General features: G+C 69.3%; 61 protein-coding genes (1 of these 61 cut by a window edge). 43 read left to right on the top strand and 18 right to left on the bottom strand.

Annotation, left to right across the window (positions count from 1 at the left end; all coding sequences use genetic code 11):
* From VFK57_04425 to VFK57_04360, 14 genes are all read left to right on the top strand, one after another.
* Nucleotides 1-849 carry the 3' portion of a CdaR family protein gene (locus VFK57_04425; GenBank protein ID HET7694931.1) on the top strand. 63 nt of this gene lie to the left of the window's left edge, so 849 of the gene's 912 nt are visible here — the last part of the coding sequence; its start codon lies off the left edge, out of view; it ends in the stop codon at nt 847-849.
* Nucleotides 846-2,177: a phosphoglucosamine mutase gene (gene glmM / locus VFK57_04420; protein ID HET7694930.1), complete on the top strand. Its 1,332-nt coding sequence runs from the start codon at nt 846-848 to the stop codon at nt 2,175-2,177. Before VFK57_04425 ends, glmM begins: the two co-directional genes overlap by 4 nt.
* A gap of 15 nt (nt 2,178-2,192) precedes the next feature.
* A complete protein-coding gene (locus VFK57_04415; protein ID HET7694929.1) occupies nt 2,193-2,936 on the top strand; it encodes a pyridoxine 5'-phosphate synthase in 744 nt (247 codons plus the stop codon).
* Nucleotides 2,937-3,020: 84 nt separating this feature from the next.
* Entirely contained in the window at nt 3,021-3,617 is a 597-nt protein-coding gene (locus VFK57_04410) for a tetratricopeptide repeat protein (GenBank protein ID HET7694928.1), read from the top strand.
* Nucleotides 3,614-3,865 (top strand): hypothetical protein, encoded by a 252-nt coding sequence (locus VFK57_04405; GenBank protein ID HET7694927.1) that lies wholly within the window; start codon nt 3,614-3,616, stop codon nt 3,863-3,865. The genes VFK57_04410 and VFK57_04405 overlap by 4 nt, the downstream gene beginning before the upstream one ends.
* Entirely contained in the window at nt 3,862-4,710 is an 849-nt protein-coding gene (locus VFK57_04400; protein HET7694926.1) for a class II aldolase/adducin family protein, read from the top strand. Before VFK57_04405 ends, VFK57_04400 begins: the two co-directional genes overlap by 4 nt.
* Before the next feature lie 52 nt (nt 4,711-4,762).
* A complete protein-coding gene (gene eutM, locus VFK57_04395) occupies nt 4,763-5,053 on the top strand; it encodes an ethanolamine utilization microcompartment protein EutM (GenBank protein HET7694925.1) in 291 nt (96 codons plus the stop codon).
* A 26-nt stretch (nt 5,054-5,079) separates the two neighbouring features.
* Nucleotides 5,080-5,349, top strand: a complete 270-nt coding sequence (locus VFK57_04390; protein ID HET7694924.1) for a EutN/CcmL family microcompartment protein — start codon at nt 5,080-5,082, stop codon at nt 5,347-5,349.
* A 1-nt stretch (nt 5,350) separates the two neighbouring features.
* Nucleotides 5,351-5,620 (top strand): EutN/CcmL family microcompartment protein, encoded by a 270-nt coding sequence (locus tag VFK57_04385; protein HET7694923.1) that lies wholly within the window; start codon nt 5,351-5,353, stop codon nt 5,618-5,620.
* Complete coding sequence (locus tag VFK57_04380; GenBank protein HET7694922.1) at nt 5,620-5,892, top strand: EutN/CcmL family microcompartment protein; 273 nt, start codon at nt 5,620-5,622, stop codon at nt 5,890-5,892. Before VFK57_04385 ends, VFK57_04380 begins: the two co-directional genes overlap by 1 nt.
* Nucleotides 5,889-6,107 carry a hypothetical protein gene (locus tag VFK57_04375; protein HET7694921.1) on the top strand — a complete coding sequence of 73 codons (219 nt, stop codon included), beginning with the start codon at nt 5,889-5,891 and terminating at the stop codon, nt 6,105-6,107. Before VFK57_04380 ends, VFK57_04375 begins: the two co-directional genes overlap by 4 nt.
* Nucleotides 6,108-6,117: 10 nt before the next feature.
* Entirely contained in the window at nt 6,118-7,035 is a 918-nt protein-coding gene (locus VFK57_04370; protein HET7694920.1) for a D-glycerate dehydrogenase, read from the top strand.
* A gap of 28 nt (nt 7,036-7,063) precedes the next feature.
* The gene (gene nth / locus VFK57_04365) at nt 7,064-7,714 is read left to right on the top strand and encodes an endonuclease III (protein ID HET7694919.1); all 651 of its coding nucleotides are present in this window, start codon (nt 7,064-7,066) and stop codon (nt 7,712-7,714) included.
* Nucleotides 7,711-8,247 carry a peptidylprolyl isomerase gene (locus tag VFK57_04360; GenBank protein HET7694918.1) on the top strand — a complete coding sequence of 179 codons (537 nt, stop codon included), beginning with the start codon at nt 7,711-7,713 and terminating at the stop codon, nt 8,245-8,247. The genes nth and VFK57_04360 overlap by 4 nt, the downstream gene beginning before the upstream one ends.
* Here VFK57_04360 and VFK57_04355 read toward each other — a convergent pair.
* The 4 genes from VFK57_04355 to VFK57_04340 form a co-directional block, all read right to left on the bottom strand.
* Complete coding sequence (locus VFK57_04355; protein ID HET7694917.1) at nt 8,222-9,163, bottom strand: DUF72 domain-containing protein; 942 nt, start codon at nt 9,161-9,163, stop codon at nt 8,222-8,224. The genes VFK57_04360 and VFK57_04355 overlap by 26 nt on opposite strands.
* Nucleotides 9,153-9,389, bottom strand: a complete 237-nt coding sequence (locus VFK57_04350; GenBank protein HET7694916.1) for an ArsC/Spx/MgsR family protein — start codon at nt 9,387-9,389, stop codon at nt 9,153-9,155. Before VFK57_04350 ends, VFK57_04355 begins: the two co-directional genes overlap by 11 nt.
* 105 nt (nt 9,390-9,494) lie before the next feature.
* Complete coding sequence (locus tag VFK57_04345; protein ID HET7694915.1) at nt 9,495-9,836, bottom strand: GDYXXLXY domain-containing protein; 342 nt, start codon at nt 9,834-9,836, stop codon at nt 9,495-9,497.
* Complete coding sequence (locus VFK57_04340) at nt 9,833-10,975, bottom strand: DUF2157 domain-containing protein (protein ID HET7694914.1); 1,143 nt, start codon at nt 10,973-10,975, stop codon at nt 9,833-9,835. Before VFK57_04340 ends, VFK57_04345 begins: the two co-directional genes overlap by 4 nt.
* 40 nt (nt 10,976-11,015) lie before the next feature.
* Between VFK57_04340 and VFK57_04335 the strand changes: the two genes are divergently transcribed.
* From VFK57_04335 to VFK57_04320, 4 genes are all read left to right on the top strand, one after another.
* Nucleotides 11,016-11,672, top strand: coding sequence for a radical SAM protein (locus tag VFK57_04335; protein ID HET7694913.1), 657 nt, complete (start codon nt 11,016-11,018; stop codon nt 11,670-11,672).
* A gap of 22 nt (nt 11,673-11,694) precedes the next feature.
* Entirely contained in the window at nt 11,695-12,369 is a 675-nt protein-coding gene (gene queC / locus VFK57_04330) for a 7-cyano-7-deazaguanine synthase QueC (GenBank protein ID HET7694912.1), read from the top strand.
* Nucleotides 12,370-12,865: 496 nt separating this feature from the next.
* Nucleotides 12,866-14,056: a DHHA1 domain-containing protein gene (locus tag VFK57_04325; GenBank protein ID HET7694911.1), complete on the top strand. Its 1,191-nt coding sequence runs from the start codon at nt 12,866-12,868 to the stop codon at nt 14,054-14,056.
* The gene (locus tag VFK57_04320; protein ID HET7694910.1) at nt 14,053-14,847 is read left to right on the top strand and encodes a HEAT repeat domain-containing protein; all 795 of its coding nucleotides are present in this window, start codon (nt 14,053-14,055) and stop codon (nt 14,845-14,847) included. The genes VFK57_04325 and VFK57_04320 overlap by 4 nt, the downstream gene beginning before the upstream one ends.
* 103 nt (nt 14,848-14,950) lie before the next feature.
* Here VFK57_04320 and dacB read toward each other — a convergent pair whose 3' ends face one another.
* The 5 genes from dacB to VFK57_04295 are packed head-to-tail and all read right to left on the bottom strand — an operon-like array spanning nt 14,951 to nt 21,112.
* Nucleotides 14,951-16,438 carry a D-alanyl-D-alanine carboxypeptidase/D-alanyl-D-alanine-endopeptidase gene (gene dacB, locus VFK57_04315; GenBank protein HET7694909.1) on the bottom strand — a complete coding sequence of 496 codons (1,488 nt, stop codon included), beginning with the start codon at nt 16,436-16,438 and terminating at the stop codon, nt 14,951-14,953.
* Between the two features lie 3 nt (nt 16,439-16,441).
* Nucleotides 16,442-17,758 carry a DUF4340 domain-containing protein gene (locus tag VFK57_04310; protein ID HET7694908.1) on the bottom strand — a complete coding sequence of 439 codons (1,317 nt, stop codon included), beginning with the start codon at nt 17,756-17,758 and terminating at the stop codon, nt 16,442-16,444.
* The gene (locus VFK57_04305) at nt 17,759-19,342 is read right to left on the bottom strand and encodes a Gldg family protein (protein ID HET7694907.1); all 1,584 of its coding nucleotides are present in this window, start codon (nt 19,340-19,342) and stop codon (nt 17,759-17,761) included. It lies immediately after the preceding gene.
* A 2-nt stretch (nt 19,343-19,344) separates the two neighbouring features.
* Complete coding sequence (locus tag VFK57_04300) at nt 19,345-20,106, bottom strand: ABC transporter permease (protein HET7694906.1); 762 nt, start codon at nt 20,104-20,106, stop codon at nt 19,345-19,347.
* The gene (locus VFK57_04295) at nt 20,099-21,112 is read right to left on the bottom strand and encodes an ABC transporter ATP-binding protein (protein HET7694905.1); all 1,014 of its coding nucleotides are present in this window, start codon (nt 21,110-21,112) and stop codon (nt 20,099-20,101) included. Before VFK57_04295 ends, VFK57_04300 begins: the two co-directional genes overlap by 8 nt.
* A 115-nt stretch (nt 21,113-21,227) precedes the next feature.
* Here VFK57_04295 and VFK57_04290 point away from each other — a divergent pair, with 115 nt between their 5' ends.
* Together VFK57_04290 and VFK57_04285 are read left to right on the top strand one after the other, a co-directional pair.
* Nucleotides 21,228-21,539, top strand: a complete 312-nt coding sequence (locus VFK57_04290; protein ID HET7694904.1) for a metalloregulator ArsR/SmtB family transcription factor — start codon at nt 21,228-21,230, stop codon at nt 21,537-21,539.
* Nucleotides 21,539-23,668, top strand: coding sequence for a heavy metal translocating P-type ATPase (locus tag VFK57_04285; protein HET7694903.1), 2,130 nt, complete (start codon nt 21,539-21,541; stop codon nt 23,666-23,668). The genes VFK57_04290 and VFK57_04285 overlap by 1 nt, the downstream gene beginning before the upstream one ends.
* A 249-nt stretch (nt 23,669-23,917) precedes the next feature.
* Here the strand turns inward: VFK57_04285 and VFK57_04280 are convergent, their stop codons facing one another.
* The gene (locus VFK57_04280; protein HET7694902.1) at nt 23,918-24,622 is read right to left on the bottom strand and encodes a PilZ domain-containing protein; all 705 of its coding nucleotides are present in this window, start codon (nt 24,620-24,622) and stop codon (nt 23,918-23,920) included.
* Nucleotides 24,623-24,693: 71 nt separating this feature from the next.
* On the opposite strand from VFK57_04280, the gene VFK57_04275 reads away from it, so the two are divergent.
* From VFK57_04275 to VFK57_04265, 3 genes are read left to right on the top strand one after another with little or no spacing between them, the layout of a single operon-like run.
* Nucleotides 24,694-24,951 carry a hypothetical protein gene (locus VFK57_04275; protein HET7694901.1) on the top strand — a complete coding sequence of 86 codons (258 nt, stop codon included), beginning with the start codon at nt 24,694-24,696 and terminating at the stop codon, nt 24,949-24,951.
* The gene (gene larE, locus VFK57_04270) at nt 24,948-25,829 is read left to right on the top strand and encodes an ATP-dependent sacrificial sulfur transferase LarE (protein HET7694900.1); all 882 of its coding nucleotides are present in this window, start codon (nt 24,948-24,950) and stop codon (nt 25,827-25,829) included. The genes VFK57_04275 and larE overlap by 4 nt, the downstream gene beginning before the upstream one ends.
* Nucleotides 25,826-28,039: a DUF2723 domain-containing protein gene (locus tag VFK57_04265; protein ID HET7694899.1), complete on the top strand. Its 2,214-nt coding sequence runs from the start codon at nt 25,826-25,828 to the stop codon at nt 28,037-28,039. Before larE ends, VFK57_04265 begins: the two co-directional genes overlap by 4 nt.
* Here VFK57_04265 and VFK57_04260 read toward each other — a convergent pair.
* On the bottom strand, nt 28,033-28,767 hold the full coding sequence (locus VFK57_04260; protein HET7694898.1) for a class I SAM-dependent methyltransferase: 735 nt from the start codon (nt 28,765-28,767) through the stop codon (nt 28,033-28,035). The genes VFK57_04265 and VFK57_04260 overlap by 7 nt on opposite strands.
* A gap of 47 nt (nt 28,768-28,814) precedes the next feature.
* On the opposite strand from VFK57_04260, the gene VFK57_04255 reads away from it, so the two are divergent.
* Nucleotides 28,815-29,381, top strand: coding sequence for an OmpA family protein (locus VFK57_04255; protein HET7694897.1), 567 nt, complete (start codon nt 28,815-28,817; stop codon nt 29,379-29,381).
* On the opposite strand, the gene pyrF is transcribed toward VFK57_04255, so the two are convergent.
* The 3 genes from pyrF to VFK57_04240 are packed head-to-tail and all read right to left on the bottom strand — an operon-like array spanning nt 29,368 to nt 31,881.
* Nucleotides 29,368-30,078, bottom strand: a complete 711-nt coding sequence (pyrF, locus tag VFK57_04250; protein ID HET7694896.1) for an orotidine-5'-phosphate decarboxylase — start codon at nt 30,076-30,078, stop codon at nt 29,368-29,370. The genes VFK57_04255 and pyrF overlap by 14 nt on opposite strands.
* Nucleotides 30,075-31,013, bottom strand: coding sequence for a dihydroorotate dehydrogenase (locus tag VFK57_04245; protein ID HET7694895.1), 939 nt, complete (start codon nt 31,011-31,013; stop codon nt 30,075-30,077). The genes pyrF and VFK57_04245 overlap by 4 nt, the downstream gene beginning before the upstream one ends.
* A 25-nt stretch (nt 31,014-31,038) precedes the next feature.
* Nucleotides 31,039-31,881 (bottom strand): dihydroorotate dehydrogenase electron transfer subunit, encoded by an 843-nt coding sequence (locus VFK57_04240; protein HET7694894.1) that lies wholly within the window; start codon nt 31,879-31,881, stop codon nt 31,039-31,041.
* 23 nt (nt 31,882-31,904) lie between these two features.
* Between VFK57_04240 and VFK57_04235 the strand changes: the two genes are divergently transcribed.
* The 9 genes from VFK57_04235 to VFK57_04195 all read left to right on the top strand — a co-directional run bounded on the left by VFK57_04235 (nt 31,905) and on the right by VFK57_04195 (nt 41,266).
* Nucleotides 31,905-33,611 carry an alkaline phosphatase family protein gene (locus tag VFK57_04235; GenBank protein ID HET7694893.1) on the top strand — a complete coding sequence of 569 codons (1,707 nt, stop codon included), beginning with the start codon at nt 31,905-31,907 and terminating at the stop codon, nt 33,609-33,611.
* Nucleotides 33,612-33,676: 65 nt separating this feature from the next.
* Complete coding sequence (locus VFK57_04230; GenBank protein ID HET7694892.1) at nt 33,677-34,990, top strand: hypothetical protein; 1,314 nt, start codon at nt 33,677-33,679, stop codon at nt 34,988-34,990.
* A gap of 174 nt (nt 34,991-35,164) precedes the next feature.
* Nucleotides 35,165-35,710 carry a bifunctional pyr operon transcriptional regulator/uracil phosphoribosyltransferase PyrR gene (gene pyrR, locus VFK57_04225; protein ID HET7694891.1) on the top strand — a complete coding sequence of 182 codons (546 nt, stop codon included), beginning with the start codon at nt 35,165-35,167 and terminating at the stop codon, nt 35,708-35,710.
* A complete protein-coding gene (locus VFK57_04220) occupies nt 35,710-36,639 on the top strand; it encodes an aspartate carbamoyltransferase catalytic subunit (GenBank protein ID HET7694890.1) in 930 nt (309 codons plus the stop codon). Before pyrR ends, VFK57_04220 begins: the two co-directional genes overlap by 1 nt.
* A 46-nt stretch (nt 36,640-36,685) precedes the next feature.
* Nucleotides 36,686-37,987, top strand: a complete 1,302-nt coding sequence (locus VFK57_04215; GenBank protein HET7694889.1) for a dihydroorotase — start codon at nt 36,686-36,688, stop codon at nt 37,985-37,987.
* A gap of 88 nt (nt 37,988-38,075) precedes the next feature.
* Nucleotides 38,076-38,708, top strand: a complete 633-nt coding sequence (locus VFK57_04210) for a hypothetical protein (protein ID HET7694888.1) — start codon at nt 38,076-38,078, stop codon at nt 38,706-38,708.
* Nucleotides 38,709-38,795: 87 nt separating this feature from the next.
* On the top strand, nt 38,796-39,710 hold the full coding sequence (locus VFK57_04205; protein ID HET7694887.1) for a TIGR02757 family protein: 915 nt from the start codon (nt 38,796-38,798) through the stop codon (nt 39,708-39,710).
* Nucleotides 39,623-40,159 carry a hypothetical protein gene (locus tag VFK57_04200; GenBank protein ID HET7694886.1) on the top strand — a complete coding sequence of 179 codons (537 nt, stop codon included), beginning with the start codon at nt 39,623-39,625 and terminating at the stop codon, nt 40,157-40,159. Before VFK57_04205 ends, VFK57_04200 begins: the two co-directional genes overlap by 88 nt.
* Nucleotides 40,160-41,266, top strand: coding sequence for a glycosyltransferase (locus VFK57_04195; protein HET7694885.1), 1,107 nt, complete (start codon nt 40,160-40,162; stop codon nt 41,264-41,266).
* Nucleotides 41,267-41,300: 34 nt separating this feature from the next.
* Here the strand turns inward: VFK57_04195 and VFK57_04190 are convergent, their stop codons facing one another.
* A complete protein-coding gene (locus VFK57_04190) occupies nt 41,301-42,080 on the bottom strand; it encodes a glycosyltransferase family 2 protein (protein ID HET7694884.1) in 780 nt (259 codons plus the stop codon).
* Between the two features lie 96 nt (nt 42,081-42,176).
* The gene (locus tag VFK57_04185; protein ID HET7694883.1) at nt 42,177-43,694 is read right to left on the bottom strand and encodes a TolC family protein; all 1,518 of its coding nucleotides are present in this window, start codon (nt 43,692-43,694) and stop codon (nt 42,177-42,179) included.
* A gap of 242 nt (nt 43,695-43,936) precedes the next feature.
* On the opposite strand from VFK57_04185, the gene VFK57_04180 reads away from it, so the two are divergent.
* The 8 genes from VFK57_04180 (at nt 43,937) to VFK57_04145 (ending at nt 52,945) form a co-directional block, all read left to right on the top strand.
* The gene (locus tag VFK57_04180; protein ID HET7694882.1) at nt 43,937-46,429 is read left to right on the top strand and encodes a S9 family peptidase; all 2,493 of its coding nucleotides are present in this window, start codon (nt 43,937-43,939) and stop codon (nt 46,427-46,429) included.
* A gap of 31 nt (nt 46,430-46,460) precedes the next feature.
* The gene (pyrE, locus tag VFK57_04175) at nt 46,461-47,030 is read left to right on the top strand and encodes an orotate phosphoribosyltransferase (protein ID HET7694881.1); all 570 of its coding nucleotides are present in this window, start codon (nt 46,461-46,463) and stop codon (nt 47,028-47,030) included.
* Between the two features lie 166 nt (nt 47,031-47,196).
* Nucleotides 47,197-47,934 (top strand): tRNA pseudouridine(38-40) synthase TruA, encoded by a 738-nt coding sequence (gene truA / locus VFK57_04170; GenBank protein HET7694880.1) that lies wholly within the window; start codon nt 47,197-47,199, stop codon nt 47,932-47,934.
* 32 nt (nt 47,935-47,966) lie between these two features.
* Nucleotides 47,967-48,752: an isoprenyl transferase gene (locus tag VFK57_04165; protein ID HET7694879.1), complete on the top strand. Its 786-nt coding sequence runs from the start codon at nt 47,967-47,969 to the stop codon at nt 48,750-48,752.
* A gap of 79 nt (nt 48,753-48,831) precedes the next feature.
* Nucleotides 48,832-49,683, top strand: a complete 852-nt coding sequence (locus VFK57_04160; protein HET7694878.1) for a phosphatidate cytidylyltransferase — start codon at nt 48,832-48,834, stop codon at nt 49,681-49,683.
* Nucleotides 49,680-50,804, top strand: a complete 1,125-nt coding sequence (dxr, locus tag VFK57_04155) for a 1-deoxy-D-xylulose-5-phosphate reductoisomerase (protein HET7694877.1) — start codon at nt 49,680-49,682, stop codon at nt 50,802-50,804. The genes VFK57_04160 and dxr overlap by 4 nt, the downstream gene beginning before the upstream one ends.
* A 15-nt stretch (nt 50,805-50,819) precedes the next feature.
* Nucleotides 50,820-52,166: an RIP metalloprotease RseP gene (gene rseP, locus VFK57_04150; protein ID HET7694876.1), complete on the top strand. Its 1,347-nt coding sequence runs from the start codon at nt 50,820-50,822 to the stop codon at nt 52,164-52,166.
* Nucleotides 52,136-52,945 carry a DUF1028 domain-containing protein gene (locus tag VFK57_04145; GenBank protein HET7694875.1) on the top strand — a complete coding sequence of 270 codons (810 nt, stop codon included), beginning with the start codon at nt 52,136-52,138 and terminating at the stop codon, nt 52,943-52,945. Before rseP ends, VFK57_04145 begins: the two co-directional genes overlap by 31 nt.
* Nucleotides 52,946-52,975: 30 nt before the next feature.
* Here the strand turns inward: VFK57_04145 and VFK57_04140 are convergent, their stop codons facing one another.
* Nucleotides 52,976-53,737 carry a hypothetical protein gene (locus VFK57_04140; protein HET7694874.1) on the bottom strand — a complete coding sequence of 254 codons (762 nt, stop codon included), beginning with the start codon at nt 53,735-53,737 and terminating at the stop codon, nt 52,976-52,978.
* A 44-nt stretch (nt 53,738-53,781) separates the two neighbouring features.
* On the opposite strand from VFK57_04140, the gene VFK57_04135 reads away from it, so the two are divergent.
* Both VFK57_04135 and VFK57_04130 read left to right on the top strand, forming a co-directional pair.
* The gene (locus tag VFK57_04135) at nt 53,782-55,086 is read left to right on the top strand and encodes an MATE family efflux transporter (protein HET7694873.1); all 1,305 of its coding nucleotides are present in this window, start codon (nt 53,782-53,784) and stop codon (nt 55,084-55,086) included.
* A 17-nt stretch (nt 55,087-55,103) separates the two neighbouring features.
* Nucleotides 55,104-55,367 (top strand): hypothetical protein, encoded by a 264-nt coding sequence (locus VFK57_04130; protein HET7694872.1) that lies wholly within the window; start codon nt 55,104-55,106, stop codon nt 55,365-55,367.
* Between the two features lie 43 nt (nt 55,368-55,410).
* Here VFK57_04130 and VFK57_04125 read toward each other — a convergent pair.
* On the bottom strand, nt 55,411-55,594 hold a 184-nt coding region (locus tag VFK57_04125; GenBank protein HET7694871.1), incomplete at its 5' end, for a hypothetical protein.

Raw genomic sequence — 55,594 nt, 5'->3', positions numbered from 1 at the left:
CTCTGGCTCACGCTCGCCGGCGAGCACGTCGTCGAACGCAGCCTCCGCGCGCCCCTCGAGTTCCGCAACATTCCAGACGCGCTGGAAATCGTCGGCAACGCGCCGGACAGCGTCGACGTCCGGCTGCGCGGATCGTCGGCCGCCTTGAGCCGCGTCCAGCCGGGCGAGATCGTCGCCGTCCTCGATCTGGCCGGCGCGCGCGCCGGTTCGCGGCTGTTCCACATCCGCGCCGACGAAGTCCGCGTGCCCTTCGGCATCGAGGTGTCGCAGGTGGTGCCGGCGACGCTCGCGCTCGAACTGGAGAAATCGGCGCGCCGCACGGTGCCGGTCGTCCCCGCCGTCGAAGGGGAGCCGGCGCCCGGGTTCGTCGTCGGCCGCGTGACCGCGGATCCGCCGTCGGTCGAGATCGTCGGGCCTGAATCGCGCGTCCGCCAGGTGGCGGAAGCGACCACGGAGCCGGTGTCGGTGAAGGACGCGCGCTCGCGCGTGCGCGACGGCGTGACCATCGGCGTCGTGGATGCCTCGGTCCGCCTGGTGCAGGCGCAGAGCGCGCAGGTCGCCGTCGAGATCTGGCCGGCGCCGGTCGAGCGGCAGGTGACGGACGTGCCGGTGCGGTACCGGAACCTGGGCGCCGGTCTGCGCGGGAATCTCTCGCCGCAACTGGTGCGCGTCACCGTCCGCGGCGCCAGGGACGCGCTTGCCGCGGTTCGCGCCGACAGCGTCGACGCGTTCGTTGACCTTGCCGGGCTCGGCTCGGGCCGGTACAATTTGCGGGTTCAGGTGGAGCCGTCGGAGAACTTCGGCGTCGTCCAGATCGAGCCTGCGGTGGTGTCAGTGGTGATTCGGTGAGGCTGTTCGGTACGGATGGCGTCCGGGGCAAAGCCGGTGTCCATCCCTTGGATCACGAGACCGTGGCACGTCTGGGGGCGGCGCTCGTCCGGGCGATGCGCGACGCGCGTCCGCTCCGCTTCATCGTCGGCCGCGACACGCGCGAGTCGGGCGACTGGATCGAACGCGAGCTGGGGCGCGGCATTCACGCCGAAGGGGCGTCGATCACGTCCGCCGGAGTGATTCCGACGCCGGCGATCGCCTACGTGACGCGGGCGATGGGCTTCGACGCCGGCCTGGTGATCAGCGCGTCCCACAATCCGTTCGAGGACAACGGCATCAAGGTGTTCTCCGGACGCGGTGAGAAGTTCACCGAGACGCTCGAACTGCAGGTCGAGGCGATCGTCCACGACACCAGCTGGCACGTGCCCGCCGGCGGCCTGCCGCCGGTCGAACGCACGGACGTCATCGACGCGTATCTCGAGCACCTCAAACGCGCGCTGCCGCAGCCCGAGCGCCTCGGACGGTTCAAGGTCGCGATCGACACCGCCAACGGGGCGACCACGACGGTGGCGCCCCGGCTGTTCCGCGAGCTCGGTTTCGAGGTGACGGTCATCGGCGACGAGCCGGACGGCAGGAACATCAATCTCGATTGCGGCTCCACCCATCCCGAACGGCTCGCGGCCGTCGTGCGACAGGGCGGCCATCGCCTGGGCGTCGCGTTCGACGGCGACGGCGATCGCGCCATCTTCGTGGATCACGAAGGCCGGATCGTCGACGGCGATGCGGTCATGCTGATGTGCGCGCGCCACATGAAGGCGCAGGGGCGCCTGCACGGGGATGCGCTGGTCGCGACCGTGATGAGCAACATCGGGCTGGAGATCGCGCTGCGCGAGTCGGGCATCGAGCTGGTCCGCTGTCCGGTCGGCGACAAGCACGTGATGGAAGAGATGCTCAAGCGCGGCATCGCGATCGGCGGCGAGCAGTCGGGCCACATCATCTTTTCCGATCATCTGTTCACCGGCGACGGCATCGCCACGGCGCTGAACGTGATTCGGGTGATGGCCGACACCCGCCGCGAGCTGGCCGATCTGGCGTCGCAGCTGGTGTCGTACCCGCAGGTGCTCGTCAACGTCCGGGTCAGGGAGAAGAAGGAGCTCCGCTCCGTGCCGGCGATTGCCGCTTCGCTCGATCGCGTGGAAGCGCGGCTGGCCGGGCAAGGGCGGCTGCTGGTACGGTATTCGGGGACCGAGCCGCTGCTGCGGGTGATGATCGAGGGGAAGGATCAGCAGGAGATTCAAGGCTGGGCCCGCGAAATCGCCGAGAGCGTGAAGCAGCACCTCGGGTGATCGGGTGATCGGAACGTGGCGCGTCTTTCGGTGAACGTCAACAAAGTGGCGACGCTGCGCAACTCGCGCGGCGGGGCGCTGCCGTCGGTGGTCGATGCGGCGCGGGTGTGCGTCAGCGCGGGGGCGCACGGCATCACGATCCATCCGCGCGCCGACGAGCGGCACATCACCCGGCATGACGTGCCGGCGCTGGCGCAGTTCCTCGCGCCGCACCGTGGCACGGTCGAGTTCAACATCGAGGGGGATCCGCGCCCCGATCTGCTGGCGATGGTCCGCGAGGTGCGGCCGCACCAGTGCACGCTCGTGCCGGTGCGTCCCGGCGAAGTGACCAGCCAGGCGGGCTGGCCGCCCGACACGCCGCGCGGCGAGATGCAGGGCATCGTCGAGGACCTGCGCTCGCGCGCCATTCGCGTCAGCCTGTTCGTCGAGCCGGAGCGGGCGGCGGTCGAATGGGCGGCGTCGATCGGCGGCGATCGCGTCGAGCTCTACACCGAGCCCTTCGCGCGGGCGTACAAGCAGGGGGCGGCCCAGGCGGACGCCAGCTTCCGCCGTTACATCGAAGCGGCGAACGTCGCCCACGCGCTCGGCATGGGCGTCAACGCCGGCCACGATCTCGACCTCGACAACCTGACGCTGTTCCGCACGCTGCCGCATCTCGACGAAGTCTCGATCGGCCATGCGCTCATCAGCCACGCGCTGTACGTCGGCCTGGACCGCGCCGTCCGCGACTACCTCCGCGCCTGTGAGGCTCCGCGCTAGGAGGGGTCCGTGCGGACGAGCCTGGCGCGTGTGGGGGAGTCCGAGGGTCGAGACCCCGCGGATGAAATATGATCGGGATCCGCCGTGTCTAAAGAATCGCTCGTCGTCGGCCTGGCCGGAGTGTTCTTCGGCGTCCTGGTCGGCTGGATCCTCGGCAGCCAGCAGGGCGTGCCACCCTCGCCCACCGCCGCGCCCGCCGCGGCCAGCCAACCGGCGAACAGCGGTGCCCAGGCGGCGCCGCCGCTCGATGAGACCCGCGCGTCGGCGCTGAAGACGGCCGCGCAGCAGAATCCGCGCGACGCGGCGTCGCGCGTGCAGCTCGGCAATCTCTATTTCGACGCCGGCCGTTTCCCCGAGGCGGCGGAATGGTACCAGGCGGCGCTCGAGATTCAGCCGAAAGACGTGAACGCCAGTACCGATCTCGGGATCGCGTACTACTACATGAACCAGCCGGACAAGGCGCTGCAGCAGTTCGATCGATCGCTGGCGATCGACGCCAGACATGCCAAGACCCTGCTCAACGTCGGCATCGTCCGCGCCTTCGGGAAGCAGGACCTCAAGGGGGCGGCCGAGGCGTGGCAGCGCGTGCTCGCGGCGGCGCCCGGCAGCGACGAAGCCCGCGCCGCAGAGCAGGCGCTGGCGGGCGTGAAGGCGGCGCACCCGGACGTCGAGAAGAAATGACCGGCTGGATTCTCAAGCTGGTACTGCTGATCCTGGTGATCCGCGCCCTGATGCGCCTGGTCCGCGGCATCGTCGACGGGATCCGCGGCGCCGCGTCGGCGCCGCAGGCGGTCGCGCTGGTGCGCGATCCGATCTGCGGCACCTTCGTCGCGCCGACGAACGCGCCGTCGTTCGGCAGCGGCAGCGAGATGCGCTTCTTCTGCTCCGACCAGTGCCGCCGCGCCTACCAGGCGAAGTTCGCCAAATGAACGAGCAGGAGCTGCGCGACGCGATCGTCGAGGTGGGCCGCCGGCTCTACGCCCGCGGCTACACCGCGTCGAACGACGGCAACATCAGCGTCCGGCTCGACGCCGGCCGTCTGCTGATGACGCCGAAGAGCGTCTGCAAGGGCTTCATGACGCCGGCGATGATGTGCATCACCGATCTCGAGGGGCGCAAGCTCGCAGGGGAGCGCGATCCGTCGTCCGAGATGCAGATGCACCTCGAGGTGTACCGGCAGCGGCCGGACGCCAGGGCGGTCGTCCACGCGCATCCGCCGATCGCGACCGGCTTCGCGGTGGCCGGCATTCCGCTCGATCGGGCGGTGCTGGCCGAGGTGGTGACGACCCTGGGGAGCGTGCCGATTGCGGAATACGCGACTCCGTCCACCAGGGAGCTGCCCGAGGCCGTCCGCAAGTACGTGAAAGCGCACGACGGCATGCTGCTGGCGAATCATGGCGCGCTCACGATCGGCGGCGACGTCTTCGCGGCGTACTACAAGATGGAGACGATCGAGCACTTCGCCAAGATCAGCCTGGTGGCCCGCCTGCTGGGCGGCGAGCGGCTGCTGTCGCGGCAGGAGGTCGATCGGCTGCAGGGGCTGCGCGGCATGTACGGGATCGCGGCGCCGGCGCCGATCTGTCAGCCGGACTCCGCCGCGCTCGGTGATTCGGTGAACTGCCAGACGGTGTTCGCGCCGGACACCGACGGCCCGCGGCTGGTTGCCGACGCCGCCGGCGCGGCGGGTAAGGACGGCGAAATTCGGCTAACATACCGGGAACTGACCGCGTTGATCGAGGCGGCTGTCCGGGAGATCGGCAGATCATCGGCGTGAGAAACCGGTACGTGGTGCCTTCCGGCGTCGGCCGGAAGACAAGGAGAGAGTAATGGGTGAAGCGCTAGGGATGGTCGAGACCAAGGGTCTCGTCGCGATGATCGAAGCGGCGGACGCGATGGTCAAGGCCGCCAAGGTGACGCTCGTCGGCTGGGAGAAGATCGGCGCCGGCTACGTCACCGCGATCGTGCGCGGCGATGTCGCCGCCGTGAAAGCGGCCACCGACGCCGGCGCGGCGGCGGCGCGGCGCGTCGGCGAGCTGGTGTCGGTGCACGTGATCCCTCGTCCGCACGCGAACCTCGAGGACGCGCTGCCCATCGGCAAGGCCACCGCCGCGAAGTGACGCCGGCGAGCGAGCTGCGCGAATAAATGATTCTCGCCAAGGTCGTCGGGACCGTGGTCGCGACGCGGAAGGACGAGCGGTTGGTCAGCTCCAAGCTCCTGGTCGCGCGGCCCGTCGATCCGTCAGGCAAGGCCGAGGGGAACTACCTGGTCGCCGTCGACACCGTCGACGCCGGCTTCGGCGAAACCGTGCTGATCGTCAGCGGCAGCTCGGCGCGCATGGCCGCCGGCCTCAAGGACTGCCCCGTGGACGCCGCGATCGTCGGCATCGTCGACGCCGTCGAAGTCAGGGACTGACGTGCAGCTCGCCAGGGTGATCGGCGAAGTGGTGGCGACGATCAAGGACGCGAACCTCACGGGCACCAAGCTGCTCGTCCTGCAGCCGCTCAACGCCGCCGGCGAGGCGGCCGGGCGCACCCTGGTCGCGCTCGATTCCGTCGGCGCCGGCGTCGGTGAAAACGTGTTCTTCGTCCGCGGCCGCGAAGCCGCGTTCCCGTTCTATCCGGTCGAGCCGCCGACCGACGCCTCGATCGTCGGCATCGTCGACCACTGGAACGCGGAATCCTGATGCAGATCTGCCGCGTAGTGGGGACCGTCGTCGCGACGCAGAAGAACCGGAAGCTCGAAGGGGCGAAGCTGTTGCTCGTGCAGCCGCTGTCGCTCGAGGGGCAGCCGCGCGGCACGACGCTGCTGGCGATCGATTCGGTGGGGGCCGGCGTGGGCGAGCGGGTGCTGGTCGTGATCGAAGGGAAGGCCGCCGGCCAGGCGCTCGGCAGGAAGGCGGCCGCGGTGGACGCGGCGATCATCGGCATCATCGACGCGGTGGAGACGGGAGCATGAACGAAGACGCGCTGCGCTCGATCATCCGCGAGACGATCGCCCGCGTGTCCGCGCGGGGCGGCGACCCCGTGGTGCAGGACGAGCCCCGCCTGCTTCACCTGACGCCGCATCCGAGCAGCTATCAATATGCGCTGCCGCCCTCGGACGGCCCCTGCATCATCGAACCGGGCGTCGCCTGCAACCACTGCGGGTACTGCCAGACGCACGGCCATTAGGCTCCAGTCGTTGGGACGAGTCCTTCTCACCAGGCGCGTACCTTCGTCCGTTCTCACCCTGCTCGAGGCGCAGCACCGCGTCGACGTCTATAGCGGCCCCGGCGCGATCCCGCGCGAGGAGCTGATCCAGAGCGTCGCCGACACCGACGCGCTGATCTGCGTGCTGACCGACAGGATCGACCGCGCGCTGCTCCAGGCCGCGCCTGCGCTGAAGATCGTGGCCAACATCGCCGTCGGATACGACAACATCGACCTGCCCGCCGCCGCGAAGCGCGGCGTGATCGTGACCAACACGCCAGACGTTCTCACGGAAGCCACCGCGGAGCTGACGTGGGCGCTGATTCTCGGGATCGCGCGGCGCGTCGCCGAGGGAGACCGCCTCGTCCGTGCGGGCCGCTGGAAGGGGTGGGCGCTGGACTTCATGCTCGGAACGGAGCTGCGCGGCAAGCAGCTCGGGATCGTCGGCCGCGGCCGGATCGGACGCGCCGTGGCGGCCAAAGCGTCCGCGTTCGGGATGAAGGCAGTGTTCGCGAAACACGACATGCCGTTCGATGCGCTGCTCGTCTCCTCCGACGTGATTTCGATTCACGTGCCGGGGACGCCGGAGACCAGGCATCTCTTCAACAAGAAGACCTTCGCGCGAATGAAGCGTTCCGCGTTCCTCGTCAACGCCGGGCGAGGATCCGTCGTCGACGAAGAGGCGCTCGTGTGGGCGCTGAGCGAGCGCCTGATCGCGGGCGCGGGCCTCGACGTCTACGAGCGCGAGCCGGAGGTGCACCCCGGACTGCTGCAGTTCGAGAACGTCATCCTGGTGCCGCATCTCGGCAGCGCCACCCGCGAAACGCGGACCGCGATGGCGGAGCTCGCGGCCCGCAACGTGCTCAGCGTCCTCGCCGGCTCCGAACCACTCACCCCGATTGCCTCGTAAGCCCGTCGCGGCGCCCGTCGATCTCGTCATGCGCCGCCTGACGAAGGCGATCGACGGTCTCGACCAGCCGGCGGTCGAGAAGGTCGCGAAGGATCAGCAGGAAGATCCGTTTCAGGTGCTGATCGCGACGATGCTGTCGGCGCAGACCAGGGACGCGGTGACGGCCGCGGCGTCCGAGCGGCTGTTCCGCGTCGCGCGCACCCCTCGCGAGATGGCGAAGCTGCCCGAATCGCGGATCGAGAAGCTGATCTACCCCGCGAGCTTCTACCGCAACAAAGCGGTCCACGTCCGCGAGACGTGCCGCCAGCTCGTGACGCGCTTCGGCGGCCGCGTCCCGGCGACGATGGAGGAGCTGCTGACGCTGCCTGGCGTGGGACGGAAGACGGCGAACCTGGTGCTGATTCTCGCGCACGCGAGCACCCAGAACATCTGCGTCGACACCCACGTGCACCGCATCTCGAACCGTCTCGGCTGGGTGGGGACGCGGACGCCGGACGAGACCGAGCACGCGCTGTACGGCGTGGTGGCGCGCCGCTGGTGGCCGCTGGTGAACCTCTACCTCGTGACCTGGGGCCAGAACGTCTGCCGTCCGGTGTATCCTCTGTGCCCGCAGTGCGTGCTCGTGGACGTTTGCCCGAAAATCGGCGTAAGGAAGATCGGCAAGTTGGTGAAACCATGAGAAGACTTGTTGCGGCCCTCGCGGTATCGGTGGTCTGGCTGGTGTCTGTCTCCGCCCAGCAGAAATCTCCGGGCGCCGGACGCGTCATCGTGCTCGAGACCGCGAAAGGCACCATCGAATTCGAGACTTACCCCGAAGAGGCGCCGAAGACCGTGGCGCGGATCGTCGAACTGGTGAAGAAGAACTTCTACAACGGGCTGCGCTTCCATCGCGTCGATCCCAACTTCGTCGTCCAGGTCGGCGATCCCGTCACGCGGGACGTGAGCCGCCAGGCCTGGTGGGGACGGCAGGGCAGCGGCAAGCCGATCGGGGTCGGCGAGATCACGAAGAAGCGGCGGCACGGCGTGGGCGCGGTGGGGATGGGCTACTCCGGCAACCCCGCTGATGCCGACAGCCAGTTCTACATCACGCGGCGCGTGGCGCCGGAGCTCGATGGGAAATACACCGTCTTCGGAAAAGTGCTGAAGGGCATGGACGTGGTCGCGAAGATTCAGCGCGGCGACGTTCTCAAACGAGCTTCGGTGAAGGAGTAGCCGGCAGGATCTTCACCAGTCCCTTCAGGTCCGGGTAGCGCCGCACGAACGTCTCGGGGTACTCGCCGTCGAGCGGCTGCCCGAGCTTGTTCTTGATCGTCGCGGCGTTGGCGACCGATTTCGCCGAGAAATGGTTGTTGGCGTAGAGATACGCCTTCTTCACCTTCTCGACCGCCTCTTCCGCCGCGTCGACGAACGGTTCCAGCTCCGCTTCCGAGTAGAGATAGTTGTAGCGGTCCTCCGACTTGTCGTGCGTCCACCACTGCGCCGCATTGCGGCCGTGGAGCCGCAGGTAGAAGAACGTCTTGACGTTGGCGCGCCGGTCCTGGCGGATCGAGGTCTTGAACTTGGGCTCGTCGATCTGCACCAGCGCCGCGCCGTACTCGGCGAGCAGATCCATCGTCTCGCCAGGGTCGTCGCTGAAGCTCCGATGGCGCAGCTCGACCGCGACGTCGTATTCGCGGAACGCGTGCAGCAGCCAGGCGAGATAATCGCGCGAGCCCGGTTCGTTCTTGAAGCTGGCGGGGAACTGCGCGAGCAGCGCGCCCAGCTTCCCGGCGCCCGCCAGCGGGTCGAGCACGGCGCGGAACTCGTCGACGTCCTTGCGATCGACGTCCGCCGGATCCCTGCCGGTCGCCTTCAGGAACATCTCGGGATGGGTGAACTTCTGAAACAGCTTGAGCGAGAACTCGAAGTCCTTCGGCGTGCGCTTCGCCCATTCTTCAGCCGTCTTGACCGCCGGGATGCGGTAGAAGGTCGAGTTCACCTCGACCGTGTCGAAGTGCTCCGCGTAGAACGTCAGCTCGTTGAACTCCTTCGGCTTCTTCTCGGGATAGAAGACACCCTTCCAGGTGCCTTCGCCCGACGGGTAGCTCCAGCCGGACGTGCCGACCCGGATGCGCCCCTCACGCGCCATACGCCGTCTTGTCGAAGCCGAAGGTCGCTCTGGAACCGCGAACCAGGATGGGCCGCTTGATCAGGTTCGGGTTCTCCATCATCAAATCGATCGCCTCCTTCTTCGACGCGGGCAGCGGCCGCGCTTTGAACACCGGACTGCGCGTGCTCACGAAGTCGAGGAAGCGCTGCGCGTCGACGTGCTGCTCGAGGAAGGCGCGGCTCGGCGGGTTCTTGTTGATGTCGATCTGCTCGACGGCGATGTTGCGTTCGTCCAGGAAACTCCTGGCGTTCCTGCACGTGGTTCAGGTGGGTTTGGTGTAGAAGACCGGCTTCGCCATGCCCCTATTGTCCTATCTGAGAGGGGTCAGCACACCGTCCTTCTTCACCGCGAGCCGGATCGGCCGCGGCGGACCCTTTCGCGGCAGCGTCACTTCCGCCCACAGCTCTTCGCCCGGTTCGCGGATCGAGGGGTCGGGAATGTGCTCCGGAATGAAGAACGCCAGCTGTTCGTCGCCGTCCTTGACGCGGAGCCGCACGTAGCGCCCGCGCAGCGGATCGTCGGGATCGACCGGGACCACCTGAACCCACACGCGCGGCCGCATGGCGCGGTCGATCAACAGCTTGGCGCCAAGGCTGGCGGTGAGCGCGACGTGCAGCGCAGCGACGACGAGTCCTTTGACCAGCGGCGTCATCGGTCCTCGCGGGTGCGCGCGACCAGCTGCCGGCGCATGCGTTCGAGCGCCCAGCCGCCGCCGAGAAACAGCAGTCCGAGGATCAGGAGCGCGGCGGACCGTCCGAGCTTGTCCATCACGCGGGAGAAATAGAAGGCGAGGACGGTCACGGCAAAGCCGGCCGCGCCGAGGTTGATCCGTTCGACCCGGCCGTCGCGGACGCCCCAGGCGATCAGGCCGACCGCGCCAAGCGCCCACCAGCCGAACGTCGCCACGCCGCGATCGAGACCGGGCACGAACACCATCGCACCCACCCAGACAGCGGCGATCGCGTTCGTCCAGGCGTCGCGCCCGCGCAGCGCCGCCGCCAGAAGCAGCGGGGCGGCGAAGGCGATCGTCCAGCCCGCGATCCACAGCAGCGTGAGGTCAGGCCGCGGGTCGTTCGGCGAGCCCATGTTGACGCCGGCGAACACGACCGCCGCCATGGCTCCGCCGACGCCGCCAATCCACATCAGCATGCGCCGCGAGCGCGTCGCCTTGTCGGCGGCGACGGCGCTCAAATACGTCAGCGCCAGCAGGAGCGCTCCCGATGTCGCGACCTCGGCGGCGTGGCCGACGCCGATGATCCCGAGCCGCGCTCTGTCCTCGATGGCGAGCATCCATTCGCCCATCAGCCATGCCGGCACGAGTACCGCGACCAGCGCCAGTTGCGCCGTGTGCCGCAGTACCGCCCAGGCCAGCGCCGCGCCAGCCGCCCAGAGCATGATGCCGCCCGGCCAGTGTTCCTCGAGATTGAAGATCTGCCCGCTCAGCGCGATCCCGGCGCCGAGCGCGACGGTGCCGATGCCGTGCAGCGCCTGCGACATCGCGGGGAACGGCTCTGCCGCAACCGCGCCCGCGACGTGGAAGATGGACACCAGCAGCAGAACCAGCCCGAAGCGGCTCGCCGGTGACAGCGCGTCCCAGTTGGCCGCCACGAAGAGCAGGATGCCGCCGGCGATCATCACGGCGCCGAAGGCGAGCGCAATCAGGATCGGCCAGCGCAGGCGGGTCGATCCCGCGCGCGACTGCTCGAACGCCTGAATCCGCGCCGCCGTCTCGGCGTCGATCACGCCGGCGGCGCGCCAGCGATCGACGTCGCGTCTCCAGTTGAGGTCCATGCGGCCACACGGATTCTACGCCGTATCAGCGGTAAAATAGATGGTTCGGCGGGCCATGCTGACGGTCAACGAGATCTTTCATTCGATCCAGGGGGAATCGACCCACACCGGGCGTCCGTGCGTCTTCGTCCGCCTGACCGGCTGCGACCTGCGCTGCTCGTGGTGCGACACCCCGTACGCGTTCACCGAAGGGCGCAGGATGACCGTGGACGACGTCGTCGAGCGGGTGCGCGAGTATGGCTGCGACGTCGTGGAGATCACCGGCGGCGAACCCCTGCTCCAGAAGGAGGTCTACCGCCTGATGGAGCGGTTGCTGGACGACGGACGCACCGTGATGATCGAGACCGGCGGGCACCTGAGCGCCGACGCCGTGCCGGCCGGGGTGGTCCGCGTCATCGACATCAAGTGCCCCGGCAGCGGCGAGTCGGCGAAGATGCACTGGCCGAACCTGGAGCGGCTCCGCTCCTCGGACGAGCTGAAATTCGTGATCAAGGATCGCGCCGACTACGAATTCGCCCGGGACGTCGTCGCCCGCCACGATCTGCTGGCGCGGTGTGCGGCGGTGCTGTTCTCGCCGGTGCACGGCGTGCTCGAGGCGAAGCAGCTCGCCGAATGGATTCTCGCCGACCGTCTTCCGGTGCGTCTGCAACTGCAGGCCCACAAGTACATCTGGGCGCCGGATACGCGCGGCGTTTGATGCCGGCGAATCATCGATCGTCATGAAGCGCGGCGCCGTCGTTCTGCTCAGCGGCGGACTCGACTCGTACACCGCCGGCGCGATTGCCGGCTCGGACGGCTACACGTTGTACGCGCTGACCGTGCACTACGGCCAGGTGCACGCACATGAGATCGAGTGCGCCCGCCGGGCAGCGGCGGCGCTGGGCGCGGTGCGCCATCTGGAGCTCGACGTGCCGCTGTCGCGGATCGGCGGATCCGCGCTGGTCGGGGACGGCGTCGTTCCGAAGGATCGCCCGCTCGAGGCGGCAGGCATTCCCTCGACGTACGTCCCGGCGCGCAACACGGTGCTGCTGTCGCTGGCCATGGCGTGGGCCGAGGTCGCCGGCGCCGAGGCCATCGTCATCGGCGTCAACGCGCTGGACTACTCCGGCTATCCGGACTGCCGTCCCGAGTATCTCGAGGCGTTCGAACGGCTCGCCGCGCTGGCGACGAAGGCGGGGGCCGAAGGACGTCCGCTTCGCATTCTCGCGCCGCTGCTGCACCTGTCGAAGGCGGAGATCATCCGGCGCGGCCTTGCGCTCGGCCTCGACTACGCGCTGACGTCGAGCTGCTACGATCCCGGCCCGGGCGGCCGCCCGTGCGGCCGCTGCGACAGCTGCCGGATCAGGGCGAAGGGCTTCGCCGAGGCGGGCGTGGTGGATCCCGTGTCGGTTTAATCGAAGGAGTCGAAGGACGACGAAGGTGGCGAAGGAGCGTCCGGCGGCCGGGTCCGTGGTGGATCCCGTGTCGGTTTAATCGAAGGAGTCGAAGGACGACGAAGGTGGCGAAGGAGCGTCCAGCGGCCGCGTCGAAGGAGTCGAAGAGCGAAGGTCGAAGGTGTCAAAGGAACAACGAGTCGAAGGAACAAGGACTTCGACCGCCAGATGAGGAAATGGTTAACCTTCAACCTCCGACCCCTTCGACCAGCGAAGATGTGCTCCTTATGAGGGAATAGTTAACCTTCGACCTTCGACCCCTTCGACCAGCGAAGATGTGGCTCCTTATGAGGGAATGGTTAACCTTCGACCTTCGACCCTTCGACCAGCGAAGATGTGCTCCTTATGAGGGAATGGTTAACCTTCGACCTTCGACCCCTTCGACCAGCGAAGATGTGCTCCTTCGAGCTCCTTCGCCTCCTTCGCCTCCTTCGACTCCTTCGATTAGAGAGACAGCATGACTCAACGCCTCTATTACGAAGACCCGTACCTGCGCGAGTTCGACGCGGCGCTGGTCGACACCGTGTCGCATGACGGGCGCACTGCGCTCGTGCTCGATCGGTCCGCCTTCTATCCGACCTCGGGCGGGCAGCCGTTCGACGTCGGCATGTTCGGCGACGTGCGCGTGCTCGAGGTCGTCGAGGCGGACGACGGGCGGGTGCTGCACGTGGTCGATCGGGCGCCCTCCGCGACCCGGCTGCACGGCACGATCGACTGGCCGCGGCGGTTCGATCACATGCAGCAGCACACCGGGCAGCACGTGCTGTCCGCGGCGTTCGCGCGGCTGTTCGACGTCCGGACCGAGAGCTTTCACATGGGGCTCGAGTACTCGACGATCGACCTGGCGCGCGAAGTCTCGGCCGCGGAGATCGCCAGGGCGGAAGATGAGGCCAACCGCATCGTGTGGGAGGATCGTCCGGTCGCGATCAGGTTCGCCGCCGCCGCGGAGGCAGCCGCGCTCGGGCTGCGCAAGGAATCGAAGCGCGGCGGCATGCTGCGGCTGATCGACGTGGAGGGCTTCGATCTCTCGGCGTGCGGCGGCACACACGTGTCACGCACCGGAGCGATCGGCATCGTCGCGATCTCGGCGGTGGAGCGCGTCCGCGGCGGCTCGCGCATCACCTTTCTGTGCGGCGGCCGCGCGCTCGCGGGATTCCACACCCTCCGCGATGCGGTCGCCGGCAGCGTACGGGCGCTGTCGGTGCTGCCGGCGGAACTGCCGGCGGCGATCGAGCGGCTCCAGTCGGAGGGGAAGGATCTGCGCAAGCAGATCAAGGATCTGCAGACGAAGGCGGCGGTCCACGAGGCCGATGCGCTGGCCGACGCAGCGGAAACGATCGGCAGCGCACGGCTCGTTGCGGCGGCGCTGCCCGGATGGGATGCGGCCGGCCTCAAGAGCATCGCATCCCGCGTGGTCGAACGCCCGGGCCACGTCGCGGTGCTGCTGGGCAGTCCGTCGCCGGCCCCGCTCGTGGTTGCGCGAGCCGGGGACCTGCCGCTGGATGCCTCGGCGGTCTTGCGCGGCCTCGTCGAGCGGCACGGCGGCAAGGGCGGCGGCCGCCCCGAGCTGGCGCAGGGCGGCGGCCTGACGGCACCCGCGGACGCGATCCTTCAGTCGGCGCGCGAGCTGACTAGAATAAGCAAGTGACGCGGTTCATTGCGCTGTTCGTCGCGCTGGTCGCCGGGGTGGCGGCCGCGGTGTGGTATTACCGCGCGCCGGCGAACGGCGTTCCCGCGCCCATCGTGCGCAACGACGATCGCTGGATCGAGGCGCTGCAGAGCCGCTCGCCGAAGGACGTCGAGGAAGCGACGGCGCAACTGGAAGAGCGCGGCACCGCGGCGCTGCCGGTGATCCGCCAGACGCTTCAGGATCCGGCGGCGGAGCCGGCCAGGAAGCAGGCGGCGCTGAAGGCGACGGCGATTCTCGGCGCCCGCGCCGCCGACGCGCTGCCGGATGTCGCGGCGGTCCTGCAGGAGCCGGAGTTCGCGCCGGAAGCCGCGCTCGCGCTCAGCTTCATGGGGTCTCCCGCCGTTCCCGCGCTGCAGGAGGCCGTCAACGCCAGCAACGAAATCGTCCGGCGCGAGGCGCTGCGCGCCCTCGGCAAGCTGCGCGAGCGCGCGTCGATCGATCCGAAGATCGTGGTGCCGCTGCTGCTCCGCGCCGTCGACGACCCGGACCCCGCCGTCCGCAACGTCGCCGTCACCTACCTTGGCATCGTCCGCGACGATCCCGCCGCGGAAGTGAACGGACTGATCAAGGCGCTCGCGGACGAAAGCCCCGAAGTCCGTCAGGCTGCGGCCGCCGCCCTCGCCGAGTACGGGGCGCTCGCCGAGCGGGCCATCCCCGCCTTGAAGAAGGCGGCAAGCGATCCCGACGAAGACGTCAGACGGGAGGCCGGACGCACGCTGGTTCACCTCGCCGAGATCAAAAATCGCTGAAGGGATCGGGGAAAGCGGCAAGCTGCAAGCGGGAAGCTGAAAGCCGGAAGCCGGAAGCCGGAAGCCGGCAGCTGAAAGCTGGAAGCGGCAAGCCGCTCGCCGTTCAGCGAACCGTGTGGTTCGCGAGCGTTTCCACCGCCAGGTCGGTCATCCAATTGATCGTGGCGGCCGGTGCGGTGAAGTTGTTGGCGAGAATCGAGAACGCCAGGAGCTCACCGTCGCGGGTTCGGACATAGCCGGACAGGGCGCGGACGTTGGAGATCGATCCCGTCTTGGCGACCGCGTTGGCTTCCGCCCGCGTGGCGCGCATACGGGTGGACATCGTGCCGTCCTTGCCGGCGATCGGCAGCGTCGCCAGGAACGGGTCGCGGTGTTCCGGGTCGGTGTGGAGCCGCTCGAGAAGCGTGACGATCGCCGCCGCGGTGACGTAGTCGTAGCGCGACAAACCGGATCCGTCCGCCTGCACGTATGCGCTGTCTGCGATGCCCCACGCGGTGAACACGTCCGCCGCGGCCCGCCGGCCCGCGGCGGCGCTGCCCGTCTCGCCTCGTGCTGCGCCCACCGCCTTCAGCAGCGTCTCGGCGTAGAGGTTCTGACTGACTTTCATCATCGTGGTCGCGATCTCGCGCAGCGGCGGCGAGAGCGACTCGTGCAGCACGCGGCGCGGCTGCGGGACCACGTCCGGCGGCCGCTCCCTGAGATCGACCGGCAGCCCGCGGACCGGTATGCCGCGCTCCATGAGGGCGAGCAGTACCGAGTGCGCGAAGTACTTCGTCGGCGTGACGACCGCGACATCGCGCGAGACCGGCCCCGCATCGGCGGGGATCGAACCGCTGACCTCGAGGTAGTTGTCGTAGGTTCGCCGCTCGAGGGTGATGTTCGTCCGCGACCCCGGGTCGCCGGTGACCACGCGATAGAGCAGGCCAAGGCCGGTGCCCGGCGGCAGCTGCATTTCGGCGGGATCCCCCGGCTTCGCGCCGGCCCGGATCGAGACCGCGGCGATGTTCTCGTTGTATTCGAGCGCCCCCACCGGCGCCGCGTAGCCGGCCTCGAGATAGTCCCACGCCCAACCCTGGCCGAGCCGGCGATCGTCGAACGCGGACGCGTCGCCGACGATGCCGCCGTCGATTTGCCTGACCCCTGCGCCGCGCAGGGCGGACGCCCACTCGTCGAACACCGCGGCGGCGCGGCGGTTGCGGCTGTTGATCGTCGGGTCGCCGGTGCCGCGGACGATCAGGTCCCCCTTCAGCACGCCGCCCTCAATCGACCCGGTCGTTTCGAGCGTGGTCTTGAAGCGGTAATCCCACCCGAGCGTTTCCGCCGCCGCCGCGAGGGTGAGGATCTTCATGTTCGACGCCGGCATCATCAGCGTCGCGGCGTTGCGCGAGTACAACACCCGGCCGGTGTCGAGCGATTTGACGTGGACGCCCCAGAGCGCGTTGCGGGTGAGCGGCGCGTCGAAGACGCGGTCGAGGTCCGCGGCAAGCGTGCGTTCGGCGCCCGGGTTGATCCTGACGTGCGTGCCGGGCGAGGCGTGAGCGCAGCCGGCGAGAAGGACGGCGCTCAGACAGACCGCACGGACTGCGCGCATCGCCTATTTCAATGCGTCGAACGCTTTGATGATGCCGTCCAGGGTCGAGGCGTCGATTTTCGCCGCCGCCGTGTCTCCTTCGCGCCGGGCGAACGCGTCCGCCCCCTTCCTCGCGAACGTGACCTTTTCCTCTTTCTTGCCGTCCTCGAACTTGAGCGTGGCGACGATCTCCGGCGCGTCGAGGCCGGCCGCCGCGAGCTTCGTCTCGAAGCCGTTGGCGCGGGTGCCGGTCAGCGCCGACAGCAGCGCGTCGACCTTGGCGGCGTCTGCCGCCCTGGCGGCCGGCGTCACCTGCTTCCACACGTCCTTGTCCTTCTCGAACGCGAGCGTCCGTCCCTGGCGGGCGACTTCAATCCGCGTCGTGTTGAAGGCGCGGGCGTCGAACAGATCCTTGATGCGGAACTCGTCGGGCGCCTTCTTGAGGTCGTCGGCGAGGCCGCTCTCGACCGTGAAGATCAGCGGCCGCGAGAGATCGCGCGCGTAGACGGTGCCTTCCGCGGCGCTCTTGCCGATGGCGAGACCCGCCTGCGAGCTGCCGGAGGTGACGCGCACCGTGGCGGCCGGTTTGTCGAGCCCGAACCTGGCGAGCAGTTTCGGATCGCTGGCGTCGCCGGCTTCGATCGACTTCATCGGCGACGTGTTCAGCCGCCCGATGATCCCTTCCACGGCGCCGAAATCGGCGCGCGCCTCGATCGGCGAGGTGATCCGCCAGTCCGCCCCCTGCTTGACGAAGGTCACCGTCCGATCGGCGGTCTGCACCTCGACGCGTTCCACCTTCTCGCGATCGAGCTTGAGCACGGTCTTGTCGCGCAGGTCGAACGTGCTCTTGTTGAACGTCGTCTCGAGGAAGGACGACACGAGGAACACGCGCGGCGACGAGGGCAGCCGCGCATACATGTCGCCGCCGGTGGGTGTCTTGTTGCCGAGGAGCAGCGTCTGTTCCTTGCCCGCCGCCTTGAAGGCGACCGTGACGTTGGCCGGCTCCAGCCCGTACTCCTTGAAGTCGCTCGCCTGCTCGTCGACGACCCGCTGCACCTCCAGCGACGCCAGATTCGACGTGATCCCGGAGAGCTCGGCCTCGTCGGCCGGCGCCGCCGCCGGCGCGGTCACCTGCCATGCCGATCCCTGCTTCTGTACCGTCGTCTTTTCACCCGCGGCCGAGGTCACCGTGACCTGCTCGATCTTGTCGGCGTCGACGCCGGCGAAGACCTTTTCCTGCTTCGATCCGGCGTCCGGCGCGCGCGTCGAGTCGTACCAGAGGAAGCCGCCCAGCGCGGCGGCGACGGCCAGCAGAACCACAAAGGAGCGGAGGCCCTTCATCTAGCGCCTCCGCCACCAGGTCTGCACGCCGGCGAGGATGACCAGGCCGGGCACGATCAGCACGGTGAGATAGAAGATCAGCCGCTCCTGATCGGCGGTGAGCGTGATGCGGCGGTCCTCCGGATCCTTGGCGCGGATCGAGATGAGGTTCTCCTGCTGCGCCAGCCAGTTGACCGCGTTGAGGAACAGGTCGCGGTTGCCCTGGACTCCGAGCGCCGCGTTGCTGGCGAAATCGGAGTCGCCGATCGCGACGATCCGCGCCTCGACCTGCTTGGGCGTTTCCCCCGGTTTCGGCGGCTCCTTCGGTGCCGGCGCGTTCGTCGCCGGTCCGGTGACCGCGACACCGAGCGAGACCGGCCCCGGCTTGTCGCTGCCGTCCATCTTGGCGGGCTGCCCGCCGCTCAGGCTCTTGAGGTCGGTCTCCGCCCAGCTGCGCGGCCCGGTTTCGATCAGCTTCTGCGCGGTGCGGCCGTTCGCGCCTCCCTCGATCGGCGCGATCGATCGCGCCAGCGGATACGCGGTGAGCAGGCTGAACTCCTGCGTGATCGCGTGCGCGGGATAGCTCGCCGCCACCGGCACGGATTCGTCGGTGCCGATCAGGCGCCCCATGCCGCTGACGTCGAGCACGATGTCGTTCGGCGAATCGATGCCCCAGTCCTTGAGCAGCGCCTGCAGCTGCGCCGGCTGCGGGGAATCCGGTTTGAGCACCGGATCGAGCATCACGAACAGCTTGCCGCCGCGCGCGAGGTAGGCCTTCAGCAGATCGATTTCCGGGGCGAGGAAGTCGGTGCGCGGGCCGGCAATGACCACCACGTCCGCGTCCGCCGGCACCTCGGTGGCCTGCGCCAGCACGAGCTTTTCGACCACGAAGTTGTCCGAGGTGAGGGCGCCGCCGATGCTGTTGTAGCCGCTGCGCTCGGCGCTCACCGTGTCCTTCTCGCCGTGCCCCTGCGTGAAGTACACCTTCGGCTGCCGCCCCTGGATCACTTTGATCAGTCCGTTCGTCAGCTCCTGTTCGCTGTCGGACGTCACCTTCTCCTTCCGTCCGGCGTACTCGAACACGACCGTGCCCAGCTGCGTGATGCCGTCGGCCTGGGCCAGCGCGGGGCGCTTCTCCGGGTCGATGTACTCGACGTTGACCTGCTTGGAATGGTAGGTGTACTCGTCCAGCCGGTCGCGGAACCGCTCGAACTCCTGGCTGCGCGCGAACACGCGAATGCGCACCGGCTCCTTCAGGTCCTGCAGCACCTTCCTGCTCTGGTCCGAGAGCGAGAACTGTCGCGCCGCGGTGAGATCCCAGCGCTTGTTGTACTTGTTGCTCAGGTAATTGATGGCGACCAGGATGCCGAGCACCACCAGCACGCTGGCCGCCGCAAGCGACCCGTAGCGCGCCTGTCGTCCGGAGAACGACTGGCCGATCTCGCGCCACTGACTGAGGATGTACAGCAGCGTGCAGACCAGGCCGGCGATCGCCAGGCCGTTGTAGTACTGCTGGTATTCCGGCTTGAGGAAACGGATCGCGACGGCGGCGAAGACGAGGGCGACGCCGAGCCAGCCGAGCAGGCCGAGGATGCGCTTCAACATGGTCAGCCTCGCCACCTTTCCGTGTCGACCGACTTGGCGGTGAGGAACAGGCCGAAGGTAATCAGGCTCAGGTAGTACAGCACGTGCTTGGTGTCGACGATCCCTTTCGAGAAATCGTCGAAGTGCTCGGTGATCGACAGCCACGAGGTGATCGGCCCGATCGTCGGTCCGGCGGTGTCGGCGAACCAGCCGACGATCCAGAAGAGCAGGAACACCACGAACGTGACCACGCCGGCGACGATCTGGTTGCTGGTCGTGCTCGAGATGAGCAGGCCGATCGAGATGAACGCCCCGCCCATCAGCAGCAGTCCGAGATACGCCGCCACCAGCGGCCGCCACTCCGGGTTGCCGTAGACGAAGAGAATCGCCATGTAGAGCAGCGTCACCGCGAGCATCGCGATGTAGAGGCCGAGCGCGCCGAAGAACTTGCCGAGGATGATCTCGACGTCGGTCAGCGGCGAGGTGAGCAGCAGCTCGATCGACCCGGAACGCTTCTCCTCCGAGTACGTCCGCATCGTGATCATCGGCATGATGAACAGGATGATGACGGACGCGTTCTGCAGCACGTAGCGGATGACCTGCTGGTTGACGTTCATCGCCCCGCCGAACTGCGCCATCTGCAGGCTCTGTTTCACGAAGGTCGAGAGATACAGATAGAAGAACACGCCGAACGGCAGCAGGAAGAAGCCGATCAGGATGTAGGCGATCGGCGACGCGAAATAGGAGCGCAGCTCCTTGTCGGCAATCGCGAGGACGTTACGCATGAGGGGCCTCCTCGCCGGCGGGCGTCTGATCGCCGGTCGCCGCCGGCGGTTCCGCGGCGGCGGCGTCTTCCGGCTTCTCCTCGGTCGTGACCTGCAGGAAGACCTCTTCCAGGCTGACGCGCATCGGCCGCAGCTCCAGCAGCCCCCACCCGCGCGCCACGATCTCGCGCGCCACGTCGCGGCGGATGTCGCGTCCCTGTTCGGCGGCGACCTCGAAGGCGCCGGAGCCCGACCGCATGTCCGCCGCGGCGACGCGCAGCACACCGGGCACCGCCGCCAGCGCTCCCGGCACGTCTGCGCCCGGCGCGTCCACCTGCACGTAGAGCGTCTCGGCGCCGCGCATCCGCGCCGCGAGATTGTCCGGCGTATCGACCGCGACGACGCGTCCCTTGTTGATGATCACGACGCGCTGGCAGGTCTGCGACACCTCGGGCAGGATGTGCGTGCTCAGCACGATGGTGTGATCGCCGGCGAGGCCGCGGATCAGATCGCGCGTCTCGATGATCTGCTTCGGATCGAGCCCGGCGGTGGGCTCGTCGAGGATCAGCACCTCGGGATTGTGGATGATCGCCTGGGCGAGGCCGACGCGCTGCCGGTAGCCTTTCGACAGCTTGCCGCAGTGGCGCCCGGCCATGTCGGCGACGTGGGTGCGCTGCATGACGCCGTCGACGCGCGCCTTGCGCTCGGCGGCCGGCACGCCCTTGATGCGCGCCACGAAGTCCAGATACTCGCGCACCGTCATGTCGGGATAGAGGGGCGGCGTCTCCGGGAGATAGCCGGTCCGGCGCTTGGCCTCGATCGGGTGGGTGAAGACGTCGTAACCGGCGACGGTGGCGCGTCCCTCGGACGCGGGCATGTAGCCGGTCAGAATCCGCATGGTGGTGGTCTTGCCGGCGCCGTTTGGGCCAAGGAAGCCCAGGATCTCGCCCGGTTCCACCCGGAAGCTCACGTCGTCCACGGCCGTGACTCGGCCGTAGCGCTTGGTGAGGTGTTGGACCTCAATCACGTCGCGTCTCCGTAATCTATAGACAACAAAGCTTTTTATGGGCCAATCTGGGAGTCTACCGGTAGGGTCGAAACTGTGTCAACATAGACGTCTGAGGGTTTGCTCAGATATTCAGATGTCTACCATCGCCCCGCTCACCGATCCCAAGGTCGTCCAGGCGCTCGCCGCGACGTTCCGCATACTCGGCGATCCCACCCGCGTCCGCATCGTCGACGCGCTCGCCGACGGCGAGCTGTGCGTGCACGAGATCGCCGATCGCGTCGAGATCAGCGAATCGGCGGTGTCGCATCAGTTGCGCCTGATGCGCACGCTGCGGATCGTGCGCGGGCGCCGCGAAGGGCGCTGCGTCTACTACGCGCTCGACGACCAGCACGTCCTGAGCCTCTTTCAGCAGGGCCTGCGGCACGTCACCGAGGACGCCCGCTGATGGCCGCCGTCTGCCAGGTGTGCCAGGTTCACGCCGAGTCGGTCTTCAAGATCGAGGGGATGGACTGCCATGAAGAAGTGGCGATCCTCGAGAAGCGCCTCGGGAAGCTGGCCGGACTCGAAGCCATTTCCGCGGACGTGCTGCAGCAGCGCCTGACGATCACCTACGACGCCGCCAGACTGAACACGTCGACGATCGCCGAAGCGGTCGCGCAGACCGGGATGCGCGCCTGGCTCGAGCACGAGCAGCCGGTGGGGCGGGCGCCGTCGGCGGCGACGCGCCGCCTGTTCGTCATGCTGTCGGGCGCGCTCGTCGCCGCCGGGATGGCGGTGGAGCTTGCCGGCATCGATCGGCGGCTGGCGATTGCGGCGTATGGGCTGGCGATCGCGAGCGGCGGATTCTACAGCGTGCGCCGCGCGCTGCACGCGGCGCGTTCGCTGGCGCTCGACATCAACGTGCTGATGCTCGTCGCGGTGGTGGGCGCGATGGTGCTCGGCGAGTGGGGCGAAGGGGCAACCGTGGTGTTCCTCTTCGCGCTGGCGCAGCTGCTCGAAGCGCGGGCGATGGATCGCGCGCGCGGAGCGATCAGCGCGCTGATGGATCTCGCCCCCGCGGACGCGCTGGTCCGCGATGCCGTCAGCGGCGAGCTGCGGAAGATGCCCGTGGACGGCATCGCCATCGGCGACACCGTGGTCGTCCGCCCTGGCGAGAAGATCCCGCTCGACGGCCGCGTGCTCGCCGGCGACAGCCACGTCAACCAGGCGCCGGTCACCGGCGAGTCGCTGCCGGTCGAGAAACGGCCGGACGACGAGGTGTACGCGGGAACGATCAACGGCCGCGGATCGCTGGACGTGCGGGTCACGCGGCGCCGCGCCGACTCGACGCTCGCGCGCATCATCGATCTCGTCGAGCGCGCGCAGGCCCAGCGCGCGCCGAGCCAGACGTTCGTCGAACGGTTCGCCCGCGTCTACACGCCGGCGGTGCTCGCGATCGCCGCGCTGGTCGCGGTCGCCCCGCCGCTGGCGGGCGGCGGCGACTGGAGCGTCTGGATCTACCGCGCGCTCGTGCTGCTCGTCATCTCCTGTCCGTGCGCGCTGGTGATTTCCACGCCGGTCTCGATCGTGTCCGCGCTCGCCGCGGCGGCCCGCAAGGGGGTGCTCATCAAGGGGGGCGCGCGGCTGGAGCGGCTCGCGGAGGTGCGCTGCGTCGCGTTCGACAAGACCGGGACGCTGACCAAGGGGGAGCTGCGCGTGGTGGACGTCACCGCGCTCGGCGTCGAGTCCGCCGACCGCGTGCTTCAGCTCGCCGCGTCGGTCGAGGCGCTGTCCGAGCACCCGATCGGCGCCGCCATCGTGGCGCACGCGCGCGAGCGCCAGCTGCCGCTCGTGACCGTCGAGCGGTTCCAGGCGCTCCCCGGGCTCGGCGCCGAGGCGCGCGCCGGCGGCGCTCCCCTCGTGGTCGGCAGCCACCGGCTGTTCGACGAGCGCGGTCTCTGCTCTCCCGCCGTCCACCAGGCGCTGGATCGCGTGGCCGCCGGCGCGACGACGACGGTGATCGTCGGCGCCAACGAACCGATCGGCGCGATCGGCGTGGCGGACCGGCCGCGCGAGGCGGCGCGCGACGCGGTGCAGATGCTGCGCGATCACGGGATCCGCCACGTGGCGCTGCTGACCGGCGATCACCCGTCAGCCGCCGCCGCGCTCAACGCCGCCATCGGCGTCGACGAAGTCCGCGCCGGCCTGCTGCCGGCGGGCAAGGTGGAGGCGATCGAGGATCTGAAGGCGCGCTTCGGCACGGTCGCGATGGTCGGCGACGGGGTCAACGACGCGCCGGCGCTGGCAACCGCCGACGTCGGCATCGCGATGGGCGCCGCCGGCAGCGACGCCGCGCTCGAGACCGCCGACATCGCGCTGATGGCGGATGAACTGCTCAAGATTCCCTACGCGCTGCGCCTGAGCCGCGCGACCGTCCGCAACATCCGCGCGAACATCGCCTTCTCGATCGTGCTGAAGGGGGCGTTCCTGGTGATGGCGATCCTCGGCGTGGCCACGCTGTGGATGGCGGTGCTCGCCGATATGGGCGCGTCGCTGATCGTGATCGCGAACGCGCTGCGGCTGCTGCGGGAGTAGCTCGGCGCGAGCCGCTGTCCGCTGTCGGCCGTCCGCTCTCCGCCGTCCGCTTTCGCGCGTGCCGCTCGCCCTCGCCGCCGGACGTGTGATCGATTCGCCGAACGACATCGTGCTCGACTGCGGTTCACCGGTTGCCTATCGTGGTCGCGACGCCGCGGCCGCCACGGTCTGAACGAGGCGCGTGAGCATCTGACGAACCTCGGATACTTCGTTCCCGAGTTGGGTAAGCATGCCGCAGCCGCGCCCTGATCAAGCCTTGCGATTCGTGAAGAAGTGCTGATCGACGAACTCGTCGATCGCAGCCTGGTCGGCGGACTCCACCTTCTCGAACTGCAGCCCCATCCCGACGCGCCGATCGCTCCACGCGACGCGCGAGTCCGCTTCCACGTCGACCTTCGAGCCCGGCAGGCGGAACCGCACGCGCACCTTGGCGTTCTGATCGAGCGGGCTCATCGTCCGGATCGCGACGCCCCCCTTGCTCAGATTCAGCGTCAGCGCCGCGGCGATGGTGTTGCCGAACCGGTAGGCGACCGGGATCCCGAGCACGACCCGCGGGCTGCCGCGGCGGTTGAAGTTGTCGGGGAAGAGGTGCGGGGCGAGCGACGGCAGAATGTTCTGGACCGCGCTGTATTCGTTCACGTAGCCGGACACCCCGAGCGCCGCCAGATCGCGCACCTCGGCGGCGTTGGCGATCGTCCCGCTGAAGACCAGGATCGGCAGCCGGCCGCCGTCGATCTTCCGGATGCTGCGCACCATCTCCACCCCGCCCGCGTGGGGCAGGCGCAGGTCGAGCACCAGAAGGTCGATCTGGGACAGCTCCTCGCGGATGTGCGCCAGCAGTTCGGCGGCGCTCTTCACGGGCAGGGCCCGATGGCCCGCGCCCACGAGCGCCGTGGCGAACCGATCGCGCACGAACGCGGTATCGTCGGCGACGACAACGGTCTTATTGCTCACCGGCTTGATTGCGCAATTTATCAGGTTCTCGTTATAATTCGTACTTCTATCGGCGTTTGCCAGGAGCGTGTATGGCCACCTGTCCGGAATGTGACGCAGAGATCGAGGTCGACGAGTTCGACGTCGACAAGGGGGACCTGATCAGCTGCCCGGACTGCGGCTCGAATCTCGAGGTCACGAGCACGTCTCCCATCGAGCTCGAACTCTCCGACGAAGACGACGACGACGAGGACGACGAGACCGCCGACGACGATGACACGGACGACTTCGACGACGACGACGACGACGAAGACGAGGACGAGGACGAGAAGGAGAACTGGGACGAGTGACCCTGCCGCCGCTGGACCCGTTGAACGCTGTTCACCCCGGGATTCAGCCTGCGGATTCTGACCTCGAGGCCAAGGCCGCGGCGCTCGACGCGCGGCTCGCCGCCCTGGGGTCCCTGCTCGTCGCCTACAGCGGCGGCGTCGACAGCGCCTTCCTCGGCATCACCGCCAGACGCGTGCTCGGCGATCGCTCGATCTGCGTCACCGCCGACAGTCCCAGTTATCCCGACCGCCACCGCGATCTAGCTATCGGCACGGCGCGGGCGTTTCATCTCCGCCACGAGATGGTGCGCACCTCGGAGATCGACAACCCGGACTATCGCGCCAATCCCGCCAACCGCTGCTACTACTGCAAGCACGAGCTCTATACCAAGCTCACCGCGATCGCGCGGGCGCGCGGGTTCGACGCCGTCGCCGACGGCAGCAATGCCGACGACCGCGGCGATTACCGTCCGGGACGCCAGGCGGCGCGCGAGTTCGGCGTCGTCAGTCCGCTCGACGACGTCGGGCTGACCAAGGCGGAGATTCGCGAGCTGGCGCGCCGCGCCGGCATGGCGACCTGGGACGAACCGGCGTCCGCCTGCCTGTCGTCGCGGATTCCCTATCATTCCGAAGTCACCGAAGCGAAGCTGCGGACGATCGAGGCCGCCGAGCGCGTGCTGCGCGATCTCGGCTTCCGCATCTGCCGCGTGCGCCATCACGACAGCCTCGCGCGCCTCGAGCTCGGGCGCGACGAGATCGCGCGGGCGCTGGAGCCGGAGATCGCCGAGGCGATCGATCGCGGCCTGCGCGCGCTCGGCTACGCGCACGTGACCGTCGATCTGCGCGGCTATCGCCTCGGCAGCCTGAACGACGCGCTGAAGCTCCGACCGATCGAGTGACGGCCCAGCGCTCGGCCGGCGTCGCACTGCTGCTGCTGTTTCTCGTCGCCCATCTCGCCTTCCTTCCCCGCACGCTCGAAGACATCGACTCGATCAACTTCGCGCTCGGCGTGCGCGAGTACGACGTCGCGCGTCATCAGCCGCACCCGCCCGGCTACCCGGTGTTCATCGCGTTGGCCAAGGCGTCGACCTCGGCGCTGAGGAGTGCGGGCGTCGACGCCGCCGGGCCGCGCGGCCTCGCCATCTGGAGCGCGCTCGCCGGCACGGCGGCGATTCCCGCCCTGCTGGTGCTCTTCCGCCGACTGGAAGGACGCGATCGACTGGCGTGGTGCGCGACGCTCGTCGCCGTCACGTCGCCGTTGTTCTGGTTCGCGGCGCTGCGGCCGCTCAGCGACATGCTCGGATTTGCCGCCGTCGCCTGGGTGCTGGCGCTGATTGTGGAGCGCGGCGGCCCGGCGCCGGATCGCCGGCTCGCCGGGGCGGCGCTGCTCGCCGGCCTCGCCCTGGGGATCCGATCGCAGACGGCGCTGCTCACCCTGCCGGCACTCGCCTTCGCGGTGCTGCGAGCGCGCCGCGCCCGCGCCCTGCTCCTCTCGACCGTCGCCATCGCCGGCGGCGTGCTCGTCTGGGCGATTCCGATGATCGTTGCGAGCGGAGGGCCCGGGGCCTACATGCAGGCGCTCGGATCGCAGGCCGGCGAGGACTTCTCCGGGGTGGTGATGCTGTGGACGCATCTCGATCCGCGCGATCCGAAAGGGGCGGCGCGGCTGGTCGCGGCGGCGCTCGCGAATACGTTCGTGTGGCCGTGGGACTGGCGGCCCGGCCTCGTGCTGTGCGCCCTGGCCGTCGTCGGCACGTTGCGCGTCGCCTGGCGCGCCCCGCGCGTCCTCGTCGCCGTCCTCCTCGCGGTGGGGCCGTATGCCGTGTTCCACCTGCTGCTGCAGGAAACACAGACGATCCGCTACGCGCTGCCGCTCGTGCCGGTGGTGGCCTATGCGGCGATGGCGGCGCTCGAGGGGCTGCCGGCGCGCGCGCTGCCGGCCGCGGCGATCGGGATCGCGGCGCTGTCGCTGCTGGCGGCGGTGCCGGCGTCGCGCGTCTACGCGCGGGACGGCGCGCCGGCATTCCGCGCCTTCGACGACATGGCGGCGACGGCGCACGGGGCCAACCGCGTCGACACCATTGCGATGCACGCCGGCATTCGCCGAGCGGCCGAATGGGCCGCGCCGATCCTGCCCGCGCGCGTGACGCGGGCGCCGCACGGACGCGAATGGCTCGCCCTGGTGACGCTCTGGAAGGAACAGCCGTCGGCGCGCGTGTGGTTCGCCGCGGATCCCGGACGGACCGACCTCGCGCTCTTCGACGCCAACGCGCGCGAGCTCGCCCGGGCGTACCGCTGGGGCTTCACCGAGCCGCCGTTCGTCGGCGGCGCCCGGCCCGGAGACATCGACTGGTACGAGATGCAGCCGCCGCGATGGATGCTCGATCGCGGCTGGGCGCTCACCGCGGAGGTCGGCGGCGTCACCGCGCGCGATCGCACCGGGCCCGAAACAGCCCCGGCCACCGCGTGGATCGCCAGGCACCCGGACGAGACGACCGTCCTCCTCGGCGGCCGCAACCTGGGCCCCCGGCCGGTGACGCTCGACGTGACGCTCGCCGGGTCGCGGGTGACGTCGTATGCCCTGGCGCCGGGGTTCTTCCTCCACCGGCTGTCGCTGCCGTCCGGCAGCCTCGGGTCGGGTGCCGGCTACGCGGCGCTGGACGTCCGCGCCACCGGCGGGGAACGCGTGTCGCTGGAGCAGTTCGACGCGCAGCCGCCCGGGGTCCCGATGGTCGGCTACGACGCCGGCTGGCAGGAACCCGAATTCAATCCCGCGACCGGCCGATCGTGGCGGTGGATGAGCGAGACGTCGAACCTCTGGATCCGGCCGATCGGCCGCGACGTGACACTGCGGCTCAACGGCGAGTCGCCGCTGCGCTACTACGACGCGGCGCCGCGGGTGCGGATCTCGGTGGGCGGCCGGGAGGTCGGCGCCTTCGAGCCGTCAGCGGACTTCGAACAGACCGTCACGCTGCCCGCCGCGCTGATCGAGGCCGCCGCTGGGAACGTACTGCTCGAAAGCTCGAAGTTCTTCGTCCCCGGCGGCGCCGGAGGCGGCGGCGACCAGCGCCATCTGGCGTTGCGGATCTACACGGTGTCTGTTCAATAGGGTTTCTGCGCCACCGCCATGACCGAGCTGCCGATCGGCATGTTGACGACGCGGAGGGCGGCGGCTTCGAGTGACAGCAGGGCAGACAACGCCGCATTGACGGGTGCCGCCGGCACGGTAATCTCCGCGTCCGACTCGACGTGCCCGCTGAACCGCTGCTTCACCCGCACGGCGGCGACCAGCGGGAAGATCGAGAAATTGGTGTAGCTGGTCCGCGTCACGCGGAACCCTGCGCGCTCCAGCTTGTCCCGCAGCTCCCGACGGCGGTAGCGGCGGAGCTCGCCGCCGAGCACCGAATGATTGCCGCGCAGCCACGGCAGCGCGGCGACGTTGACGATCGCCCAGCCCCCGGGCTTCAGCACGCGCATCATCTCGGCAATCGCCGCCGTCTCCACGTCCTCGGGCAGTCCGTAGAGCACGTCGAACGACGTCACCAGATCGAATCTCGCGCCGGGCGCCGGGAGTGCGCCGACGGTGGCCTGCGCGACCTTTTTCTCCCCCTGCCGGTGTGCGTACTGAAGTCCGGACCATGTCAGGTCGATACCGTATGCACGGCCGTATCGCCGGAGCATCTGCAGGTTGTGCCCGGTGCCGCAGCCGCAGTCGAGGATTTCGATGCGGCGGCCGCTCGCGATGCCGGCGAGCAGCGGCTCCATGAAGCGGCGGAAGCCGCGGAACCAGAAATGATCGCGTTCGGCGCGCGCGGTGGCTTCGAGCAGTCGATCCATCGTGTTAAGCTTTTTTCGCGATTCTATATTGTGCGCAGGAGACTGAAATGAATCGAGGAGTTCGCGTCACGGGCGTCATCGCGCTTGCGCTCACGATCGGTGTGAGCGCTTGCGGCAAGAAGAAGCCGGCCGCCGCGCCGGCGCCCCCGCCGCCCGCGGCCGAGGCACCGCGCACCACGCCCGCTGCTCCTCCCCCGCCGCCGCCCGCCCCGGCGCCGGCGCCGACGCGCACCCCGAGCGACGAGGAAATCTACGGCAGCAAGACGCTCGACGATCTCAGCCGCGAGCTGGCGCCGGTCTTCTTCGAGCTGGACTCGGCCCAGCTCAACGACGCGGCGCGACCGGTGCTGCAGAAGAACAGCGAGTGGCTGAAGCGCTGGCCGGCGAAGATCATGATCGAGGGGCACGCCGACTCGCGGGGCACCGCCGAATACAACCTGGCGCTCGGCGAGCGCCGCGCCGCCGCGGTGCGCGACTATCTGGTGAGCCTCGGCGTCGCCGCGAACCGCATCCAGATCGTCAGCAAGGGCAAGGAATCGCCGTTCTGCACCGAGGAGAACGAGGGCTGCTGGCAGCAGAACCGGCGCGGTCACTTCGTCGTCACGGCGAAGTAGCCGCGATCCTGATCGCCGCGGCACGCGGATCGGCCGCCGCGATGATCGGCCGGCCGACCACCAGGTAACTCGCCCCCGCCGCGACAGCCTCGGCGGGGCTCATCGTCCGTTCCTGATCCCCTTTCGCCGCATCCGCCGCCCCGCCGCGGATGCCGGGCGTCACGACGGCGAAGTCCGGGCCGCAGCGGCGCCGGATCGCCGCCGTTTCGCGCGGCGAGGCGACGACGCCGTCGAGGCCGGCGTCCCTCGTGAGCTCTGCCAGCCGCAGCACCTGATCCATCAGCTCGATCGCGACGCCGGTTTCGGTGAGCGCCGCCTGGTTCATGCTGGTCAGCACCGTCACCGCGATGACCAGCGGTGCCGCCGCGTTCCGCCGCGCCGCGGTCTCGTGCGCCGCGGCACGCGCGGCGCGCATCATGGCGCCGCCGCCCGAGGCGTGCACGTTGACCATCCACACGCCCAGCTCCGCCGCCGCCGCCACCGCGGTCGCCACCGTGTTGGGGATGTCGTGGAACTTGAGGTCCAGGAAGACGCGGTCGCCGCGTGCCGTGAGCGTGCGGACGATTGCCGGACCCGCCGAAGTGAACAGGCGGCTTCCGATCTTGAAGCCGCCGACGACGTCGCGCAGCGTGTCCGCCAGGCGCAGCGCCTCGGCGCCGGACTCGACGTCGAGCGCCACCAGGATCTTCTCTTTCACGTCGAGATCCACGCCTGCTCGCGCGTGCTCGTGTCGACGGTGCCGACGATGTCCTGGAGCCGCGCGATCGAGTGCTGCGTCATGTAGGCGCGGATGCCGTCGAGCAGCTTGCCCCAGATGAACGGGTCGACGAAGTTCATGGTCCCCACCTGCACGGCATTGGCGCCGGCAATCATGAACTCGAGCACGTCGTCGGCCGTGGCGATGCCGCCCATGCCGACGATCGGAATCTTCACGGCCCGCCGGCATTCGTAGACCATGCGGACGGCGATCGGCCGGATCGCCGGGCCGCTGAGGCCGCCGACGATGTTGGTCAGCTTCGGCCGCCTGGTGTGCACGTCGATCGCCATCGCCAGAAACGTATTGACCAGCGAGATCGCGTCGGCGCCGGCGTCCTCGGCGGCTTTCGCGAACGACGACACGTCGGTGACGTTCGGCGTCAGCTTGGGAATGACCGGGAGCGATGTCACCTTCCTGACCGCGCCGACGACGTCGTGCGTTCCCGGCAGGCTGCAGCCGAAGGTGATGCCCCCCTCCTTGATGTTCGGACACGAGATGTTCAGCTCGAGCGCGTGCACCCCCTCGACGTCGGAGAGGATCCGCGCGACCTCGACATACTCGTCCAGCGTGGTGCCGCAGATGTTGACCACGACGATGGCGCGGCGCTCGCGCAGCTCCGGCAGCCGCTCGGCAATGAAGCGGTGCACGCCGATCCCCTGCAGCCCGATGGCGTTCAGCATCCCGGACGGCGTCTCGACGATGCGGGGCGGGGGGTGTCCTTCGCGCGGGGAGAGAAACAGCCCCTTCACCGCCACGCCGCCGAGCGACGAGAGGTCGACGACGTCCGCGTACTCGACGCCGTAGCCGAAGCAGCCGCTGGCGGCGATGAGCGGGTTGGCGAGCGAGAGCGAACCGATCTGGAGCGAGAGATCCATCACGTTCGATGCGGCGGCGCAGTCCTCAATGGCCGGCCAGCGCGTCCCACACGATCCGTTGCGCGTCGAACACGGGACCGTCGATGCAGGTTCGGGTGTGATGCGGTGCGCCGCCGTCGGCGCCCGCGGCGAGGACGACGCAGCTGTAGCAGCCGCCGAGGCCGCAGCCCATCACCTGCTCGAGCGAGACGTCGCAGGCGCGGCCGTGCCGGTGGGCCAGCCGCGCGCAGGCGCGCATCATCGGCGTCGGGCCGCAGACGTACAGCTTGACCGGATTGCCGAGCGGCCGCGCGTCGAGCGCGTCGGCGAGCGGCACCGTGATGCGCCCGCGGGTGCCGCGGCTGCCGTCCTCGGTGCTCAGCACGATCGAGGCGCCGAGCGCCTCGAAGAGCTCCAGGCAGTAGAGCTCTTCCGCGCGGCGGGCGCCGTAGAAGAGTGTCGTGCGCGTGCCGCGCGCCGCGAGGGCGGCGCCGAGCGTGACGAAGGGGGCGAGACCCACGCCGCCGGCGACCATCCACGCTTCGGCCGGCGGATCGACGGGCTCGAACGGACGGCCGAGCGGGCCGAGCAGCGGCAGACGCGTGCCCGCTTCCACCCGCGCGAGCTGCGCCGTTCCGGTGCCGATGCGCTTGTTGAAGATCGAGACGCCGCTCGGCGCGCCGGCGTCGTCGCGGAGGATTTCGAAGATCGAGAACGGGCGGCGGAGCAGCGGCGCGCCGCTCAACATGGGGCCGCCCGACGTCTTGATCATGACGAACTGGCCGGGGCGCGCCGCGGCGGCGATCTGCGGAGCGGCGAGCGCGAGCACGTTGTAGTCCGCCGACAACCGACGGTTGGCGATCACCGCGGCGTCGATGTCCACGGGCATGAGCGAAGTATACACTTGGCCCGATGCGCTTCCTGCGGATGCTGACCAACGCGCTGCTCGCCGGAGCGCTCGGCGCCGCCTACCTCACGATTCTGCTGCTGCAGTTGAATCCGCAGGTGCCGCTCGCATCCGGCAGCGTGTGGCGGTGGTACCTGACGCTCGCCGGCTTCTACGGCGTGCATCTGGCGCTGGTGTTCTACGTCGTGATGCTGCTGCGCGAGTTCGTGAGCTTCGGCGCGTTCTCGCCGGGCTGGATCAGCGTGCGTCTGCTCGCCTGGCTGTCGGCGACGGCGGCGGCGGTCGCCTCGCTGCTGATGTGGCTCAACCTTCGCGGCTTTCCGTACGTCTTCGACGAAGCGGCGGCGCGGCGGTTTGCGTTCGGGGCAGGGGCGACCACCGTGGCGGCGGTGGTGCTGCTGGGCATCGCGGTTGCGCATTACTCGTCGGGACGGCGGGGCAGCCGCGTCGGCGCGGCTCTGCTGGCGATCGCGATCACCGGGTCGCTGGCGCTGCCGATCGCGGCGCGCGGCGCCGGCGGCGAACCGCCGCTCGGTGCCCGCCGCGTCGCGCTCGCGACGGCGCCGCCGCGTGCGACCGCGCGCATCATCCTGCTGCTCCTCGACGGCGCGTCCCTGGAGTACGTGTGGCCGCGCGTCGCGGCGGCGCGGCTGCCGAACTTCGGCCGGCTGCTCGACGCCGGCGCGTCGATGGACCTGGCGACGATCCGGCCCACGCAGCCGGATCCGGTGTGGGCCGCGGTGGCCACCGGCATGTATCCGTCGAAGAACGGCGTGCGCTCGGCCTCCTCCTATTTCGCTCCGGGCGATCACCGCGCCGTGGATCTGCTGCCGGCGCATTGTTTCTCGCACGTCCTGGTGCGGCTCGGGGTCGTCCAGGACCGGCCCAACACCTCGGCGGCGTGGCGCGCCCGGCCGCTGTGGAGCATCCTCGGCGACTACGGCATCAGCGCCGGCGTCGTCCGCTGGCCGCTGACGTATCCGGCGCAGCCGCTGACCGGCTTCATGGTCACGGATCGGTTCCACCAGATGGTCGGATCGATGTTCGAGTTCGACGGCCGCGCCGCGTACCCCGACGAGATCGTCGCGGTCGCCCGCGAGGCGTTCAACGCCAACGGTTCCGCGGCGGCGGACGCGGTCGCGGCGTCGGCACGGCGCGACGAAGCGTACGCGCGCGCGGCGCGCGAGATCCGGGCGACCACACCGGTGGAAGTGGAAGCGATCCGGTACCAGGCCATCGACGCCGCCAGCCACGTCTACCTGCGGTACGCCGAGGGCAGCGGGTTCGGCGACGTCACCGCCGCCGAACGCGAGCGCTTCGGGCCGCTGATGGATCGCTACTACGCCTACGTCGACGGCGAGATCGGGGCCGCCGTCGAACGGCTCGCGCCAGGCGATCTGCTGCTCGTCGTCTCGGGCTTCGGGATGCAGCCGGTGGGTCCGGTCAAGCACGCCGCCGCCCGCGTGCTGCGGGATCCGGAGTTCAGCGGGACCCATGAGTACGGCCCTGACGGGTTCCTCCTGGCGTACGGCTCGTCGGTGACGCCGGGGCGCAGGCGGCGCGGCTCGGTGGTGGACGTGACGCCGACGATTCTCTATTACCTCGGCCTGCCGATCGGCCGCGACATGGACGGCTTCGCCCGGGCCGACCTGTTCGACGAGCGATTCACGGCGGCGCACCCGATCGCCTACATCCCCTCGCATGGACGGTAGGGCGCGGCGCTGCCGCGGCGGCGGCAGCGCTCGTCAACGGCGCCGGCCGGAGTAGACTCTCCGGCATGTCTGCGCTCCTGCTGCTGCTGATCACGGTGTTCACGCAGGCCGGTCCGGACGCCGCGCCGCTGGCCTACCGCGTGTTCGAGGCGAAACAGGCGGGTGAAGCGATCGCCGTCGTGCGCGCCACGTGCGAGCGCTGCGACTGGGGCGTCGAAGGGCGCGAGGCCGCGGTGTTGCGCGTGTCGTTCGACGGACGCTACTCGCAGCACGTCGTGCTCGCGCGCGGCAGCGGCACGTGGGAGTACCGGCTGACACTCGGCGCGGTGACGCCGGGGACGCATCGCGTCTTCGTCCACCTCGACGCCGGGCTGTCGGCGCGCGACGTCGGCAGGGTGTCCGTGCCCGACGTGAACACCCACGTCATCGCCGCCGGTTCGGATGAGCACCTGGCGCAGGCGATGGCGCCATTCGTCTACGCCCGGCCGGACACGGTCGGCAGGTTCACCGACGTGCCGATCTTCATGTGGTACGAGATCGTCCCGGTGGCGCAGGGACGCCAGTTCCGCTATTCGACGATCTTCAGCAACGAAGACGGCGGCACCGCCACCGACCGCCTCATGGCGACCTGGGGGCGCACCACCGACATCGAGTACACCTACGGCGCGACCGTCGACGCGCAGGGAAGGGTGGTCGCCGAGGAGTTCCAGGGACCCGGACACGAGGTCCCGCCGTTCCGCGGCCGGCACGAAGCGCAGCATCCGCTGCAGTGGGTCTCGACGATCAACAACATGGTCAGCGAGTCCGGGCCGACCGACGTCCGCTACGCGCCGGCGCCGGTCAGGTTCGACCTCACGAACGCGTCGCGCGAGATCGTGATGGACGCGCATCCCTGGACGCACGTGCTCGCCTCCAAGGAGATGGCACGCGAGAAGAAGCTGTCGGAATCGGCGGAGGCGGGCTCCGGCGTCATCCCCGACCCGCGCCGCTTCGTCTTCGTCGAGGCGTGCACGGAATTGCAGAACGCGGCGGTCGCCTTCGCGGTGCGCGCGAAGGATGCCTCCGGCGAGGTTCGCTGGTTCGAGTCGGATCGCGGCCTGCCGCAGTTCCGCATCGTCCGCACCGGATGTTTCCGCGGCGCCGTGCCGCTGCCGGCGGGAGCCGGCGCACCCGACGCCGTCCGCCTGAGCGCGCACGCGCTGCCGCCCCGGCCGAACGCGCCGCCGTCGCCGGCCCCGGCCTCCGTCACGCTGACGCGGGTGAACCGCGTGTTCACCCTGGACGACGGGTACGTCCCCGGGAGATCGCTGTTCTCCTGGACGGGGAGCACCCGCCTCGCGATCGGCGGCGATCCCGCGGAATTCCGCATCCCACGCTGACTCGATCGTCCCTCCGCATCCGGTCGCCACGCGTGCCTGCGCGCCAGCGGGGCGAAATGATGAGCCTCCGATCGCGCGTCAGCGTTCTCGCGGTGATGCCGGCGGCGCGCGTGATATAGTTCCGATCGAACTCTTTAACTGCGGTCCCGCGAGGCCGCGAAGAGGTGACGACGAATGCCGCAAGTCATGGACGCGGACCGCATGGCCCGCGCTCTCACGCGAATCGCCCACGAAATTCTCGAGCGCAACCGGGGCACCAGCGATCTGGCGCTGGTCGGCATCCGCACCCGCGGTGTCCCGCTGGCCCGCCGTATCGCGCACGCGCTGAAAGAGATCAACCACGAAGAGGTCCCGACCGGCGCGCTCGACATCACGCTGTACCGCGACGACCTGATGCGTCATGCCGTCGGGCCGCAGCCGGTCGTCCGGCGCACCGAAATCCCGTTCTCGATCGACGACAAGCGGATTCTGCTGGTCGACGACGTCCTCTACACCGGCCGCACGATCCGCTCGGCGCTCGACGCGCTGATCGACTTCGGCCGCCCGCGCTCGATTCAGCTGATCGTGCTCGTGGACCGCGGCCATCGCGAGCTGCCGATCAAGGCGGACTACGTCGGCAAGAACCTGCCGACCTCGCTCCGGCAGAGCGTGCAGGTCCGCCTGCAGGAAATCGACGGAGAAGACGGCGTCCTGCTGGACGACGACAAGGTGGAGGCGTGATGCTCCGCTCACGCCACCTGCTCGGCATCGCCGACCTCACTCCCGACGAGATCACGCTGGTGCTCGACACGGCGGAAGCGATGACCGAGATCGCCGCCCGGCCGATCAAGAAAGTCCCGACGCTGCGCGGCCGCACCGTCGTCAACCTCTTCTTCGAGCCGAGCACCCGGACGCGGACGTCCTTCGAGGTCGCGGAGAAGCGCCTGAGCGCCGACACGCTGAGCATCGCGGTGGCGCAGTCCAGCGTCACCAAGGGGGAGACGCTGCTCGACACGGTGCGCAACCTCGAGGCGATGGCGCCCGACATGATCGTGATGCGGCACGCCTCGTCGGGGGCGCCCCACCTGCTGGCGCGGCTGTGCCGCTCCGCGATCATCAACGCCGGGGACGGCATGCACGAGCATCCGACGCAGGCGCTGCTGGATGCGTTCACCATCCGCGAGCACAAGAAGCGCCTGGCCGGCCTGAAGGTCGCCATCGTCGGCGATCTGCTGCACAGCCGCGTGCTGCGCTCGAACGTGCAGCTGCTCAACAAGATGGGGGCCGACGTGTGGGCGTGCGCGCCGTCCACGCTGATGCCGGCCGAGCTGCCGCGCTTCGGCGTCACCGCCACCGCGTCGATCGACGACGCCGTTGCCGGCGCCGACGTGGTGATGATGCTGCGCATCCAGCACGAGCGGATGCACGGGCACTTCATTCCGTCCACCCGCGAGTATTTCACCCTGTTCGGCCTCACGGCGGACCGCGTGCGGCGCGCCAAACCGGACGTGATCATCATGCATCCCGGGCCGATGAACCGCGGCGTCGAGATCGACTCCGACGTCGCCGACGGTCCGTATTCGGTGATTCTCGAGCAGGTCACCAACGGCGTCGCGGTGCGGATGGCGGTGTTGTACCTGCTCGCCGGCCACGAGGCGCAGGCGGACTGACGGTGCAGGCAAAGACGAAGACGCGAGCGAGTGAAGCGAAGAATCTATGAAGCTGCTGTTGAAGGGCGGACGCCTGATCGATCCCGCCGCCGGACGTGATGGCGAGTTCGACCTGCTGATCGAGGACGGCCGCGTCGCTCGAATAGGCAGGTCGCTGCCCGCGGAGGGCGCCCAGGTGTTCGAGATCCAGCGCGGCTGGATCGTCGCGCCGGGATTGATCGACATCCACGTGCACCTGCGCGAGCCGGGGCAGGAGCACAAGGAGACGATCGCGACCGGCACCGCGTCGGCCGTCGCCGGCGGTTTCACCGCCGTCGCCTGCATGCCCAACACGGACCCGGTGAACGATCACCCCGGCATCACCGAGCTGATCCTGCGCAAGGCGGCCGAGGCGAAGCAGGCGCGCGTGTATCCGATCGGCGCGGTGTCGCTGGGGTCGCGCGGCGAGCAGATGTCGGAGCTCGCGGCGCAGAAGGCCGCCGGCTGCGTCGCGTTCACCGACGACGGCCGGCCGGTGGCGAGCGCGCTGCTCATGCGCCGCGCGCTCGAGTACGCCGGCATGCTCGGCGTGCCGATCGTCAATCACTGCGAAGACCCCTCACTCAAGGGGGACGGCGTCGCCCATGAAGGATTTCATGCGGCGCGGCTCGGGCTGCGCGGCATCCCGGGCGTGGCCGAATCGATCATGGTCGAGCGCGACATCGCGCTCGCCGAGCTGACCGGCGGGCCGTACCACGTCTGCCACATGAGCGCCCGGCAGTCGCTGCGCGCGGTGCGCGCCGCCAAGGCGCGCGGCCTGACCAACGTCACCTGCGAGGTCGCGCCGCATCATTTCGTGCTCACCGACGAGGCGCTCGAAACGCCGATCCGCTACGACACCAACGTGAAGATGAATCCGCCGCTGCGCGAAGCCGCCGACCGTGACGCCATGCTCGAGGGGATCGCCGACGGCAGCGTCGACGTCATCGCCACCGATCACGCGCCGCACCACGCCGACGAGAAGCTGGTCGAGTTCGATCGCGCGCCGTTCGGCATCGTCGGGCTGGAGACCTGCGTGCCGCTCGTGTTCGATCGGCTCGTCCACGCCGGCCGCATCGGTGTGGCCCGGGCGATCGAGCTGCTCTCGACCAATCCCGCACGGGTGTTCCGGCTTCCGGGCGGAACGCTGGCGGACGGCGCCGCCGCGGACGTCACCATCCTCGCGCCGGACGCGCCGGTGACGATCAGCGCCGCGGCGCTGCGCTCCAAATCGAAGAACACGCCGTTCGACGGCTGGCGGCTGCGCGGCGCCGTCGCGGCGACGATTGTCGGAGGCGACGTCGTGTACAGGAACGACGGGTTACAGTAACCGGCGCGCGAACGGAGCGGGGCGATGGGTCCCCGCGAGTAGCGCGGCAGGGGGGTTCGGGGACGCGCCCCGAGACTGGAAGGAAGCGATGGGGCGATATTCTCCCGACAAAAAGGACGATTTACGGCGGCAGGCGCTGCGGCAGCTCGAGGAATTCGAGGTGCTCATGCGGCACGGGCACTTCGACTACGGCAACGGGTTCCACGGCCGCGTCTATCTGAACCCGCACCAGTTGTTCCGCCATCCCTCGACCATCTGGCGGCTCGCCCAGGATCTGCTCGACGTGCTGCCCGGCGACCTGCTGCAGCGCACCGAGGTCGTCGCCGGCCCGGTCGTCGGCGGCGCGCTCCTCGCCCACACGCTGGCCGGCCTTCTCGACGGCCGGCGCTCGCTCACGCATCCGCCCTGCAGCTACGCGCCGTTCACCAGCCGCGGCGACGGGTTCACGCTGCGCGGCTTCTACGCCCGCGAGATGAACGGCAAGCGCGTGCTGCTCGCCGACGACGTGAGGAATACCGGCAAGACGTTCCAGCAGTGCGCCGAGCTGGTGCGCCAGGCGGGCGGCACCGTGCTCGCGACCGTGGAGATCTTCGACCGCATGGAGGCGATGGCGGATGCCGGCGTGCCGAACTTCGCCCTCGCCGAGTACAAGGCGGCCGAGAACTTCGCCGCCGGTGAGTGTCCGATGTGCAAAGCCGGTGAGCCGATTACGACGTTCTAGCCGCCGTCACGTCCGTGCTCACGCGGAGGTCGCCGAGCTCGCAGCGATCTTCCATCTGGATCGTTCTGCGTTCGCGGCGCGTGCTGCGTGAGCGCGTCCGTCGCCGTCCTGTCGGCCCGGCTGGAACGCCTCTACGACGACTACAACCGTGAGGACGCGGCCGCGGACCCGGTGCAGATCGTGCGCCGCTACGAGGCGCGCGACGACCAGGAGGTGGTGGGGTTCTGCGCCGCGGCGCTGGCGTTCGGGCGCGTCGCCAGCGTGCTGAACACGGTCGAGGCGCTGGCGCGGGTGATGGGGCCGCGGCCGGCGGCGTACGTGCGGGGGTTCAATCCAAAGGGGCCGCATCCCGAGCTGCGCGCCATGGTGCACCGCTGGACGCGGGGCGCCGACATCGTCGCGCTGCTCTGGATCCTGCGGCAGATGATCGACCGCGCCGGATCGATCGAAGCATTCTTCCTGGAAGGCTACGATCCGGCCGCGGTGGACCTGGGTGGCGCGCTCGACAGCTTCTCGCGGCGGGCGCTGGCGCTGGACGTGCGTGCGGTGTACGGCAGCCGCGCGCCGAAACGCACCGGTGTGTGTTACTTCTTTCCCCGGCCGTCGGCGGGCTCCGGCTGCAAGCGGCTGAACCTGTTCCTGCGGTGGATGGTACGGCGCGACGCGGTGGACCTCGGCGCGTGGACCCGGGTGCCCGCCGCCAAGCTGATCGTCCCGCTCGACACGCACGTGATCCGGCTGGGCCGCTGCCTGCGCCTGACGCGCTACCGCTCGCCCGGGTGGCGCATGGCGGCCGAGATCACCGCCTCGCTGCGGGCGATCGATCCGGTCGATCCGGTGCGGTTCGATTTCTCGCTGTGCCACGTCGGCATGATGAACGCCTGCGGCTTCGGCCGCCGGCAGGGAGATGCGCAATGTCCGCTGAAGGGAATCTGCCGGCCCCGCGGCCGCGCCGCACGCGCGGCGGCGGGGCGGTCGCGGCGCTCATCGCCGCGTTCGTAGTCGCGATCGCCGGCTTCGCGGGCGGCTTCTTCCTCGGCGCCCGGCGGGCCGTCAGCGTCGTCCCGTCGCCGTCGCAGGACGCGGTGGCGTTCGTGCTGGAAGGGCGCTGCGCGGCCGGACGGTGCCAGTCCCTGTGGGTCGGTCCCGATACCAAGCGCGCGCGCCGGGTGCAGGCGCTCAGCGGCCCGAGCGAGGAAGCGGGCGAGATCGCCTGGACCCCCGATGGCGCGAGAGTCGGCTTCGTGGTCAATGGCTACCAGCTCCGGGTGTTCGACGGCAGAACTGGGGCCGCGCTCGGCGCCGTCGCGATCATCGACCCCGACGGTTTTCCGTCGAGCCGCATCGCCCGCGGCGTCACGTTCTCGAGCAACGGCAACGCGGTGACCTTCGACGATTGCCCGCGTCATCACTCCGGGTGCAAGCCGGGAATGCTCGCGATCAAGCCGTAGATGTTCTCGCTCCATATCGACACGGCGCGGACGTGGCGCGGCGGCCAGAACCAGGTGCTGCTCACCGTACTCGGCCTGCGCTCGCTCGGCCACCGCTCGATGCTCGTCGCCCATGCCGCCGGCGAGCTTCGCCAGCGCGCGCAGGAAGGCCTGGACCTGGTCCCGATTGCGCCGAAGACCGAGATGGATCTCAGTGCCGCGTGGCGGCTGTCGCGGCTGATCAAGCAGCTGCAGCCCGACGTGCTGCACGCGCACGACCCGCACGGCGTCGCGATGGCGGCGCTGGCGCTGTCGATGAGCACCCAGCTCGCCAAGCCGCCGCTGGTCGCGGCGCGCCGGGTCGACTTCCACCTGAAGGCGAACGCGTTCTCGCGCTGGAAGTACCGGCAGGTCGACCTCTTCATCTGCGCCTCCGAGGCGATCCGCCGGATGCTGATCGGCGACGGCGTGCCGGCGTCGCGCACCGTGGTGGTGCACGAGGGGATCGACATCGGCCACGTCGAAGCCGCGCCGGCGGCGGATCTCCACGCCGAGCTGTGGCTGCCGCACAATTCGCCGATCGTCGGCAACGTCGCCGCGCTGGTGCCGCACAAGGGGCAGCGGCACCTGATCGAGGCCGCCGCGCTCGTCGTCAAGAAAGTGCCGGACGCGCGGTTCGTGATCGCCGGCGAGGGAGAGCTGCGTCCCGCGCTGGAGCGGATGATCAGGGAGCATCGCCTCGAGAAGCACGTGTTCCTCGCCGGTTTCCGTCCGGACATCCTGTCGGTGCACAAGGCGTTCGACATCTTCGTCATGAGCTCGGTCACCGAGGGGCTCGGCACGTCGCTGCTCGACGCGATGGCGTGCGGCAAGCCGATCGTGGCGACGACGGCCGGCGGAATGCCGGAAGTCGTGGTCGACGGCCGCACCGGGCTGCTGGTCCCGCCGCGCGATCACGCGGCCATGGCGGACGCGATCGTCCGGCTGCTGACGGACCGGGCCATGCGCGCCGAAATGGCGGCCGCGGCGCGGGCGCGCGTCCGCGCCGGTTTCAGCGCCGAGCGGATGGTGGAGGAGACGCTGAACGTCTACCGCCGCGTCGCGATGCACGCCCACGTCGAGGCCTGACCGCGCCGACCGGCGGCCGCCGGCCGCTGAGCGCCTACCGCTTCCCGCCGACCGCCGACGGCTGGCCGCCTGCCGCTCCTTGTTCCCACGCCTTGGCCAGCTTCAGGAACACGTAATAGGAGTTGAGGATCGACACGACGAGCCCCGCGCCGCCGTTGCGGAACCCGCCACGGAGCACGTAATTGCGCAGGAACGCGAACCACGGGTGAAGGAAGAGGCCGCCAATCGACGGCTTCCGCCCTTCCGCGCGCATCTGGTCGGCGGCCAGCGTCGTGTAGCGATCGATCGTCTGCAGGTGGTGGCTGATGTCGCGGTAGGGGAAGTGCTGCAGGTCGTGATCGAGGCGGCCCGGTTCTCCGTTCAGCGCCACCGACTCGTGAACCGGCCGGCGGTTCCACTGCCCGGCGCGGCGATCGTAGAGCCGCAACTGATAGTCCGGATACCAGTCGGTCCCGCGGATCCATCGTCCGAGGTAGTGGCTGATCCGCGGGATGCGATAGCCGCGATGCGGCGGCTCCGATCGCAGAAGCGCCTGGATCTCCGACGCCAGTCCGGCCGGGACGCGCTCGTCAGCGTCGAGCGACAGGATCCAGTCGTGCGAGGCGAGCGCGGCGGCGTGGTTCTTCTGCGCGCTGTAGCCGGGCCAGGCCCTGACCTCGACCCGTGCGCCGCGGCGCCGCGCGATCGCCGCCGTGTCGTCCGTGCTCTCGGCATCGACGACGACGATTTCGTCCGCCCACGCGACGGACGCCAGCGCCGCCTCGATGTTCGCCGCCTCGTTCCGCGTAATGACCGTGACGGTCAGCTTTGGCACTGGGGGAGTCTAACGCTGTCAACTCCCAAGCCCCAATGCCCAATTCCCAAGCCCCAATTCCCAAGCCCACGCTGCGGGATCGGGAGTGATCGCGACTCAGCGTATCGGCGCGATCTGCACCGCCTCGAAGTCGACGAGCGACTGGTTGTAGTCGATGGTCGCGCGCAGCTCCGCCTGGCGGGCGCGGGCGAGGTCGCGCTGCGACTGCAGCAGCTCGAACGTGGTCGCGAGACCGACAGCGAATCGCTTGTTGTCCGCATCCAGGCGCTGCTGGGCGAGCTCCCGGGCGCGGCGCGTGGCTTCGACGCGGCGGAGACCGGTGGTCACCTGACGCGCCGCGTCGCGCACCGACTGCGTCACCGCCAGCTCGAGGTTCGCCAGCGTCACCTGCTCCTGCTGCTTCTGCAGCCGCGCCTGCGCGTGGGCCGCGTCGGCCGTGCTCGTGCCGAGCGGATACGAGACGTTCACCGCCACGCTCCAGGTCTTGAAGTCGTTGGCGAAGACGTCACGGACGGCATCGGTAAAGCTGCGGATCGTCGGGTCGACCAGATTGCCGAACTCGTCGCGGCTGTAGCGCGTCCCCGCGACGCCCGCGAGGCCGTAGCGCGCCTGGAGATCGATGGCCGGCAGCTTCTGGTTCGCGGCGAAGCGCATGCCGATGTCGGTGTTCTCCATCTGCTTCCGGAACTCGCGCAGGTCGCTGCGATTCTGCAGCGCGTTCTTGACCGCGGCGTCCAGGTCGATTTGCCGCGGCGCGAGATTCGGCTGCTCGGCCGGCGCGAACCGCGTTCCCCAGAAGCCAGGCTGGTTCGGGTTCATCACCAGCGCGCGCAGGTTGTCCTGGGCCGCCTCGATCTGCGCCTGCGCCAGAATCACCGCTTCCTCGTTGCTCGCCACCTCCGCTTCCGCGGTGACGATGTCGATCGGCGCCATGGTGCCGACTTCGACGCGGGTCTGGTTGTTCTTCAACGAGGTGCGCGCCACTTCCAGCGACTGCTGCGCGACGTCGAGCCCGGCGAGAGCCCCCACCAGCTGGTAGTAGGCCGCCCGCACGTTCCGCGACGTCTGCGTGATGCGCTGCTGCAGCTGGATGTCGGCGATGGTCGCGTTGTTCTGGCTGGTCCAGAGCTGCTGCCGCAGGCCGTCGATCTTGAAGTTGCGCAGCAGCGGCTGGTTGAACACGGCGTTCAGCCCGGAGCCGAGCTGCGGGTTGAACACCGAGTTGATCGCGTTCGTCGTCGCCTTCGATCCGTCGAACGAGACCGAGTAGTTGCTGCCGAGCCATTTCAGGTTCTGCTGGACGCCGCCCTGGCTCGAGAAGTTCGCGCTGGTCGAGATTGCCTGGCCGACGCCGCTGGTGTTGAAGTCGGTCGGCGGCGCGGTGCTGCTGCGGCGGCTGGCGCTCGAAAAGAGCGTCGGCGTGAACGCCGCATTGGCGCGCGCGATGCCGAGCACCTGGATCTGCGGGTTCAACTTCTCGGTCTGGATGCCGAGATTGTTCTCGAGCGCCATCCGGACCGCTTCTTCGATGGTCAACGGGGTGCCTTGCGCCGGCGCCGGCTGGGCGCTCTGCGGCGCCGGGGCGGCCGGAGCAGTCTGTCCGAAAGCGGACATCGGCGTGCCGGAAGCGAACAGAAGGGTAACCGCGCCGGCTGCCGCCCGCCGCGCGATTGAGGCCCGAAATTGCGGGTACAAACGCATTACAGTGCTCTCCAGAGTGGTGGAACCAAAGGGTGCTGCCCGGACGAACAGCAAAATCCGTTGCGGGCCCGTCGACGCGACGCTCCCAAGGGCTTTCTGTTGGACGGCCGCGAGCGCCTGACGGTTCGGACGGCTGTGGTCAAATAGGGAAACTTATGCGCATTTCGACCCGTTCGTTCGTGCTGCTCTCCGTCTTCCTGACCGCGCCCGGCCTGCTCGCCCGGACCGCGTCCCGCCAGGCCGACAAGGACGCGCCGGCGAAGACCGACAAGTTCGCGCTGACCGTCGACAGCATCATGCGCGGGCCCGACCTGGTGGGTTATCCGCCCGACAACCTGCGATGGTCGGCCGATTCGCAGAAGCTGTACTTCGACTGGCGCAAGCCCGGCGAAGACGAAGCCTCCACCTACTGGGTGCCGCGGGACGGCGGCACGCCGGTGCGGCTCGACGACGCGCAGAAGAAGAACGTCCCGCCGGCGAACGGGCGTTGGGACAAGGCGCACACGCGCGTCGTCTTTGCCGATCGCGGCGACATCGTCGTGCTCGACGCCTCCGGCCAGAGGCGCTGGATTACGCGGACGACCGCCGGCGAGGGCAATCCGCGCTGGGCGCGCAACGACACCGCGATCACCTACGTCCGCGAAGGCAATCTCTTCGTCGTCCCGCTCGACGGGACCGGCAGCGCCGTCGTGCAGCAGCTCACGGACGTCGGCCCGCGGCGGCCGGAGCCGCGCCTCACCGACAGCCAGCGGTTCATCCGCGACGAGCAGGAAAAGCTGCTCGAGGTGATCAAGGAACAGAAGGAACAGAAGAAGAAGGCCGAAAATCGCGCCAGGCAGGACAAGCTGCCGGCGCTCGAGCTGCAGGAGCGGCAGAGCGCGACGGACCTCATGCTGTCGCCGGACGACACCCACGTGTTCGTGCTGGTATCCGAGCGGCCCGCCGCGGCGCGCAACGTCATCGTGCCCAACTACGTCACCGAAACCGGCTACGCGGAGGACATTCCTGGCCGCACCGCGGTCGGCGACGCGCAGAACCGCACCCTGCTCGCGGTGATGAACCTCGAGACGGGCAAGACCGTGTGGGCCGACGCGAGCTTCGCGCCGCCGGTCGACGAGCCCGCGGCGCGCCCGGCGCAGGGACAGCCGGCGGCGCCCGCGACCGCGCCGGGGCCGCCAGCCCAGGGGCGGTCCGAGGGACCCGGCCGGCGCGCCGAGCGCGAGGTCCGGTGGTCCATGCCGCAGGTGTCCGACGACGGCAGGCTGACGATCGCGAGCGCGCGCTCGGCGGACAACAAGGATCGGTGGTACGTCGCCATCGACGCGGAAAGCGGCAGGACCCGCGTCGTCGATACCCTGCACGACGACGCGTGGATTCGTGAAGCCGGCGGCGGTTTCGGGACCTCGGGCGTCGACTTCCTGCCCGACGACAAGCGGGTGTGGTTCCTGTCCGAGCGGGACGGCTGGATGCATCTCTACACGCTGGACGTGAGCGACACGTCGGCGAAGCCGAAGCAGCTCACGAGCGGGAAGTGGGAGATCGCGAGCGCGGCGCTGTCGCGCGACGGGCAGACGTTCTTCGTCACCAGCACGGAGCAGCACCCCGGCGAGCGCCACCTCTACACGGTGCCGGTCGAGGGAGGCGCGCGCACGAAGGTCACGTCGATGACCGGTTCGAACGTCGCCGAAGTGTCACCCGACGAGTCCACGCTCGGTCTCGTCCACTCGTACAGCACGAAGCCGCCCGAAGTCTACGTCATGCCGAATCGTCCGGGCGCGACGGCGAAGCAGGTGACGACGACGCCCACCGAGGAGTGGCGCGGCTTCAACTGGATCGACCCGAAGGTGATCACGTTCAAGGCGCGCGATGGGGTGGACGTCTACGCGCGGCTGTTCACGCCGGAGATGATCGGCGCCAGGCGGGACCCCGCGCATCCCGGCGTGGTGTTCGTCCACGGCGCCGGCTACCTGCAGAACGCGCACAAGTACTGGTCCACCTACTTCCGCGAGTACATGTTCCACAACCTGCTCGCCTCCCGCGGCTACGTCGTCCTCGACGTCGACTACCGCGCCAGTTCCGGCTACGGCCGCGACTGGCGCACGGCGATCTACCGGCACATGGGCGGCAAGGATCTGGAGGACGTCGTCGACGGCGCGAAGTACCTGGTCGAGAAGGAGCAGGTGCATGCCAGGCGGATCGGCGTCTACGGCGGGAGCTATGGCGGGTTCATCACGCTGATGGCGATGTTCACGACCCCAGACGTGTTCGCCGCGGGCGCGGCGCTGCGTCCGGTGACCGACTGGGCGCACTACAACCACGGCTACACGTCGAACATCCTCAACGTGCCGCAGAAGGACGCCGAGGCGTATCGCAAGAGCTCGCCGATCTACTTCGCGGACGGACTGAAGGGCGCGCTCCTGATCTGCCACGGCATGGTCGACACCAACGTGCTGTTCCAGGATTCGGTGCGGCTCGCGCAGCGGCTGATCGAGCTGCGCAAGGAGAACTGGGAGCTGGCGCCGTACCCGGTGGAGAACCACGGGTTCGAGCGCGCGTCGAGCTGGGCGGACGAATACAAGCGGATCTTGAAGTTGTTCGAGCAGAACCTGCGGACGGGCGTCGCGCGGAACGGAAAGACGACGCAGTGATCGGGGACCGAGGGTCGAGGGTCGAGGGTCGATGACCGATAGCGAAGTACTCGAGTTGTTTCGTCACGCCGGGGCGCTGCTCGAAGGGCATTTCAAGCTGTCGTCGGGACTGCACAGCGATCGGTATCTGCAGAGCGCGCTCGTGCTGCAGTTTCCCGATTTCGCCGAACGGCTGGGGGCCGCGCTGGCGGCGCGGCTCGCACATCTGCAGCCGACGGCGGTGCTGTCGCCCGCGCTCGGCGGCATCGTGATCGGGCAGGAGGTCGGCCGGGCGCTGCACGTGCGCGCGATCTTCGCGGAGCGGCAGGAGGGCAGGCTGACGCTGCGCCGCGGCTTCACGCTCTCGCCGGCGGATCGCGTGGTCGTCGTCGAAGACGTGATCACCACGGGCTTGTCGACGCGCGAGACGATCGAGGCGGCCGAGGCCGCCGGCGCGCAGGTGCTGGGCGCCGCGGCGATCATCGACCGCGGCGCGGACGCGTCGCGTCTGAACGTGCCGCTCCAGGCGCTCGTGCGCATGCAGGTGGCCGCGTATCAGCCGGAGACGTGTCCGCTCTGTGCCGCCGGCCAGCCGGTGGTCAAGCCGGGCAGCCGGAGCTGAGATCGGGGATCGAGGATCGAGGATCGAGGATCGAGGAGCGAGGTGCGAGGGTCGATATCGATCACCCGGTTCCCGATCGCCCGATCGCCCGATCACCCGATCGCCCGATCACCCGATCACCCGATCACCCGATGACCCGATGACCCGATGACCCGATGGCCGTCTGATGCGAACGATCAAGCTGACGGTTGCCTACGACGGCACTGATTTCGTCGGCTGGCAGCGGCAGGAGCGCGGGCGATCGATCCAGGGACTGATCGAGGCGGCGCTGAGCGAGATCGACGGGGCGCCGGTGACGCTGCACGGCGCCGGGCGGACGGATGCGGGTGTGCACGCGCTGGCGCAGGTGGCGAGCGCGCGCATCGCGGCGTCGATCGGGGACGCACAACTGGTGCGCGCGCTGAACGCGCACCTTCCCGACGCGATCCGCGTCACCGCGGCGAGCACCGAGCCGGACGATTTTCACGCGCGCTTCGACGCGATCGCCAAGGCCTACGAGTACCGCATCTGGAACGGAAGGACGCTGCCGCCGTTCATCCGGCTGTACGCCTGGCACATCCCCGAGCCGCTCGACGTCGAGGCGATGCGGGAAGGGGCGCGCGCCATTGTCGGCGAGCACGATTTCGCGGCGTTCCGCGGCGCGGGCGGCGTCAATCACACCACGGTGCGAACGATTGCGTCGGCCGGCTGGAGGGTCGACGGCGCGGCGCTGACGTTCGCGGTGGCGGGCAGCGGATTCCTGCGCTACATGGTGCGCAGCCTGGCGGGAACGCTGGTCGAGATCGGCCGAGGGGCTCGCCCCGCCTCCGACATGGCCGGGCTGCTGCGGTCGCGCGACCGCACGGCGGTCGGCCGCACCGCGCCGCCGCGCGGCCTGTTCCTCGTCCGGGTCGATTACCGGTGACGCGGATCGCTTGCTAGAATGAACGGCTAGCCATGAGCCTCGAAGACGTCCTCGCGTCGATCACGCCCGGCTCGGCCGAAGAGGCGCTGGCGCGGCAGGTGGATTTCGATCGGCTGCCGGCGCACATCGCCGTGATCATGGACGGCAACGGACGGTGGGCGGCGCAGCGGCATCTGCCGCGGGTCGAAGGGCACCGCGCCGGGATCGACGCGGTGCGGGACACCGTCGAAGGCTCCGCCCGGCTCGGCATCAAGGTGCTGACGCTCTACGCGTTCTCGGTCGAGAACTGGAAGCGGCCGGCGGCGGAAGTGTCGACGCTGATGCTGCTGCTCAAGCGCTATCTCCGCTCCGAGCTGAACACGCTGCTGCGCAACGACATCCGCTTCAAGGTGATCGGCCGCATGGAAGATCTCGGGCGCGACGTGCAGCGCGAGCTGCGCGACGCGGAAGAGAAGACCGCGGCCAACGGCGGCATGCAGTTCAACATCGCGCTGAATTACGGCGGCCGCGCCGAGATCGTCGAAGCGGCGCGGCGCATGGTGCGCGACGGCCTCGCGCCGGAGCAGATCGACGAGCCGCGCGTCTCGTCCTACCTCTACACCGCCGGCCAGCCCGATCCCGACCTGCTGATCCGCACCAGCGGCGAGATGCGCGTCAGCAACTTCCTCTTGTGGCAGATCGCCTACGCCGAGATCTGGGTCACCGACACGCTGTGGCCCGATTTCCGGCAGCGCCACCTGCTCGAGGCGATCCTCGCGTACCAGAAGCGCGACCGCCGTTTCGGCGGCGTCACGCAGCCGGCGGTGGCCGGGCGGTGAACTGCCGCCGCCCGCCTGCCGCTGTGCGCCTGCCGCTGTCCGCCATCCGCTTGCCGCGGTCCGCGATCCGCCCGCCGCGATGACCAGGGTGCTCTCGGCCCTCGTGATGCTGCCGGTCGTCATCGGCACGATCTGGTTTCTGCCGCCGGCGGCGACCTTCGTGCTCGCCCTCGTGGCCGCCGTGCTGGCATTCTCCGAGTACCGGTCGATGGCAGGAGCGCTTGGCGCCGAGGTCCCGATGATCACCGGCGCGACGCTGGTGGCGCTGTTGTGCTTCGCCATGTGGCGCGCCGACAACGACGGCCTGGCGGGGGCGTTTCCAAATGTGGTCTACCTGGCGCTGATGGCCGGGTTGATCGTGGCTGGCGCCGCGGCCGTCGCCCGCGGCCGCCCGGCCCCGGGGTCACTCGCGGATGCCGCGGCGATGATCTTCGGCGCGGTCTATCTCGGCCTGCCGCTCGGTGCCCTCGCATGGACGCGCGGCGGCAACGGCGTGATGGCAACGCCCGACTTCATCGTGGATCTGCCGGATGGCCGCCTGCGGGTGCTGCTCCTCATGGCCGTCATCGTCGTCAGCGATTCCGCGCAGTACTACACCGGTCGAGCGTTCGGCCGGCGCCCTCTCGCCCCGGCGATCAGTCCCAAGAAAACCGTCGAGGGGGCGATAGGAGGCGTGGTCTTCGGCACGTTCGCCATGGCACTCGGCGGTCAGTATGTGTTCGCTTCACCGACATGGATACTGGCGCTTCTCGGCGCCGCGATTTCACTGCTCGGGATCGTGGGCGATCTCTTCGAGTCCCTGCTCAAGCGGAGCGCCGGGATCAAAGACTCGTCGCACCTGATTCCCGGCCACGGCGGTGTGCTCGACCGCATCGACAGCTGGCTCTTTGCGGCGCCCGTCTATTACGTCTTCGTCAGGTTCGTCGCATGAAGGGGATCGCCATCCTCGGCTCCACCGGCTCGATCGGCCAGAGCGCGCTCGCGGTCGTCGACGCACACCCGCGCGAGCTGCGCGTCGTCGGACTCGCGGCCGGCGGCAATGCGGCGCGGCTCGCCAGGCAGGTCGAGCGTTACCGGCCGTCGCGCGCCGCGCTCGCGACCGAGCAGGGGCCGCAGGGGCTCATCGACGTGGCCACCCATCCCGACGCGGACGTGGTGCTGTTCGCGTCTTCCGGGACGGCGGCGCTCGACGCCGTGCTGGCGGCGATCGAGGCCGGCAAGACGATCGCGCTCGCCAACAAGGAGATTCTCGTCATGGCGGGCGCGCTGGTGATGGCGGCGGCGCAGGCGCGGGGCGTGGCGGTGCTGCCGGTGGACAGCGAGCACAACGCGATTCATCAATGCCTGCACGGGCGGCGCTCGTCCGAGATCAAACGCCTGATTCTGACCGCCTCGGGCGGGCCGTTCCGCGGCCTGCCGGCGCGCGACCTCGCGAACGTCTCCGCGGCGGACGCGCTGAACCATCCCACCTGGCGGATGGGACCGAAGATCACGGTCGATTCGGCGACGCTGATGAACAAGGGGCTGGAGGTGATCGAGGCGCGGTGGCTGTTCGCCGTCGACGCCGGCCGCATCGACGTGCTGGTGCACCCGCAGTCGATCGTGCACTCGATGGTGGAGCTGATCGACGGATCCGTGATCGCGCAACTTGGCGTGACGGATATGCGTCTACCGATTCAGTATGCGTTCTCCTACCCGGATCGCTGGCCGGCGCCGCTGCCGTCTCTCGATCTGGCGCGCGCGGGCCGGCTGGAGTTCGAGCCGGCCGATACGGTGCGCTTCCCGTGCCTGGCGCTGGCCTTCCGCGCGCTGCGCGGCGGCGCAGGGCTCCCCATCGTGCTGAACGCCGCCAACGAGGTCGCGGTCGCCGCATTCCTCGACGAGCGGCTGGCGTTTACCGGCATTGCCGACGTCATCTGCCGGGCGATGGATGCGTTCGAGAACGAACACCCTGTCGCGCCGTTGCACGGTCTTGCAGAGGTCCGCGCCATCGACGCCTGGGCCCGGGCGTTCGCGGCGCGGGCCGCCACTGGGGTACAATCGACGTCTTGATTCTCAGGTGAAATCTTGACCATTCTCGCCTTCCTCTTCGTGCTCGGCGTGCTGATCTTCGTACACGAGCTCGGCCACTTCCTGATGGCGCGCCGCATCGGCGTGCGCGTGCTGACGTTCTCGCTCGGCTTCGGGCCGAAGCTCGTGAACTTCAAGCGCGGCGGCACCGAGTACTGCATCAGCGCCATCCCGCTCGGCGGCTACGTGAAGATGGCGGGCGAGAACCCCGAAGACTCCCGCACCGGGGCGCAGGACGAGTTCCTGTCGAAGGGCAAGTGGCAGCGGTTCCAGGTCCTGGTGATGGGGCCGGTGATGAACCTGCTGCTGGCGATCGTGGTCATGGCGCTGGTGTACTACCAGGGCGCGCAGGTTCCGCAGTTCGAGCAGCAGCCGGTGGTGATCGGCACCTTTACCGCCGATTCGGTTGCCGCCAGGGCCGGCCTCAAACCGGGGGACCGCATCGTCAGCGTCGACGGCGATCCGGTCGACACCTGGGAAAAGTTCGGGATGGCGATCGTCTCGAAGGCGAAGCGCAGCGTGACGATCGGCTACGTGCGCGACGGCCGCGCCGGTGAAGTGATCGTCGTGCCGACCGCCCAGGGCAAGTACGAGATGGGCGACATCGGCGTGCACCCGCAGATCCATCCGGAATTCGACGAGATCGTGCCGAACCAGCCGGCCGCTCAGGCCGGTGTGCAGAAGGGCGACGTCGTCCTCGCGCTCGACAACGAGGTGCCGGTCTCGTACGACCAGCTGATCGAAACGCTCCGTTCGAGTCCCGGGAAGACGCTCGTGCTGCAGATCAAGCGCGGCGAGACCGTGCAGACCGTCAATCTGACGCCGCAGCACCTGGGCACCACGCTCATGGTGAACGGCGTCGAGACGCCGATTGCCACCGTCGGCGCGAAGATCCTGCCGTGGGAAACCCGCACCGTGAACCCCGGCATCGCTGAAGCGTTCAAGCTGAGTCTGCAGAAGAACTGGGAGTGGACGCGGCTCATCGTCGAGACGCTCGGCGGATTGTTCACCCGCGAAACGTCGGTCAAGCAGCTGATGGGGCCGGTCGCGATCGCCGATCTCTCCGGCGCCGCGGCGCAGGCGGGCTGGATCTCGCTCTTCAGCCTGATGGCGATGATCAGCCTGAACCTCGGGCTCCTGAATCTGATGCCGATCCCCGTCCTCGACGGCGGCCACATCTTCATCCTCGCGCTCGAAGGACTGGCGCGCCGCGACTTCAGCATGCGGGTCAAGGAGAAGATGCTCCTCGCCGGCTTCGTCCTGCTGCTGATGCTGATGGTCACCGTGATCTACAACGACTTGATGCGGATTCAATGGATCGAAAAGCTCGTGCCCTGGCGCTAGCCGCCGTCCTCTTCGCCGCGGCCGGCGTTTCTCACGCACAGCAGCAGCGGCCAGCCGCCGCGCTGACGGATCCGGATCCTCTCGGAACCGGCACCTTTTCGATCCTTGGCTACGATCCGGCGACCGGCGAGCTGGGCGGCGCCGTGCAGTCGCGCGTCTTCTCGGTCGGCAACGGCGTGCTCTGGGCGGAAGCAGAAGTCGGCATCGCCGCGACGCAGGCCATCGTCGACGTCAGCTACGGACCGAAGTCGCTGGCGCTGCTCCGCGCCGGTCTGCGCCCGGACGCGATCATCCGCGCGATTCTCGACAGCGATCCCGATCCCGGCTACGGCGGCCAGCCGTGGCCCAAGGCCGGGCGGCAGTTCGCGGTGATGGATCCGAAGGGGAGCTACGCCGCCCACACCGGTCCGCAGGCGTCCACGTGGGCCGGGCACAAGGGCGGCAAGTACTGCACTGCGCAGGGCAACATCCTCGCCGGCGAGGCGGTCGTCGCGAACATGGTCAAGGCGTTCGAGGAAACGACCGGCGCCCTGTCGATGCGCCTGGTCGCGGCGCTCGAGGCCGGCCAGGCGGCCGGCGGCGATACCCGCGGCCAGCAGTCCGCCGCGCTGATCGTCGTGAAGAAGGGCTGCGGGGTGTGGTTGAACAACGACACCGTGCTGCGCCTCCAGGTCGACGACAATCCCGAGCCGATCAAGGAGCTGCGCCGTGTCGTGGAGCGTTCGCTCTCGCGCCGCTCGCGCCCGGGATGCGAAGGGGTGAACGCGGCACCGCGGTGACAGCGGTCAGCTGTCCGCTTCCAGCTTCAGCTATTTCTTTTTCTTGGCGGCCAGCCGGGCGTAGTCGGCCTCAGCGGCCACGTAGACGGGCTGCATCCAGAGTCCGCGATTCTTCTCGACGATCTGCTTGAGGTCTTCCCGGGCGGCGTCTTCCTTTCCGTCGAGCAGCGCCTCAATCGCCGCCAGATACTTCGCCGAGAGCGGCTCGGCGGCGTTCACCTTCTGTTTGGCCACCGTTCCCGGGAATCTGATCCGGGTCGATGGCGCGACGGCTGGGCCCTCGGGAACGGGGCGCTGCGCTGGTTTGCCTCCCGCGCGCCGCTCCGCGAGATAGGCAAAGACGCCGGGAGCGGCGCAGTCCTTGTACGTGGCGCGTGAGCGATCGAAGTCAGCGGCCAGGTACTGCGCCAGCGCGAGGCTGCACCGCGCCTCCGGAAGCTTCGTCGCCTTCGTCAGATCGCGCGCCGCGACGTCGAACTTGCGAATGACGATGTAGCCGCGGCCGCGCTCGAGAAACAGCTCCGCCGCCTCAGGGTTGGCTTCGATCCCCTGGGTCAGGATCACCAGCGCGTCGCCGACGCGCCCCAGTGCGAGATGCGCGCGTGACAGCGCGAGGACTTCGGCGGCGCCGCCCGGCTTCGCCGTGTACGCCGCGTGCGCGCGCGCCAGCTCCGCGTCGGCGGCGGCGCGTTCCGCTTTCGCCAGCTTCGGCGCGTACAGCGGTTCACCGAGCAGCGACAGCGTTTCCGGCTGCTGCGCGAGGAGCGCGCCGAGAGCGAACACCAGCAACACGCACATAGAATAGCTGCTTGCGCATTCGCGAGGAATTGCGGCCCATGCTGTCGCTCTCCGCGCCGGTGATCGTCGCCGAGCTCGGGTGGGTGACGATGGGCATCGTCGACATGGTGATGGTCGGGCGCCTCGGGCCCGACGCCATCGGCGCCGTCGGCATCGCAAGTTCGCTGTTCATCGCCGTCGGCGTCTTCGCGATGGGGCTGCTGCTCGGCCTCGATCCGCTGGTCGCGCAGGCGTTCGGCGCGAGGCGCATCGACGACTGCCATCGCTGGCTCGTGGCCGGCGTCTGGCTCGCCGCGCTGGCGACGCCGCCGACCATCGGCGTGGTGTATCTGATGAACCGCGCGCTGCCCCATCTCGGACTGCCGCCGCCGGTCGTGGCCCTGGCGCAGCCGTACCTCTCGGTCGTCGGCTGGAGCCTGCCACCGCTGCTCCTGTACGTCGCCTTCCGGCGCTATCTCCAGGCGATGAACATCGTCCGCGCCGTCACCTACACGCTGGTCATCGCCAACGTGACCAACGCCCTCGCCAACTGGGTGTTGATCTTCGGCCACTACGGGGCGCCGCAGCTGGGGGTCACCGGCGCGGCGTGGGCGACGCTGGCCTCGCGCATCGTGATGGCGGCGGCGCTGTTCGTGGTGATCCTCCGGCACGAGCGGCGCATGCAGCCGCGCCTGCGCGAGACGCCGCTCGCGCTCGATATGCCGCGCGTCCGGCGCCTGGTGCGGCTCGGGCTTCCCGCCGGCGGTCAGATGCTCCTCGAAGTCGGCGTGTTCGCCTCGGCGACGGCGCTGGCCGGCCGCGTCTCGACCACCGCGCTCGCGGCGCATCAGATCGCGATCCAGATGGCGTCGCTCACGTTCATGATCCCCTTCGGTCTGTCATCGGCCGCGGCGGTGCGCGTCGGCCAGGCGATCGGACGCCGCGATCCCGCCGGCGCCATCGCCGCCGGCTGGACGGCAATCGCGCTCGGCGTCTCGTTCATGGCGGCCGCCGCGCTCGTCTTTCTCACCGTGCCCGGACTGCTCATCCGCATGTTCAGCGCCGATGCGGAAGTGATCGCGCTCGGCGTGCGGCTGCTGTTCGTCGCCGCGGTATTCCAGTTGTTCGATGCCCTGCAGGGCGTCACCACGGGCGCGCTCCGCGGACTGGCCGACACCCGCACCGCGATGCTGTGGAACCTCGGCGGCCATTGGGGCGTCGGTCTGCCGCTCGGTTACGTCCTGTGCTTCCACGCCGGCTACGGCGTCGTCGGGCTGTGGTGGGGATTGTCGCTGGGGCTGGTCATCTGCGGCATCAGTCTGGTCACCGTGTGGCGGATGAAAGGCATCCACCTTGCTCGTTGATCGGCAGGAGTGTGCTCATGGCTGACCTGACGCGCCGCCCCGGCCCCGGCGGCGACCCGATGCAGAGAAACCCCGAAGGCAACGCCGCGCAGGCGAGATCCGACGCTACTCAGGATGAGGTCGGCGATCGTCTCGATCCCGATTTCACGCAGCAATCCGACCGCGCCGATGGACGCGGCTCGGACGCAAACGGCATCCCCGAGTTCGACGAAGCTGAAGGAGAAGCGCGGAAGAAGACCTATCGCGAGACGGGATCTCCGATCGTCAGCCGGATCGACTAGCGATCGGGCGATCGGGCGATCGGGTGATCGGGTGATCGGGCGATCAGCGAACGGCCGCTTCCTTGCGCGGGAACTTCGACGCGACGGACTCGTCGACGAGCTCGCGGAAGGCGCGATCGAGTTCCTCGTAGGTGCCGCGGAGCGTTGCGGTGTGATGACCGTCGATGAACACGGGGCAGCTCGGTTCCTCGCCCGTACCCGGCAGGCTGATGCCGATGTTGGCGGCC

The sequence above is a fragment of the Vicinamibacterales bacterium genome (genome assembly GCA_035699745.1).
Lineage (GTDB): Bacteria > Acidobacteriota > Vicinamibacteria > Vicinamibacterales > 2-12-FULL-66-21 > JAICSD01.
This window is presented reverse-complemented; position numbering and strand designations above follow the sequence as displayed.

Coding starts and splice junctions, on each gene's coding strand:
- VFK57_04405 (HET7694927.1), top strand. CDS start 3,614: ATGACCGGCTGGATTCTCAAGCTGGTACTGCTGATCCTGGTGATCCGC.
- VFK57_04400 (HET7694926.1), top strand. CDS start 3,862: ATGAACGAGCAGGAGCTGCGCGACGCGATCGTCGAGGTGGGCCGCCGG.
- eutM (HET7694925.1), top strand. CDS start 4,763: ATGGGTGAAGCGCTAGGGATGGTCGAGACCAAGGGTCTCGTCGCGATG.
- VFK57_04390 (HET7694924.1), top strand. CDS start 5,080: ATGATTCTCGCCAAGGTCGTCGGGACCGTGGTCGCGACGCGGAAGGAC.
- VFK57_04380 (HET7694922.1), top strand. CDS start 5,620: ATGCAGATCTGCCGCGTAGTGGGGACCGTCGTCGCGACGCAGAAGAAC.
- VFK57_04375 (HET7694921.1), top strand. CDS start 5,889: ATGAACGAAGACGCGCTGCGCTCGATCATCCGCGAGACGATCGCCCGC.
- nth (HET7694919.1), top strand. CDS start 7,064: ATGCGCCGCCTGACGAAGGCGATCGACGGTCTCGACCAGCCGGCGGTC.
- VFK57_04360 (HET7694918.1), top strand. CDS start 7,711: ATGAGAAGACTTGTTGCGGCCCTCGCGGTATCGGTGGTCTGGCTGGTG.
- VFK57_04355 (HET7694917.1), bottom strand. CDS start 9,163: ATGGCGCGTGAGGGGCGCATCCGGGTCGGCACGTCCGGCTGGAGCTAC.
- VFK57_04345 (HET7694915.1), bottom strand. CDS start 9,836: ATGACGCCGCTGGTCAAAGGACTCGTCGTCGCTGCGCTGCACGTCGCG.
- VFK57_04340 (HET7694914.1), bottom strand. CDS start 10,975: ATGGACCTCAACTGGAGACGCGACGTCGATCGCTGGCGCGCCGCCGGC.
- VFK57_04335 (HET7694913.1), top strand. CDS start 11,016: ATGGTTCGGCGGGCCATGCTGACGGTCAACGAGATCTTTCATTCGATC.
- queC (HET7694912.1), top strand. CDS start 11,695: ATGAAGCGCGGCGCCGTCGTTCTGCTCAGCGGCGGACTCGACTCGTAC.
- VFK57_04325 (HET7694911.1), top strand. CDS start 12,866: ATGACTCAACGCCTCTATTACGAAGACCCGTACCTGCGCGAGTTCGAC.
- dacB (HET7694909.1), bottom strand. CDS start 16,438: ATGCGCGCAGTCCGTGCGGTCTGTCTGAGCGCCGTCCTTCTCGCCGGC.
- VFK57_04310 (HET7694908.1), bottom strand. CDS start 17,758: ATGAAGGGCCTCCGCTCCTTTGTGGTTCTGCTGGCCGTCGCCGCCGCG.
- VFK57_04305 (HET7694907.1), bottom strand. CDS start 19,342: ATGTTGAAGCGCATCCTCGGCCTGCTCGGCTGGCTCGGCGTCGCCCTC.
- VFK57_04300 (HET7694906.1), bottom strand. CDS start 20,106: ATGCGTAACGTCCTCGCGATTGCCGACAAGGAGCTGCGCTCCTATTTC.
- VFK57_04290 (HET7694904.1), top strand. CDS start 21,228: ATGTCTACCATCGCCCCGCTCACCGATCCCAAGGTCGTCCAGGCGCTC.
- VFK57_04285 (HET7694903.1), top strand. CDS start 21,539: ATGGCCGCCGTCTGCCAGGTGTGCCAGGTTCACGCCGAGTCGGTCTTC.
- VFK57_04275 (HET7694901.1), top strand. CDS start 24,694: ATGGCCACCTGTCCGGAATGTGACGCAGAGATCGAGGTCGACGAGTTC.
- VFK57_04260 (HET7694898.1), bottom strand. CDS start 28,767: ATGGATCGACTGCTCGAAGCCACCGCGCGCGCCGAACGCGATCATTTC.
- VFK57_04255 (HET7694897.1), top strand. CDS start 28,815: ATGAATCGAGGAGTTCGCGTCACGGGCGTCATCGCGCTTGCGCTCACG.
- VFK57_04245 (HET7694895.1), bottom strand. CDS start 31,013: ATGGATCTCTCGCTCCAGATCGGTTCGCTCTCGCTCGCCAACCCGCTC.
- VFK57_04240 (HET7694894.1), bottom strand. CDS start 31,881: ATGCCCGTGGACATCGACGCCGCGGTGATCGCCAACCGTCGGTTGTCG.
- VFK57_04235 (HET7694893.1), top strand. CDS start 31,905: ATGCGCTTCCTGCGGATGCTGACCAACGCGCTGCTCGCCGGAGCGCTC.
- VFK57_04230 (HET7694892.1), top strand. CDS start 33,677: ATGTCTGCGCTCCTGCTGCTGCTGATCACGGTGTTCACGCAGGCCGGT.
- pyrR (HET7694891.1), top strand. CDS start 35,165: ATGCCGCAAGTCATGGACGCGGACCGCATGGCCCGCGCTCTCACGCGA.
- VFK57_04220 (HET7694890.1), top strand. CDS start 35,710: ATGCTCCGCTCACGCCACCTGCTCGGCATCGCCGACCTCACTCCCGAC.
- VFK57_04215 (HET7694889.1), top strand. CDS start 36,686: ATGAAGCTGCTGTTGAAGGGCGGACGCCTGATCGATCCCGCCGCCGGA.
- VFK57_04210 (HET7694888.1), top strand. CDS start 38,076: ATGGGGCGATATTCTCCCGACAAAAAGGACGATTTACGGCGGCAGGCG.
- VFK57_04200 (HET7694886.1), top strand. CDS start 39,623: ATGTCCGCTGAAGGGAATCTGCCGGCCCCGCGGCCGCGCCGCACGCGC.
- VFK57_04195 (HET7694885.1), top strand. CDS start 40,160: ATGTTCTCGCTCCATATCGACACGGCGCGGACGTGGCGCGGCGGCCAG.
- VFK57_04185 (HET7694883.1), bottom strand. CDS start 43,694: ATGTCCGCTTTCGGACAGACTGCTCCGGCCGCCCCGGCGCCGCAGAGC.
- VFK57_04180 (HET7694882.1), top strand. CDS start 43,937: ATGCGCATTTCGACCCGTTCGTTCGTGCTGCTCTCCGTCTTCCTGACC.
- pyrE (HET7694881.1), top strand. CDS start 46,461: ATGACCGATAGCGAAGTACTCGAGTTGTTTCGTCACGCCGGGGCGCTG.
- truA (HET7694880.1), top strand. CDS start 47,197: ATGCGAACGATCAAGCTGACGGTTGCCTACGACGGCACTGATTTCGTC.
- VFK57_04165 (HET7694879.1), top strand. CDS start 47,967: ATGAGCCTCGAAGACGTCCTCGCGTCGATCACGCCCGGCTCGGCCGAA.
- VFK57_04160 (HET7694878.1), top strand. CDS start 48,832: ATGACCAGGGTGCTCTCGGCCCTCGTGATGCTGCCGGTCGTCATCGGC.
- dxr (HET7694877.1), top strand. CDS start 49,680: ATGAAGGGGATCGCCATCCTCGGCTCCACCGGCTCGATCGGCCAGAGC.
- VFK57_04145 (HET7694875.1), top strand. CDS start 52,136: ATGGATCGAAAAGCTCGTGCCCTGGCGCTAGCCGCCGTCCTCTTCGCC.
- VFK57_04135 (HET7694873.1), top strand. CDS start 53,782: ATGCTGTCGCTCTCCGCGCCGGTGATCGTCGCCGAGCTCGGGTGGGTG.
- VFK57_04130 (HET7694872.1), top strand. CDS start 55,104: ATGGCTGACCTGACGCGCCGCCCCGGCCCCGGCGGCGACCCGATGCAG.